The 55040-nt window shown below is 59.4% G+C and carries 58 protein-coding genes and 2 pseudogenes (1 of these 60 running past the window's edge); 31 read left to right on the top strand and 29 right to left on the bottom strand.

What is annotated here, in order from left to right; all coding sequences use genetic code 11:
* Positions 1-729, top strand: the 3' portion of a protein-coding gene (locus tag AC2FNB_RS03190; RefSeq protein WP_496744424.1) for a winged helix-turn-helix domain-containing protein. Its footprint begins 903 nt before the window's first position; only the last 729 of its 1632 coding nucleotides appear in the window; its start codon lies off the left edge, out of view; the stop codon is at positions 727-729.
* Positions 730-859: 130 nt separating this feature from the next.
* On the opposite strand, the gene AC2FNB_RS03185 is transcribed toward AC2FNB_RS03190, so the two are convergent.
* Together AC2FNB_RS03185 and AC2FNB_RS03180 are read right to left on the bottom strand one after the other, a co-directional pair.
* Positions 860-1603 carry a methyltransferase domain-containing protein gene (locus tag AC2FNB_RS03185; RefSeq protein ID WP_496744423.1) on the bottom strand — a complete coding sequence of 248 codons (744 nt, stop codon included), beginning with the start codon at positions 1601-1603 and terminating at the stop codon, positions 860-862.
* 350 nt (positions 1604-1953) lie between these two features.
* Positions 1954-3723, bottom strand: coding sequence for an adenylate/guanylate cyclase domain-containing protein (locus AC2FNB_RS03180; RefSeq protein ID WP_496744421.1), 1770 nt, complete (start codon positions 3721-3723; stop codon positions 1954-1956).
* 222 nt (positions 3724-3945) lie between these two features.
* On the opposite strand from AC2FNB_RS03180, the gene AC2FNB_RS03175 reads away from it, so the two are divergent.
* Complete coding sequence (locus AC2FNB_RS03175; protein ID WP_496744420.1) at positions 3946-4809, top strand: proline iminopeptidase-family hydrolase; 864 nt, start codon at positions 3946-3948, stop codon at positions 4807-4809.
* A gap of 201 nt (positions 4810-5010) precedes the next feature.
* Here the strand turns inward: AC2FNB_RS03175 and tyrS are convergent, their stop codons facing one another.
* Entirely contained in the window at positions 5011-6264 is a 1254-nt protein-coding gene (gene tyrS / locus AC2FNB_RS03170) for a tyrosine--tRNA ligase (RefSeq protein WP_496744418.1), read from the bottom strand.
* Between the two features lie 119 nt (positions 6265-6383).
* Between tyrS and AC2FNB_RS03165 the strand changes: the two genes are divergently transcribed.
* Positions 6384-7493 carry an anhydro-N-acetylmuramic acid kinase gene (locus AC2FNB_RS03165; protein WP_496744416.1) on the top strand — a complete coding sequence of 370 codons (1110 nt, stop codon included), beginning with the start codon at positions 6384-6386 and terminating at the stop codon, positions 7491-7493.
* On the opposite strand, the gene AC2FNB_RS03160 is transcribed toward AC2FNB_RS03165, so the two are convergent.
* The gene (locus AC2FNB_RS03160; protein WP_496744414.1) at positions 7474-8364 is read right to left on the bottom strand and encodes a fatty acid desaturase; all 891 of its coding nucleotides are present in this window, start codon (positions 8362-8364) and stop codon (positions 7474-7476) included. The two genes, AC2FNB_RS03165 and AC2FNB_RS03160, sit on opposite strands and share 20 nt — an antisense overlap.
* A gap of 146 nt (positions 8365-8510) precedes the next feature.
* On the bottom strand, positions 8511-8930 hold the full coding sequence (locus AC2FNB_RS03155; protein ID WP_480750499.1) for a cupin domain-containing protein: 420 nt from the start codon (positions 8928-8930) through the stop codon (positions 8511-8513).
* An 87-nt stretch (positions 8931-9017) separates the two neighbouring features.
* Between AC2FNB_RS03155 and AC2FNB_RS03150 the strand changes: the two genes are divergently transcribed.
* The gene (locus tag AC2FNB_RS03150) at positions 9018-10436 is read left to right on the top strand and encodes a protein adenylyltransferase SelO (RefSeq protein ID WP_480750500.1); all 1419 of its coding nucleotides are present in this window, start codon (positions 9018-9020) and stop codon (positions 10434-10436) included.
* A 70-nt stretch (positions 10437-10506) separates the two neighbouring features.
* On the top strand, positions 10507-11223 hold the full coding sequence (locus AC2FNB_RS03145; RefSeq protein ID WP_480750594.1) for an endonuclease/exonuclease/phosphatase family protein: 717 nt from the start codon (positions 10507-10509) through the stop codon (positions 11221-11223).
* 145 nt (positions 11224-11368) lie between these two features.
* Here the strand turns inward: AC2FNB_RS03145 and AC2FNB_RS03140 are convergent, their stop codons facing one another.
* Positions 11369-11842, bottom strand: coding sequence for a nucleoside deaminase (locus AC2FNB_RS03140; protein WP_480750501.1), 474 nt, complete (start codon positions 11840-11842; stop codon positions 11369-11371).
* 354 nt (positions 11843-12196) lie between these two features.
* Here AC2FNB_RS03140 and AC2FNB_RS03135 point away from each other — a divergent pair, with 354 nt between their 5' ends.
* The 6 genes from AC2FNB_RS03135 to AC2FNB_RS03110 all read left to right on the top strand — a co-directional run bounded on the left by AC2FNB_RS03135 (position 12197) and on the right by AC2FNB_RS03110 (position 16906).
* Positions 12197-12610 (top strand): Fur family transcriptional regulator, encoded by a 414-nt coding sequence (locus AC2FNB_RS03135; RefSeq protein WP_480750502.1) that lies wholly within the window; start codon positions 12197-12199, stop codon positions 12608-12610.
* Between the two features lie 213 nt (positions 12611-12823).
* Complete coding sequence (locus AC2FNB_RS03130; RefSeq protein ID WP_496744411.1) at positions 12824-13708, top strand: DMT family transporter; 885 nt, start codon at positions 12824-12826, stop codon at positions 13706-13708.
* Positions 13709-13881: 173 nt separating this feature from the next.
* Positions 13882-15156 (top strand): phosphopyruvate hydratase, encoded by a 1275-nt coding sequence (gene eno, locus AC2FNB_RS03125; protein ID WP_496744409.1) that lies wholly within the window; start codon positions 13882-13884, stop codon positions 15154-15156.
* 84 nt (positions 15157-15240) lie between these two features.
* On the top strand, positions 15241-15927 hold the full coding sequence (locus AC2FNB_RS03120; protein ID WP_496744407.1) for a haloacid dehalogenase type II: 687 nt from the start codon (positions 15241-15243) through the stop codon (positions 15925-15927).
* On the top strand, positions 15920-16438 hold the full coding sequence (locus tag AC2FNB_RS03115) for a GNAT family N-acetyltransferase (protein WP_496744405.1): 519 nt from the start codon (positions 15920-15922) through the stop codon (positions 16436-16438). The genes AC2FNB_RS03120 and AC2FNB_RS03115 overlap by 8 nt, the downstream gene beginning before the upstream one ends.
* A 312-nt stretch (positions 16439-16750) precedes the next feature.
* Entirely contained in the window at positions 16751-16906 is a 156-nt protein-coding gene (locus AC2FNB_RS03110; RefSeq protein ID WP_480750507.1) for a hypothetical protein, read from the top strand.
* An 11-nt stretch (positions 16907-16917) separates the two neighbouring features.
* On the opposite strand, the gene AC2FNB_RS03105 is transcribed toward AC2FNB_RS03110, so the two are convergent.
* From AC2FNB_RS03105 to mazG, 3 genes are all read right to left on the bottom strand, one after another.
* Positions 16918-17367, bottom strand: a complete 450-nt coding sequence (locus AC2FNB_RS03105) for a GNAT family N-acetyltransferase (protein WP_496744403.1) — start codon at positions 17365-17367, stop codon at positions 16918-16920.
* Positions 17364-18305, bottom strand: coding sequence for a nucleoside hydrolase (locus tag AC2FNB_RS03100; protein ID WP_496744401.1), 942 nt, complete (start codon positions 18303-18305; stop codon positions 17364-17366). The genes AC2FNB_RS03105 and AC2FNB_RS03100 overlap by 4 nt, the downstream gene beginning before the upstream one ends.
* Before the next feature lie 63 nt (positions 18306-18368).
* Positions 18369-19235 (bottom strand): nucleoside triphosphate pyrophosphohydrolase, encoded by an 867-nt coding sequence (mazG, locus tag AC2FNB_RS03095; protein WP_496744399.1) that lies wholly within the window; start codon positions 19233-19235, stop codon positions 18369-18371.
* Between the two features lie 66 nt (positions 19236-19301).
* On the opposite strand from mazG, the gene AC2FNB_RS03090 reads away from it, so the two are divergent.
* From AC2FNB_RS03090 to AC2FNB_RS03075, 4 genes are read left to right on the top strand one after another with little or no spacing between them, the layout of a single operon-like run.
* Positions 19302-20465, top strand: a complete 1164-nt coding sequence (locus tag AC2FNB_RS03090) for a M20 aminoacylase family protein (protein ID WP_496744397.1) — start codon at positions 19302-19304, stop codon at positions 20463-20465.
* Between the two features lie 52 nt (positions 20466-20517).
* A complete protein-coding gene (speB, locus tag AC2FNB_RS03085) occupies positions 20518-21480 on the top strand; it encodes an agmatinase (RefSeq protein WP_496744395.1) in 963 nt (320 codons plus the stop codon).
* Positions 21477-22424, top strand: a complete 948-nt coding sequence (speB, locus tag AC2FNB_RS03080; RefSeq protein WP_496744393.1) for an agmatinase — start codon at positions 21477-21479, stop codon at positions 22422-22424. Before speB (AC2FNB_RS03085) ends, speB (AC2FNB_RS03080) begins: the two co-directional genes overlap by 4 nt.
* Positions 22425-22438: 14 nt before the next feature.
* Positions 22439-22840, top strand: coding sequence for a DUF1499 domain-containing protein (locus AC2FNB_RS03075; protein WP_480750514.1), 402 nt, complete (start codon positions 22439-22441; stop codon positions 22838-22840).
* On the opposite strand, the gene AC2FNB_RS03070 is transcribed toward AC2FNB_RS03075, so the two are convergent.
* Positions 22781-23068, bottom strand: a complete 288-nt coding sequence (locus tag AC2FNB_RS03070; RefSeq protein WP_480750515.1) for a hypothetical protein — start codon at positions 23066-23068, stop codon at positions 22781-22783. The two genes, AC2FNB_RS03075 and AC2FNB_RS03070, sit on opposite strands and share 60 nt — an antisense overlap.
* Before the next feature lie 62 nt (positions 23069-23130).
* On the opposite strand from AC2FNB_RS03070, the gene prfA reads away from it, so the two are divergent.
* From prfA to AC2FNB_RS03050, 4 genes are all read left to right on the top strand, one after another.
* The gene (gene prfA / locus AC2FNB_RS03065) at positions 23131-24186 is read left to right on the top strand and encodes a peptide chain release factor 1 (protein ID WP_496744455.1); all 1056 of its coding nucleotides are present in this window, start codon (positions 23131-23133) and stop codon (positions 24184-24186) included.
* Between the two features lie 26 nt (positions 24187-24212).
* Positions 24213-25028 (top strand): peptide chain release factor N(5)-glutamine methyltransferase, encoded by an 816-nt coding sequence (gene prmC / locus AC2FNB_RS03060; RefSeq protein ID WP_496744453.1) that lies wholly within the window; start codon positions 24213-24215, stop codon positions 25026-25028.
* A gap of 240 nt (positions 25029-25268) precedes the next feature.
* The gene (locus AC2FNB_RS03055) at positions 25269-25880 is read left to right on the top strand and encodes a DUF4167 domain-containing protein (protein ID WP_496744451.1); all 612 of its coding nucleotides are present in this window, start codon (positions 25269-25271) and stop codon (positions 25878-25880) included.
* Positions 25881-26069: 189 nt separating this feature from the next.
* A complete protein-coding gene (locus AC2FNB_RS03050) occupies positions 26070-27647 on the top strand; it encodes a trimethylamine methyltransferase family protein (RefSeq protein WP_496744391.1) in 1578 nt (525 codons plus the stop codon).
* Positions 27648-27649: 2 nt separating this feature from the next.
* Here AC2FNB_RS03050 and rsmA read toward each other — a convergent pair whose 3' ends face one another.
* From rsmA to lptG, 5 genes are all read right to left on the bottom strand, one after another.
* The gene (gene rsmA / locus AC2FNB_RS03045; protein ID WP_496744389.1) at positions 27650-28489 is read right to left on the bottom strand and encodes a 16S rRNA (adenine(1518)-N(6)/adenine(1519)-N(6))-dimethyltransferase RsmA; all 840 of its coding nucleotides are present in this window, start codon (positions 28487-28489) and stop codon (positions 27650-27652) included.
* A gap of 84 nt (positions 28490-28573) precedes the next feature.
* A complete protein-coding gene (pdxA, locus tag AC2FNB_RS03040) occupies positions 28574-29539 on the bottom strand; it encodes a 4-hydroxythreonine-4-phosphate dehydrogenase PdxA (RefSeq protein ID WP_496744388.1) in 966 nt (321 codons plus the stop codon).
* Positions 29536-30786, bottom strand: coding sequence for a peptidylprolyl isomerase (locus AC2FNB_RS03035; protein WP_496744386.1), 1251 nt, complete (start codon positions 30784-30786; stop codon positions 29536-29538). Before AC2FNB_RS03035 ends, pdxA begins: the two co-directional genes overlap by 4 nt.
* Positions 30777-32942 (bottom strand): LPS-assembly protein LptD, encoded by a 2166-nt coding sequence (locus AC2FNB_RS03030; protein WP_480750520.1) that lies wholly within the window; start codon positions 32940-32942, stop codon positions 30777-30779. The genes AC2FNB_RS03035 and AC2FNB_RS03030 overlap by 10 nt, the downstream gene beginning before the upstream one ends.
* Positions 32942-34042 (bottom strand): LPS export ABC transporter permease LptG, encoded by a 1101-nt coding sequence (gene lptG, locus AC2FNB_RS03025; RefSeq protein WP_496744384.1) that lies wholly within the window; start codon positions 34040-34042, stop codon positions 32942-32944. Before lptG ends, AC2FNB_RS03030 begins: the two co-directional genes overlap by 1 nt.
* A 225-nt stretch (positions 34043-34267) precedes the next feature.
* On the opposite strand from lptG, the gene AC2FNB_RS03020 reads away from it, so the two are divergent.
* The 5 genes from AC2FNB_RS03020 to AC2FNB_RS03000 all read left to right on the top strand — a co-directional run bounded on the left by AC2FNB_RS03020 (position 34268) and on the right by AC2FNB_RS03000 (position 37786).
* The gene (locus AC2FNB_RS03020; RefSeq protein WP_496744383.1) at positions 34268-35746 is read left to right on the top strand and encodes a leucyl aminopeptidase; all 1479 of its coding nucleotides are present in this window, start codon (positions 34268-34270) and stop codon (positions 35744-35746) included.
* A gap of 2 nt (positions 35747-35748) precedes the next feature.
* Positions 35749-36207, top strand: coding sequence for a DNA polymerase III subunit chi (locus AC2FNB_RS03015; protein ID WP_480750523.1), 459 nt, complete (start codon positions 35749-35751; stop codon positions 36205-36207).
* A gap of 50 nt (positions 36208-36257) precedes the next feature.
* A complete protein-coding gene (gene budA, locus AC2FNB_RS03010; RefSeq protein WP_480750524.1) occupies positions 36258-37046 on the top strand; it encodes an acetolactate decarboxylase in 789 nt (262 codons plus the stop codon).
* 117 nt (positions 37047-37163) lie between these two features.
* Positions 37164-37589, top strand: coding sequence for a hypothetical protein (locus AC2FNB_RS03005; RefSeq protein WP_496744380.1), 426 nt, complete (start codon positions 37164-37166; stop codon positions 37587-37589).
* Positions 37586-37786, top strand: coding sequence for a tetratricopeptide repeat protein (locus tag AC2FNB_RS03000; RefSeq protein ID WP_496744378.1), 201 nt, complete (start codon positions 37586-37588; stop codon positions 37784-37786). The genes AC2FNB_RS03005 and AC2FNB_RS03000 overlap by 4 nt, the downstream gene beginning before the upstream one ends.
* A gap of 337 nt (positions 37787-38123) precedes the next feature.
* Here the strand turns inward: AC2FNB_RS03000 and AC2FNB_RS02995 are convergent, their stop codons facing one another.
* The 4 genes from AC2FNB_RS02995 to AC2FNB_RS02980 are packed head-to-tail and all read right to left on the bottom strand — an operon-like array spanning position 38124 to position 41605.
* Positions 38124-38705 (bottom strand): retropepsin-like aspartic protease family protein, encoded by a 582-nt coding sequence (locus AC2FNB_RS02995; RefSeq protein WP_480750526.1) that lies wholly within the window; start codon positions 38703-38705, stop codon positions 38124-38126.
* Positions 38706-38742: 37 nt separating this feature from the next.
* Positions 38743-39363, bottom strand: coding sequence for a MarC family protein (locus AC2FNB_RS02990; protein WP_480750527.1), 621 nt, complete (start codon positions 39361-39363; stop codon positions 38743-38745).
* Positions 39360-39752, bottom strand: coding sequence for an ACT domain-containing protein (locus AC2FNB_RS02985; protein ID WP_480750528.1), 393 nt, complete (start codon positions 39750-39752; stop codon positions 39360-39362). The genes AC2FNB_RS02990 and AC2FNB_RS02985 overlap by 4 nt, the downstream gene beginning before the upstream one ends.
* Entirely contained in the window at positions 39749-41605 is a 1857-nt protein-coding gene (locus AC2FNB_RS02980) for an ABC-F family ATP-binding cassette domain-containing protein (RefSeq protein ID WP_496744375.1), read from the bottom strand. Before AC2FNB_RS02980 ends, AC2FNB_RS02985 begins: the two co-directional genes overlap by 4 nt.
* Before the next feature lie 40 nt (positions 41606-41645).
* Here AC2FNB_RS02980 and AC2FNB_RS02975 point away from each other — a divergent pair.
* Together AC2FNB_RS02975 and AC2FNB_RS02970 are read left to right on the top strand one after the other, a co-directional pair.
* Positions 41646-42596: pseudogene (locus tag AC2FNB_RS02975) on the top strand (MFS transporter).
* A gap of 64 nt (positions 42597-42660) precedes the next feature.
* Positions 42661-42909: a hypothetical protein gene (locus tag AC2FNB_RS02970; RefSeq protein ID WP_496744374.1), complete on the top strand. Its 249-nt coding sequence runs from the start codon at positions 42661-42663 to the stop codon at positions 42907-42909.
* 19 nt (positions 42910-42928) lie between these two features.
* On the opposite strand, the gene AC2FNB_RS02965 is transcribed toward AC2FNB_RS02970, so the two are convergent.
* Entirely contained in the window at positions 42929-43204 is a 276-nt protein-coding gene (locus AC2FNB_RS02965) for a hypothetical protein (RefSeq protein WP_496744372.1), read from the bottom strand.
* Between the two features lie 199 nt (positions 43205-43403).
* Here AC2FNB_RS02965 and ndk point away from each other — a divergent pair, with 199 nt between their 5' ends.
* Complete coding sequence (gene ndk, locus AC2FNB_RS02960) at positions 43404-43826, top strand: nucleoside-diphosphate kinase (RefSeq protein ID WP_068334875.1); 423 nt, start codon at positions 43404-43406, stop codon at positions 43824-43826.
* A gap of 74 nt (positions 43827-43900) precedes the next feature.
* Here the strand turns inward: ndk and AC2FNB_RS02955 are convergent.
* A pseudogene (locus AC2FNB_RS02955) lies at positions 43901-44242 on the bottom strand (TfoX/Sxy family protein); the annotation flags it as partial.
* A gap of 121 nt (positions 44243-44363) precedes the next feature.
* On the opposite strand from AC2FNB_RS02955, the gene AC2FNB_RS02950 reads away from it, so the two are divergent.
* On the top strand, positions 44364-45590 hold the full coding sequence (locus AC2FNB_RS02950; RefSeq protein ID WP_496744370.1) for a cytochrome P450: 1227 nt from the start codon (positions 44364-44366) through the stop codon (positions 45588-45590).
* Between the two features lie 4 nt (positions 45591-45594).
* Here AC2FNB_RS02950 and AC2FNB_RS02945 read toward each other — a convergent pair whose 3' ends face one another.
* Complete coding sequence (locus AC2FNB_RS02945; RefSeq protein WP_496744368.1) at positions 45595-46176, bottom strand: peroxidase-related enzyme; 582 nt, start codon at positions 46174-46176, stop codon at positions 45595-45597.
* A gap of 148 nt (positions 46177-46324) precedes the next feature.
* Here AC2FNB_RS02945 and AC2FNB_RS02940 point away from each other — a divergent pair, with 148 nt between their 5' ends.
* Positions 46325-47431, top strand: a complete 1107-nt coding sequence (locus AC2FNB_RS02940) for a hypothetical protein (RefSeq protein ID WP_480750532.1) — start codon at positions 46325-46327, stop codon at positions 47429-47431.
* 9 nt (positions 47432-47440) lie between these two features.
* Here the strand turns inward: AC2FNB_RS02940 and AC2FNB_RS02935 are convergent, their stop codons facing one another.
* The 3 genes from AC2FNB_RS02935 to AC2FNB_RS02925 are packed head-to-tail and all read right to left on the bottom strand — an operon-like array spanning position 47441 to position 49312.
* The gene (locus AC2FNB_RS02935; protein WP_480750533.1) at positions 47441-47785 is read right to left on the bottom strand and encodes a carboxymuconolactone decarboxylase family protein; all 345 of its coding nucleotides are present in this window, start codon (positions 47783-47785) and stop codon (positions 47441-47443) included.
* 10 nt (positions 47786-47795) lie between these two features.
* A complete protein-coding gene (locus AC2FNB_RS02930; protein ID WP_480750534.1) occupies positions 47796-48557 on the bottom strand; it encodes an amino acid ABC transporter permease in 762 nt (253 codons plus the stop codon).
* Positions 48558-48571: 14 nt separating this feature from the next.
* Positions 48572-49312, bottom strand: coding sequence for an amino acid ABC transporter ATP-binding protein (locus AC2FNB_RS02925; RefSeq protein WP_480750535.1), 741 nt, complete (start codon positions 49310-49312; stop codon positions 48572-48574).
* A 128-nt stretch (positions 49313-49440) separates the two neighbouring features.
* Between AC2FNB_RS02925 and AC2FNB_RS02920 the strand changes: the two genes are divergently transcribed.
* Positions 49441-50211 carry a transporter substrate-binding domain-containing protein gene (locus tag AC2FNB_RS02920; RefSeq protein ID WP_480750536.1) on the top strand — a complete coding sequence of 257 codons (771 nt, stop codon included), beginning with the start codon at positions 49441-49443 and terminating at the stop codon, positions 50209-50211.
* A 59-nt stretch (positions 50212-50270) separates the two neighbouring features.
* Here AC2FNB_RS02920 and AC2FNB_RS02915 read toward each other — a convergent pair whose 3' ends face one another.
* Positions 50271-50879, bottom strand: a complete 609-nt coding sequence (locus AC2FNB_RS02915) for a helix-turn-helix domain-containing protein (protein ID WP_480750537.1) — start codon at positions 50877-50879, stop codon at positions 50271-50273.
* A gap of 53 nt (positions 50880-50932) precedes the next feature.
* Between AC2FNB_RS02915 and AC2FNB_RS02910 the strand changes: the two genes are divergently transcribed.
* Positions 50933-51700 (top strand): creatininase family protein, encoded by a 768-nt coding sequence (locus AC2FNB_RS02910; RefSeq protein ID WP_496744365.1) that lies wholly within the window; start codon positions 50933-50935, stop codon positions 51698-51700.
* Here AC2FNB_RS02910 and AC2FNB_RS02905 read toward each other — a convergent pair.
* The 3 genes from AC2FNB_RS02905 to AC2FNB_RS02895 all read right to left on the bottom strand — a co-directional run.
* Positions 51639-53036: a sensor histidine kinase gene (locus AC2FNB_RS02905; protein ID WP_496744363.1), complete on the bottom strand. Its 1398-nt coding sequence runs from the start codon at positions 53034-53036 to the stop codon at positions 51639-51641. The genes AC2FNB_RS02910 and AC2FNB_RS02905 overlap by 62 nt on opposite strands.
* Entirely contained in the window at positions 53029-53709 is a 681-nt protein-coding gene (locus AC2FNB_RS02900; protein ID WP_480750540.1) for a response regulator transcription factor, read from the bottom strand. The genes AC2FNB_RS02905 and AC2FNB_RS02900 overlap by 8 nt, the downstream gene beginning before the upstream one ends.
* Positions 53710-53872: 163 nt before the next feature.
* The coding region (locus AC2FNB_RS02895; protein ID WP_496744361.1) for a Do family serine endopeptidase at positions 53873-55040 on the bottom strand (1168 nt) is incomplete at its 5' end.

The following is a 55040-nucleotide window of genomic DNA, read 5'->3' as shown; positions in this document are numbered from 1 at the left end:
GAAGCACTGTCGGAAGGCTTCAAGTTTCGCGAAGACAGCAACTTGCGCGCACGACATTTGTATGAAACGGCGGCGCAGTTGGATCCGAATTGGGCCGAACCGCTTGCCGGGCAGGCTTGGACCTATCGTGAAGCATTGCGGCGCGGCTGGTCGCATGACCCGGAGGCTGACAGAAAGAAGTGGCTTAACCTAGCGGAAGCCTGCGCCGAACTGGACCCGGTGAAACACAGCTGTTTCATACAGCTTGGCAACTATTACATCGAGAACGGGCAGGTGGAGCAGGGGCTGGAGCTGAGAGAAATCGCGCTGAAATTCGCGCCCAGCGATCTGTCGGCCCTGTCCGGCCTGGCATGGCAACTGATCCTTGTCGGTGATGTTTCTCGGGGGCTTGAGCTGTTGCAGAGGGCCAAGAAGGTTAGCCCGATCCATCCGCCCTGGCTGCTTGCGACCGAGGCCTATGGCTACCAGATGGTTGGAGAGTTCGACAAAGCCGTCGAGCTGTTCCGGGAGGCGCTGGATCGGGGTGATTTTCCAGACTGGCACGCGAGGCTGGCGGCGGTTTATGTCGAATTGGATGACATGGAAAACGCGAGGCTGCATGGCAGGACATTTGTCGAGAAAAGCCCAGGCAGGACGGTTTCTGACCTGACGAAAATCCTGACGATTCAGGATGCCGAACGCACAGAACACTATTCCGATCTGCTGAGACGGGCAGGGGTTCCGGATTGACAGGGTCTGTTTGCGCGGAGAAGTGCTGGAAAATCGACGGAGACGTTGAGTTCGCAGCGCATAGGAACATTGTTTTGTCTGTTGGAGAGCTTCGTCGTCTCCAGGTGCCTGGCAGCATCATTGGTCGGACCTAACTCGGCTTGAATCCTGTCACAACGAATTGAGGGGACACCAACAGGTAGGTTCCTCTGTCGAGAGCTCTTTCGATCTGTTCGACAACTTGCTTGATTGAGCCGGCGTCCAGAATTCGGCTTTCCATTGCATATTTGGCCATGTTGTGAACCATACCCAACAGACGGCCATTTACGTCTGCGTTCGCGAAAACCGAAATCCTTATATCGTGAAACCCCGCCTCCGCAAATGTCCGGTACAGCTTTCTGCCCATGTCCGAATTCCGGCAGGCATAAGACGCAGACTTGACGAAGGCCCGCCACAGATCGTGCTCGACCGGCTCGGCGACCATCATGTACCAATCGCTGTCGATGGCGTGAGTCAGGCCGCCAGGTCTAAGTGCGCGACGAAACTCCCGCAGGGTTTCAACCGGTTCGTCAACATACATGAGAGTATTGCGGGCGGTTACCCGGTCCAGGGAATTGTCGGCAAGCGGAAGCGTGATCCCGTCGCTATGATACGTGTGCAGGCGATCGGCGACACCAGCTTGGGTGGCGTTTCGTCTAGCAATTTCAAGAAAGTCGGAGTTGATGTCTATGGCGTGGACCTGGCCCTCATCGCCCACCCGTCGGGCCAATTCTACGGCGATTTTTCCCGGGCCACATCCAAAGTCGGCTACGATTTGGCCTGTTGAAATACCTGCCGGCGCGTAGAGTGTTTCGGCTGCGTTGTCCCATTGGAAGCCGGATTTGTATGCCGACATCCGGTCCTGCTCAATGTGGCGCCAATGTGCTTTGTAGAAAGGCTCACTTGTCAATTTGCAGTTCCTGATTGCAGGACAAGACAATGCCTAGCACGATCAGAGAGCAATGTCTGCCTTGACGGCCAATCGAACACAGATCACAGCCCGTCTGGTACCCAGAATTTCGCTACAGCGTGGCGTTTTTCTCCTGACCTCTGTTTGATCGGCCGAAACCCTTGCTTGGGTCACGGGAACTGTGGCAATGAGATCGGTCAAACCGCTCGTGCCGGTAAGGTTGGCAAGGTCGGGAGGCGGCTTTTGAGCCGTGAGCGGGCGTTTCGTTTGTCGAAAACCGCAATTGCCGTACGAGGTTACCGAATTTCCAGCAAATCCGCCTTTGCCAAACCCTGCAAGACCATCTCTTCGTGGGACGAGTCAGATAAAGACAGTCGTGCCAGCCGGGTTTTGATGGAAAATGACGGGTCAATGGCCTGCAGTTCCTTCCAAATCGCACGCGCTTGGTCGAGTTCGCCAAGGTGCCCCAATGCGGAGGCCAACCAGGCGCGTCCGATATCGGTGTCTTTCACGAGGAAAACACGTTCTCGCAACAGCACCGCAGCGGTTTCGAAGTTGCCTTTCAGGAAATGCGCCATGGCCAGAAACTGCAGGTATTGATGGCGAAATGACGGATCAAGCCGGATCGCGCGCTCAAGATGGTCGATCGCGCCTTCTAGCTTGCCCTGAGCCAGCTCAATTTCGCCTCTAGTGAACCAGCCCAAAGAATAATCGGAGCTTTTCGACATCGCCTTGTCAAGCAGTTCACTCGCTAGGTCCAGCTTTCCCTGCCAGCGCGCGATGACCGCAAAAGCGTGATTGGTCCACAGTCCGTCTGGCCTGATTTTCAGACCTTGTTGGGCAAATACCTCGGCCCTACGCATCGCTTCCTCGGAAGAGGTGCCAGACCAGTGGTTATGGAAATCCAACACATGCATTATTGCGAGAATGGCATGTGCGTCTGCATAATACGGATCACGGGAAATTGCCCGTTCGCCATAATAGACCGCCTGCTTCCAGCCGTCAGCGTTCAAACCGGGAAAGAACAGAAAGCCGCGCATGCGCATGAAGTCTTCGTGGGCCTCTATGTTGGCCGTGCCGACATCTGTGATGTTGGCACGCTCGGTGGAGGTCAGCGAAACCTTCAACGCCTTAACGATTTCAAGCGTCACCTCGTCTTGTACCGCAAAAATGTCGGTCAGGTCCCGGTCGTAGCGATCTGCCCAGACGTGACTTCCGTCTCTGGCATCAATCAGCTGCGCATTGATGCGGACACGTTGCCCGGCCTTCCTAACGCTGCCTTCCAGAACATGGGTAACACCCAGTTCCTGTCCAATGATGCGCAAATCAACGGCCTTTCCCTTGTAGGCAAAGCTAGAATTGCGTGCGATCACCGTCAAACCGGAGACCTTGGACAGATCGGTGATGATGTCTTCACTGATCCCGTCCGAAAAATACTCCTGTTCTGGGTCGCCGGACATGTTGTCCAGAGGCAGGACGGCGATGGAATGGGGTGCGTCGCGAGAGGATGAAGAATTGCGTTGCTTTGCAGGCTGTGCGTCAGTGGCATTCTGCGGATGCCAATGGAACACCCGCAGGGGACGGTCGATATTCTTTACTGAGACATTTCCGCCGTCCTGAAAGGCCATTCCCAAGCGGTCGCCGACGCTTTCCTGTACGACCGAGGAAATGCATATGCCCCCTGGTCGGGCCAGTTGTTCCAGCCTGCTGGCAACATTCACACCATCGCCAAAAATATCGTCGTCCTGAAAGATTATGTCGCCCAGATTGATTCCGATCCTCAGGGTGATGCCCGAGGTGTCATCCAGACCTGCCATCGTTTCCTGAATGTCTTTGCCACATTGCACGGCATCCAGAACACTCAGGAACTCCACGAGGGCACCATCACCCATGAGTTTCACCACGCGTCCGTTGTTGCGGGACACAATCGGAGCGAAAACGATCTTCCGGTGCTGATTGAGTGCGCCCAGAGTCCTTGACTCGTCTTCAGCCATCAGCCGGGAATACCCGACTATGTCCGCGGCAAGGATGGCGGAAAGGCGACGAGGCTGCAAAACGTCGGTCATTACAAAGTCGTATGGCAGTTCTCCACCGCGGTCTAGCCGGGTCTTCTTTCAAACCCGCTTTTCCCGGTTGAAAAGCCAAGGCGTTGCCTTGTCTCTCGTGAACAGCGCTGGATTGAGCTTTGCCCTTTCGTCGTGTCGTTTCCCTGGCAAGCATGTTTCGAGTAAAATGATGCCCCAAGGCTGTGGATACTAGCCTAGCATTCGACAAGGGGGAGAACTGCTGTGGAGCGCAGGATTGACCTGAATAATGGCCATAAGGTCTGGACTAAGACGGTAGGCGGCGGCCCCGGCTTGCCGCTATTGCTGCTACATGGCGGGCCTGGGGCCGGGCATGACTATCTCGAACCGCTTGAGGCGCTTGGAGCTGACCGTCCGGTGATTTTCTACGATCAGCTTGGCTGTGGGAAATCGGACAAGCCGAACAACCCCGCGCTATGGACCATTGAACGCTTTTCGGATGAGGTTCAGGAAGTGCGCGATGCCCTTGACTTGGGGCGCTGCCATATACTTGGACAAAGCTGGGGCGGTTGGCTGGGCATTGAATACCTGCTGCGTCACCCGCCGGGTCTGGCCAGTATGGTCCTGGCGTCGACCTCGGCCTCGATTCCGCAGTTTTCGGCGGAATGTGACCGCCTGATTGCGGAACTGCCAGACAAGCACCGAAAGGCACTGCAATACCACGGGCCGCGCGGTGAGTTCGAACATGAGGCCTATGCCGCGGCCGAACAGGTGTTTTATGGCAACCATGTTTGCCGTTTGGAGGAGTGGCCGGACTGCCTTATGCGCTCGGTAGAGAACCTGCATCACAATCAGGTCTACGAGACAATCAACGGCCCGAACGAGTTCACCACCATCGGCAACCTGCGTTACTGGAACCGCATTCCGGATCTCGGTCAGATCAAAATCCCGTGCCTGATCACCTGTGGCCGCCATGACGAACTTGGTCCGAACTGTGCTGAAACCTTGCAAAAAGGCATTCCCAAGGCTGAAATGGTGATCTTTGAAGCTTCGGCACATGTGGCGCACATCGAGGAAACGGAAGCCTACATCAGATGCGTGTCGGAGTTTCTGAAACAGCACGATTGATTTGCAGTTTCCCTTAAAAGAAAGGCATGAAAGCCAAAGCGACGAATGAAAAGCGAAGAACCGCGGTCACTGATAGCCATGGCTCGCGGAGAATATTTTCAGCTTATTGAAGGCTATGCTCGGCCAATGGGAGCATTCCGCCGCTTGGACGCTGCTTTGAATTTTTTTCAAGCAGCGCCAAGCTTGTTTCCTGCGGGTCTTCTATCCCAATTGCACCAGCGCGTGGCGTTTCTTGCCTGCGCTCAACTTGATCGGCGAGGCTAGGGTGCCTGCGTCGATCATCAGGCCTGCGTCGGTCAGCGGCGTGTCATCGAGACGGGCGCCGTTTTCGGCGATCAGGCGCTTGGCCTCTTTGCCCGATTTGGCGAGCCCCGATTTGACAATGATCTGCACGATGGACATTCCGTCACCCAACTCTTCGGCGCTGAGGGTGAGGGTTGGCAGGTCGTCGCCCACACCGCCCTTCTCGAACACCTCGCGCGCGGTCGCCTCGGCGGTTGCGGCGGCTTCAGCCCCGTGGCAGAGCGTAGTGACCTCGTTGGCGAGGATGATCTTGGCTTCGTTGATGTCCGAGCCTGCCAGCACACCCAAGCGGGCGCATTCCTCGACCGGCAGTTCGGTGTAGAGCTTGAGAAACCGGCCTACGTCGGCATCGGTGGTGTTGCGCCAGAACTGCCAGAATTCGTAAGGCGAACGCATGTCGGCGTTGAGCCAGACTGCACCGTCCTGGGATTTGCCCATCTTCTTGCCGTCCGAGGTGGTTAGCAACGGCGAAGTGAGGCCATAGACCTCATGGTCGATCACCCGGCGGGTCAGGTCGATGCCGTTGACGATATTGCCCCACTGATCCGAACCGCCCATTTGCAGGATGCAGCCGTAACGGCGGTTCAACTCCATGAAGTCATAGGCCTGGAGGATCATGTAGTTGAATTCCAGGAAGCTGAGCGATTGTTCGCGGTCGAGGCGGGATTTCACGCTCTCGAAGCTAAGCATCCGGTTTACGCTGAAATGCCGCCCGATATCGCGCAGGAAATCGAGATAGTTCAGGTCGTCCAGCCACTCGGCATTGTTGAGCATCAGCGCCGCGTTTTCGGCGCCGCTGTCATAGTCGATATAGGCGGCAAAGACCTTGCGGATGCCAGCGATATTGCCGTCAATCTGGTCCGGCGTCAGCAGCGGCCGCTCGTCGGCGCGGAAAGACGGATCGCCCACCTTGGTGGTGCCGCCGCCCATCAGCGTGATCGGCTTGTGCCCGGTCTTTTGCAGCCAGCGCAGCATCATGATCTGGATCAGGCTGCCCACATGCAGCGATTTGGCGGTGGCGTCAAAGCCGATATAGCCGGGTTGGCATCCCTTGATCAGCGCCTCGTCGAGGCCCTGGTAATCGGTGCAGTCGGCGAGAAAGCCGCGCTCCATCATCACCGCGATGAAATCCGATTTGGGATGGTAGGTCATGTCTTGCCTCGGGTTGGAATTGCGGGGCAACTTATAGAGAGCAATCCGGAAAGTGGAAACCGGTTTTCGGGGCAAAATGCGTGCGTATTCGGGGCGTCGTCAATCGAAAGGAAAAGGCCATGAGCAGGGCCATCAACAAGACAGGGCCGGTGCGGGCGCTGGGGGCGATGTCGGGAACGTCGATGGACGGGATCGACGTGGCCGTGGTCGAAACCGACGGGCACCAGATCAAAGCGTTCGGGCGAAGCGGATACAGGGCCTATACCCCGGACGAACGCGTCGTTTTGCGCGCCGCGATGGGTCAGTGGAAGGGCGACGATGTCGAGGCGGCGGAAATGCTGGTGACTTTGCTGCATGCCGAGGCGTTGGCCGGGTTCGCAGATGTCGCTCTGGTGGGGTTTCACGGCCAGACACTGGTGCATGATCCGCAGGGCAAGGGCACCTTGCAGGTGGGTGACGGAGCTGCGCTTGCCGAAAGACTGGGAGTGCCGGTGGTGTGGGATTTCCGCTCGGACGATGTGGCGATGGGTGGCGAGGGCGCGCCGCTGGCGCCGTTCTTTCATTTCGCCTGCGCCAAATGGTTCGACGCTGGCCAGCCCTTGTGTTTTCTCAATCTCGGCGGGGTCGGCAACCTGACCTATGTGGACCCGTCCTTTGCCCGACCCGAGGAGAAGGGCGCGCTGTTGGCCTTTGATACCGGGCCCGCAAATGCGCCGGTTGATGACCTGATGCAGGCGCGATTCGGTCTGGCAATGGACCGCGATGGCGCGGTAGCGTGCAAAGGGACGGTCGAAGAAGGCATTCTGGAGCGGGCCCTGGCCGAGCCCTTCTTTGCCCGCATTCCACCCAAGTCGCTTGATCGCAACGATTTCGCTCGGATGGCGGCGCTGGTCGACCCCCTGGCCGACGCTGATGCGGTGGCAACACTGACGGCGTTGTGTGCGGCGAGCGTGGCGCAGGGGATGGACCATTGCCCGAAACCGCCGGCGCGCGTTCTGGTCACCGGCGGCGGGCGGCACAACCCGGTATTGATGCAGATGCTGCGAGTGTCGATAGATTGCCCGGTTGAACCGGTTGAGGCGGTGGGGCTGAATGGCGACATGCTCGAGGCGCAGGCTTTTGCCTATCTGGCGGTGCGTGTGGCGCGGGGGCTGCCGACCTCCTGTCCGGGCACGACCGGTGTCAAGGCGCTGGTGGGGGGCGGGATTGTCAGCGTTCCAGAGCACTGAGGTAGTCGGAAGTGAACTCTCCGTACCCGTGCGAGGTCGAAGTCAGATGTGTCCGCGTGAAGGTGTGAAAGGCGGGCAACTGGTGAAACGGCACATTCGGAAAGGCATGGTGCTCGGCATGATAGGGCATGTTCCAGGCCAGGAACCGAACGATCCGGTTGGTGAAAGTGGTGCGCGAGTTTTCCAGCATGTTGGAGACGGCCGGGCATAGCCCGTGTTCGGCCAGCAGGTAGGCGCGCAAAAACGGTTGACCCACCAGAACCGGCAGAACCCAGAGCCACAGGAGCACAGGAGAGGTCAGAAGGCTGAGCGCTGCCAGCGCATAGAGCACCAGTAGACCCTGCGCCTCGTGCCGCATTGCCGGGTGTCGGCGTTGCGGCAAATAGGGCGCGTCGATCCGGCCGATGGCGTTCTGCACCAGCACTTTGGCCATGCCCGTCCAATAAAACCAGCCGCTGAGATAGACGATTAGGCTGCCGCGGCTACGGGGCCGTGGTCTGCCAGCCAGTTCCGGATCCCGGTCGGGATCGTTGGTCCATTTATGATGGGCCAGATGAAAATAGCGAAACCAGGTGAAGGGCAAGGCGATGAGCAATCCCGCCGCATGCCCAACCGCCTCGTTCATCCAATCGGTGCGAAATGGCGTTTTGTGGGTGCATTCGTGGCTGAGCGTGAAGAGAAACACCAGCAACAGGCCCTGCGGAAGAATCAGCAACGGCCAAAGCGGAACCTGCAAGAATATACCTGCCGTCGTCACAGCCAGAGCCGTAAGATAGAGCGCCAGATGCCTCAACCCGGCCCGGTCCGAGCGTTGCTGCAGCGCCGCTTTGGTTTCGGCGGGAAGGGAAGAGATCAGGTCGCTATGGTCCATGGCTCATAGTCGCAATGCGGAGGGCTCGGTCAAGTACGTCATTTCGCCAAGGGCGCTGCCCCTCTTGCCCTTCGGGTAAAAAACCCCGGGGAGTTTGAGGGACTGCGTCCCTCATAAATAAAAGAATAAAAGCGCGCCAAAGGCGCTCAATTTGACGGGATGTCGAAACCGGGTGCGGCGAGTTCGAAGCCGCTGAATTCAAAGCCGGGTGAAACGGTGCAACTGACCAGTGTGAAATCGCCAGTGCTGCGGGCTGCCTGCCAGTGGTTTTCGGGTACGATCAGTTGCGGTGCTCCGTTTGTCAGGTCAGGGGTCAGCAGGTGGTCGGTAGCGGGGCCTGTTTCGGTGGCGCTTACAGACAGGGTCAGCGGTGCACCCGCGTGGTAGAGCCAGATTTCCGTCGCGTCGACCTTGTGCCAGTGGCTGCGTTCGCCGACCTGGAGCAGAAAGTAGATGCAGGTGCCAGTTGCGCGGCCGGGATTTCCGGCGCGCCAGGTTTCGCGGAACCAGCCGCCCTCGGGATGGCGTTGCAGGTTCAGGCGGTCGATGATCTCGTGCGCGGTCATTGAGACTCCGTGGTATTTTGCGCGATTATGCCGGGGGTTGATCGCTGAGGCTATGGCAATTCCGTGCGCGAAGCATATGTTCGGGCCATGACCCTGACGATCCCCTTCGACAACACCTATGCCCGTTTGCCTGGCAGTTTTTATGCGCGGCTGGCGCCGCAACGGGTGCGCGCGCCACGGTTGATTGCTTTCAACGAAGATCTGGCGCGGATCATGGGCATTGTGCCTGGTGAGGTCGACGAAATGGCGCAGGCCTTTGCCGGCAACGTTTTGCCCGAAGGGGCAGAGCCGCTGGCGCAGCTCTATTCCGGGCATCAGTTCGGGCATTACAATCCGCAACTGGGCGACGGGCGCGCCTTGTTGCTGGGTGAGACGGTCGGAGCCGACGGGGTGCGCCGTGACATTCAGCTGAAGGGATCGGGCCGAACGCCGTTTTCGCGGCAGGGCGACGGGCGGGCGTGGCTGGGGCCGGTGCTGCGCGAATACGTAGTGTCCGAGGCGATGCACAACCTGGGCATTGCGACCACGCGGGCGTTGGCTGCGGTCGAGACCGGAGAGGTGGTGCTGCGCGAAGGGCCGATGCCCGGCGCAGTGTTGACGCGGGTGGCACGGAGCCACCTTCGCGTGGGGACGTTTCAGGTGTTTGCCGCGCGTGGCGATATCAACGGTTTGAGGCGGCTAACCGATTATACCATTGCACGGCATTACCCTCAGGTTGAGGGGCCGATGGGATTGCTGCGCGCTGTTCGGGACGCGCAGGCGCGGTTGATCGCACAATGGATGAGCGTAGGGTTCATTCACGGGGTGATGAACACCGATAATTGCTCGATCGCCGGGGAAACCATAGACTATGGTCCCTGCGCGTTCATGGACAGCTATCATCCCAACACGGTTTACAGTTCGATCGATCGGACAGGGCGCTATGCCTATGCCAATCAGCCCGATATCGCCGTATGGAACATGGCGCAACTTGCCACCGCGTTGATCCAGCAGATGGAGGACCGGGAGGTGGCGGTGGAGGAGGCGACGGAGATCGTCCACGATATGCCTGGGGCGATCGAGGGAAACTGGCTGCGGCTGTTCCGTGCCAAGGTTGGGCTTGCGACGGAAGAGGCAGGGGATATGGAACTGATCGGAGATCTGCTGACAAGGATGGCACAGAACCAGGCGGATTTCACAAATACGTTCCGGGCGTTGGGGACTACCGTGGCGCGGGACCAGTTCGCCGATCCGACGGCCTATGACACCTGGATCAAGACATGGGGCGCGCGCGTAGAGAGAGAGGAAGGCGTGGCGAATCGGTTGGTGGAGGCCAATCCGGCCTTCATTCCGCGCAACCACCGGATCGAGCAGATGATCGAAGCGGCGGTGCGGGGTGATTGCGCGCCGTTCCATCGCCTGAACGATGTGTTATCGCGCCCTTATCAGGATCAGCCCGAGAACCGGGACCTCACCCGTCCGCCGACCGAGAGCGAAGTAGTGCATGCGACGTTCTGCGGAACCTGACATGCGGGGTGGGGTTGCGCATTGCGGTGACGGCGGCGATGCTCAGGGCATTCTGCCGGTCCGAGAGACAATGACCAAAACCGCGACCCTTCGCATTGCGAGTTACAACATCCAGAAATGTGTGGGCCTCGATCTGCGCCGCCAGCCGCAGCGCATCCTTAAGGTGCTGGACAGGCTGGGGGCCGATATCGTGGTGTTGCAGGAGGCCGACAAGCGCCTACCACCTCGTCCCGCCGCGCTGCCGCATTTCATGCTGGAAGAGGCCGGTTGGCAGGTAGCCGATCTGGGCGGCGCGGGCAGCCTGGGATGGCATGGAAATGCGGTGATCTGGCGCGGCGCGGGTATCACCGTGCATCGGACCGGCCATCACGATCTGCCGGGTCTGGAGCCGCGCGGCGCGGTGCGGGTGGAGTTCGAGACCTCGATTGGCCCTTTGAGGGTGCTTGGCATGCATCTGGGTCTGATGTCGCGATGGCGGCACCGGCAGGTGGTACACATGCGCCAGGACAGCCACAGGCTGGAGGCGATGCCGACTGTCTGGGCGGGCGATTTCAACGAATGGTCGCGCCACCCGGTACTAGATCATCTGGTTCCGGACATGCGCTTTCTGCCACCTATACCAAGCTTCCCGGCCGCGCAGCCGCTGGGGGCGCTGGACCGGATCGCGCTGGGTCCGGGGCTGGAGGCAAGGGCGCACGGGGTCTGTTCCGACCGGCCCGCGCACATCGCTTCGGACCATTTGCCGGTCTGGGCGGATCTGGGTGTTGCGCGCCCAGGGTCGTCTTGAATCCGCCGGTCTCCGGAGATTCTGACGTGATCGTCAAGGCTGAATGCGTGAAGTTCGTCAGCGTCGGATCGTGTGGACCCATCTCTGGTTGGAATGGCCCATTGGTTTTCCGGGTATTCTTGCCGTTTTCGAAGCTCCGCTCATGCTACCAGAAACCCTTGTGCCCTTCGGCAACCTCGTCCTCGATTTCGGAGTAGGGGCCACGGGTTTCCACAAGGCGCTGGCCCGCGGTGAATACCGCCTCGCAGGGCAAGTCCAACGTCAGGTTTTCGGGATTGTTGCCAGTCAATACCGCCAGACGCTTTTCGGTCATGCCATAGACGACTGTGCCAATCCCTGCCCAATAACAGGCCCCGGCGCACATGCAGCAAGGTTCGACCGATGTGTATAATGTGCATTTTTCAAGGAATTCCGGATCGTATTGACGGCTCGCTTTGCGTGCGACATTCAATTCGGCGTGCCCGACCCCCTTGTCATCCCCATAGCTGTTGCCGGAGCGGATGAGGATTTCACCGTGCGGGTCGACCAATGTTGCGCCGAACGGATGATTGCCTGAAGCGCGGCTTTGCTTTGCTATCCGGATTGTCTCGCGCAAATGCCGAAGATCGTGTTCCTTCATGTCGCCCTCCTGACGGTTGAAATCACCAAGTTCAAACAACTCTTCTTGTGACATTATCAGTGTTTGCGCGCATTTGAGCGTGCTTTCATATTCGTTGTGTGGAGACTTTCGAAAGGTTCCTTGTCAAAGTTCAGAATCCTAGTCGACGCAGGCTCGTAATTGGAGTTCGTACTTTTCAATCACGGCGCGACAGCCGGTGTGCCGGATCCATCTTGACGGCAGGCCTTGTGGTCAAACAGATCAGGCTAGGCAACCAATGTTGACGTCTTCCTGCGCCGGTGTGCCGCAAAACCCGGTGGCAGTACGGGCGCGAACGTATTATGACGGAACTCCAAAGACCGATGGGGACTGGTAATGTCGGACACGATCATCGCCCGATGCGAGGCCAAGGGCCTGCGTATGACCGGCCAGCGCCGGATCATTGCCCGAGTGCTGGAGGACAGCGACGATCATCCGGATGTGGAAGAGCTTTACGCCCGCGCCTCGGCGCTTGACTCGGGGATCTCGATCGCCACGGTCTATCGCACTGTAAAGCTGTTCGAGGAGTCCGGAATTCTGGATCGGCTGGAATTCGGCGATGGACGGGCGAGGTACGAGGATGCCGAGCGTGACCATCATGATCATCTGATCGACCTGAATTCGGGTGAGGTGATCGAGTTCGTCGATCCCGAGATCGAGGTGCTGCAGGAAAAGATCGCGGCCCGGCTGGGGTACAGGCTCAAGGGGCACAAGCTGGAACTATACGGGGTGCCGGTCAAGAAATCCTGACGGCGAGGGGCGCTGCCCCCCCTCTTGCCCTGCGGCAATTCACCCCAGGGTATTTCAAACCAGAAAGAAGCAGGTGCGCATCACGGATTGCGATGGTGTGCGTCACGTCTTTTGATGGCGCGCGCCGGGATTTTGCTTGCCGGGATAGCGATCTTGGGGTTTGGGTGGCGGTGTCACCGGGCAGGTTGGTCGCCCGGCTTTCAGGGAACGCGCATGAACAACGTCAACGGCATCTTGCTGGTCGTGGCCTCGATGGCCTTTTTTACGCTTGAGGACATGTTCATCAAGCAGTTGTCGGGCGCGGTGCCGACTGGGCAGATCATGATCGTGTTGGGTGTCTTTTGTTCGACTGCCTTTCTGGTTATGGCGGTCGTGGGGCGCAAAAGGGTGTTTCTGCGCGAGGCCTGGGCGCCTCTTCCACTTGTTCGGGCGGCCTCGGAAGCGGTGGGGGCATTATTCTTCATCACCGCCTTGTCGCTGGTCGACCTGTCGACGGTGGCGGCAGTTTTCCAGGCCCTGCCACTGACGATTACGATGGGTGCGGCATTATTCATGGGCGAGCAGGTGGGCTGGCGTCGCTGGTCTGCTATTTTTGTCGGACTTATCGGCGTGCTGATGATCATCCGCCCCGGTTTCGAGGGGTTCGAGCCCGAATCCCTGTTTGTCGTGGCCACTGTCGTCGCCATTGCCGCGCGTGATCTGATTACACGGGTGATCGATGCGAAGGTGCCCTCGGTCGTGGTAGCTTCTCAGGCTTATTTGGGGCTGATCTTTGCTGGTGTGGCGCTGATGCTGTTCTCGGGGCAGTCCGTGGCGCCGTTGGAGAGCGTGCAGATCGGGCCGTATTTCGGCGCCGTCGTCTTTGGGGTGCTGGGCTATTATGGCATCGTCAGCGCAATGAGGATCGGAGAGGCCTCGGCAGTCACGCCGTTTCGGTACACCCGGCTGGTATTCTCCATTCTGGCAGGCATGCTGGTGTTCGGAGAGCAGCCTGATGCCTGGACGCTGGCCGGGGCGTCTCTGATCATCCTGTCCGGGCTTTATACTTTTTTCCGCGAACGCAAACTGGCACGCAAAATGGCATTGGCGGCGGTCTGAACTGCGGCTTGCTGTCTCAGATCCGGAACGCTCCTGAAGATGTTGGCGCAAACAGCGAAATGTTAGCCCTAAACCACGGGAAATTGGAGCGTTAGCGATAACGGAGGCGGTTTACAATCTGCCCGGCAGTGCTATGACGCTGACAACTCTAGCCATCGTCAGGAACCGATTTCATGAGCACCATCATCGATATTCACGCGCGCGAAATTCTCGACAGCCGGGGCAATCCAACCGTTGAGGTGGACGTGATCCTGGAAGACGGCACCATGGGCCGCGCCGCCGTGCCTTCGGGCGCGTCGACCGGAGCTTATGAAGCGGTGGAAAAGCGTGATGGCGACAAGGCACGTTACTTGGGCAAGGGCGTGCTGGAGGCAGTCGCGGCCGTCAATGGCGAGATTGCCGAGGAACTGGTCGGCTTTGATGCCACCGAACAGGTGGCGATCGACAGTGCGATGATTGAGCTGGACGGTACCGAGAACAAGGGCCGTCTGGGCGCCAATGCGATTTTGGGTGTTTCGCTTGCGGTGGCGAAGGCGGCCGCCGATTTCACCACCCAGCCGCTTTACCGCTATGTGGGCGGCTCATCGGCCCGCGTTCTGCCGGTGCCGATGATGAATATCATCAATGGCGGCGAGCATGCCGACAACCCTATCGACATTCAGGAATTCATGATCATGCCGGTGAGCGCGGGCAATATCCGTGACGCTGTACGCATGGGATCGGAAGTATTCCACACGTTGAAGAAAGAGTTGTCGACCGCCGGGCTGGCGACTGGCGTAGGCGACGAAGGAGGATTTGCCCCCAATATCGCTTCGACCCGCGAGGCGCTGGATTTCATTCTCAAGTCCATTGAAAAGGCCGGGTACAAGCCCGGCGAGGAAATCTATCTGGCGCTGGATTGTGCCGCGACCGAGTATTTCAAGGATGGAAAATACGTGCTGTCGGGTGAAGGCAAGACCCTGTCGAGCGAGGAGAACGTGGCCTATCTGGCGGCCTTGGTGCAGGACTATCCGATTATTTCGATCGAGGACGGGATGTCGGAGGATGACTGGGATGGTTGGAAGGCACTGACCGACGAATTGGGCGGCAAGGTGCAGCTGGTGGGGGACGATCTGTTCGTGACCAATCCGGCGCGCCTGGCCGAAGGGATCGCGAAGGGCTGCGCCAATTCGATGCTGGTGAAGGTGAACCAGATCGGGTCGCTGACCGAGACGCTGAAAGCGGTCGATATGGCGCATCGCGCACGGTACACCAACGTGATGAGCCACCGTTCGGGCGAGACCGAGGACGCCACCATTGCAGATCTGGCTGTCGCCACAAACTGCGGCCAGATCAAGACCGGTTCGCTGGCGCGATCGGACCGGCTGGCCAAGTACAACCAGCTTATCCGGATTGAGGAAAGCCTGGGCGAGGTGGCTGAATACGCTGGGCGGTCGATTCTGCGCTGAGGCGCTTGGATCGGCTGGAAAGTTCTGGCCAGCCGTTCATTTCAGGGTACTCTGGCCGGGTCGTTCGATAGGGATGGCCCGATCATGATTCAGGCATTGATCTTTGACGTATTCGGCACGTGCGTGGACTGGCGCAAGTCGGTCGCGCGCGAGGTGGCCGAGCATGTGCCGCAGGTGGACGCCGCAGCGTTCGCGACGGCGTGGCGGGCGGAATATGATCCAGCGATGGCCCGAGTTCGGCGAGGCGCTCGGGGATATGTACCGCTGGACGACCTGCATCTGGAAAATCTGATGCGCGTGTGTGGTGCGATAGGGGTCCATTTGGTGAAGCCGCTGGCGCTGAACGCGGCGTGGGAAAGGCTCGACCCTTGGCCGGATGTGGTTGAGGGGCTTCAGCTGTTGCAGCGGGACCGGATAATCGCGCCTTGTTCCAACGGCTCGATTGCGCTGATGACGCGGTTGGCACGCTATGCCGGGTTGCCGTGGGATTGTATTCTGGGGGCCGATCTGGCGCGGGACTACAAACCCAAGGCGGAGGTCTATCTGAAGAGTTGCTCCGCGCTGCGACTGCCGCCCGAACGGGTAATGATGGTGGCGGCACATAACAGCGATCTGCATGCGGCCCGGACAGCGGGACTGTTGACCGGGTTCGTGCCGCGCCCGACCGAGCATGGGGTGGGACAGGTCACCGACCTGGAGCCTGACAACGACTGGGACATCGTGGCGGCCGATTTCATCGATCTGGCCGAACAGGTGCGGGTGCATGGATAGGCGGGTTTTGTCGGTATCGCTGGCGGAGGGCGACCGGGATCTGGCCGCGATCCGGCTGCTTTGCCGAGACTATCGTACGCTGCTTGACGAACGCTGGTCGGATGTGCCGGCCTTTCTGGATCGATACTATAACGAACAGACCTTCGAGAACCTGTTGCGGCGGCTGCCTGAACTGCATGCACGCCCAAAGGGGGCGCTGTTCGTGGCACGGTTGCAGGACCGTGTCGTGGGATGCGCGATGACGCATGCGGTCGGGGCAGGAGTCTGCGAGATAAAGAGGGTGTACGTTTCGGACGTGGCGCGCGGTCACGGTGCGGGTCTGGCCTTGTTCGAAGCGGCGATGAATCAGGCGCGCGAGGATGGCTATGTGCGGATGGTGCTGGACACGACCACGCGGCTGACCGAGGCGATTGCCCTTTATCGTAAGCTGGATTTTGTGGAAGTGGAGCCATTCTATACCCCGGACGCGGATCTGGAGGAGCACCTGATGTTCTTTGGGCGAGAGCTTTGAGCGGGATGCGACATTAAGGCTGGGTCTATTTCCTTGGAAGTGTTCACGGATTTCTCGCGAAAACTTGAATATGTGTGAACGAGGCTACATCTTTTTCAAACAGGGTCCGCTTTGATGGAGCCAGATCTTGGAAAGGGAAAACGATGTCTTTCAGAAAAGGAACTCTTGTTCTGACAGTGATCTCCCTGGGAGTTCTGGCGGCCTGCACAGGGGAAAGCAGTTACAATACCTGTTGCACCTATTACGGGGGGCGCTGAGCGGGCAGCGCGATTTGACCAGCCCGCAGGGGTTCAGTTTCAGAAGGGGAAGGCAATGACGTTGAACAGGCAGTTTTTGGTTCTTGCGGTGATGGCAATGGCGGTTCTGTCGGCGTGCACCGAACCGGATACATACCCGGTGACCGGTGAAAAGGCGTCGGCGAATGATTGGGTGAGAGAGGACTTTGGCAGCGCTTATTACGGGCGCTGAGGGAGGACCGGTCAGAGCTTGCGGCTCATCAGCATGTAGGTTTCTCGCGGAGTGAAGCCGGTGCGGCGGTAAAGCCCCTGGGCTTTTTCATCGTGACGGTCGACTTCGAGATGCAGGGCTCTGAGGCCACCGGCGGCAAGCGCCTTGGGCAGTTCCAGCAGCACCTCGGTAGCGATGCCGCGTCCGCGCACGGCGGGGCGGATATAGATCTCATCGACGAACCCGTCCATGCCGCCAAACTCGACCGACCAGCCGAAGGTGATAATGATGTAGCCCAGTGGCGCGCGCGACGGGCCGATCAGGTAGACGCAACCGTGCGGTATGCCCTGAAGCAGCGGCATCAGGGCAGTGCGGCGGTCTTCGTCGTCGCCTTGCAGGCCCATTTCGGCGTGGAAGGCAGAGACCAGCCCCATCAGCCGGTCGACGTCATCGGGACGGGCGAGGCGGAGTGCTGCGGTCATAACCGGGCCAGCCGTTCGGTGAGCAGGTGAAAGAAGCCTTCGGCATCAAGATCGCCCATGAAAGTGGCATTGGGCGCGCGGTCGGTCACGCCCCACCAGTCAGCCACGGTCATGCCGCGGGTCAGATCGGATTGGGTTTCAATCTCGACGTTGATATGGCGGCCTGTGAACAACTCGGGCCGGATCAGCCAGGCGGTAACGCAGGGATCGTGCAGCGGCGCGCCGGAGGAGCCGTATTTTTCCTTGTCGAACCGTTCGAAGAAATCGGTCATCTCGGCCACAGCGATGCCGACCGGGGTGGAGAGCGCGCGGAAGGCGTCGTTGCGTGGCTTGGTGACCAGTGCCTTGTGAGTTACATCGAGTGGCATGACCACGATCGGAGCGCCGGATTTAAAAACGATATCAGCTGCTTCGGGATCGACGTAAATGTTGAATTCCGCCGCCGGGGTGATGTTTCCGACCTCGAAATAGGCACCCCCCATCAGCACGATTTCCTGCACCCGATTCACGATGTCTGGGGCTTTTCCAAAGGCGGTAGCGATATTTGTCAGCGGGCCCAACGGACACAGCGTGACGGTTCCTGGCGCGTGCGCTCTTAAGCTTTCGATGATGAAATCGACGGCATGACCTTCGGCCAAGGGCATTTTCGGGTCGGGCAGGTCGGGGCCATCGAGGCCGGTCTTGCCATGCACATGCTCGGCGGTGACCAGCGTGTGTTTCAGTGGCCGGTCACAGCCCGCATAGACCGGAACCCGGGGCCGTCCTGCCAGTTCACAGATGATGCGGGCGTTCTTGGCGGTCAGCGCAAGCGGCACGTTCCCGGCAACGGCGGTGAGGCCAAGCACATCGATCTCGTCTGGGCTGGCCAGCGCCAAGAGGATGGCGACGGCGTCGTCCTGGCCCGGATCGGTGTCGATGATGATCTTGCGCGGAGTCATGGTGCCTCTCTGCGGTTCGGAAAACCGGACAGTCGCAAGCAAGGCCTGCCTTGTCCAGCAGGTTTATGCCTTGCGGCGTTCCTGGGCGTGTTCGGCGCGCGGGAGTTTGCCGTTTTCAGCGTGTTCGGCATGTTTGACCTCGTCCCAGAGCGCGTCCATCTCGATGAGCGTGCTTTGTTGCGGGGTCTTGCCGCGTTCGGCCAGTCGCGCTTCGACCTTGGCGAAGCGGCGGGTGAACTTGGCGTTGGTGCGGCGCAGGGCGGCTTCGGGTTCGATGCCCAGATGACGGCCCAGATTGACCATCACGAACAGCAGATCGCCGAATTCGTCCTCGAGCGCGTCTGCATCCATGCTGTCGCGGGCCTCTTCAAGTTCGGCCGCCTCTTCGGTGATCTTGGCCAGCACGTGGCTGGCGTCGGGCCAGTCGAAACCGACGCGGGCCGCGCGTTTCTGCAGCTTGTAGGCGCGCAAAAGGGCGGGCAGGTTGGAGGCGACGCCGTCCAGCGCGCCTTTCTGTTCCTTGCCTGCGCGCTCTGCGGCCTTGATCGCCTCCCAGTCGCGGGTCTGATCTTCGGCGGACTTGTCACGAGATTCGTTGCCAAAGACATGCGGGTGGCGATCGACCATCTTGTCGGACATGGTGCGCACCACATCCTGAAAGTTGAAATGTCCGGCCTCTTCGGCCATGCGAGCATGAAACACCGACTGGAACAGCAGGTCGCCCAATTCGCCTTTCAACTCGTCCCAGGCTTCGCGCTCGATGGCGTCGGCGACCTCATAGGCTTCTTCGATGGTATAGGGGGCGATGGTGGCGAAATCCTGCTCGATATCCCACGGGCAACCAGTTTTGGGATCGCGCAGGCGGCGCATGATTTCGACCAGCCGTTCGATCCCGGCGTCCGGGTCATGGATCAGCGGATTATCAGCCATTGCGAACCCCTTCGTTCCAGTGTCAGATGCATCCATCTCGCAGCTTGGATCAGGAGTCCACCCTTTATGCCTGTCGTGAACCGTATTGCAGAGTTTGCCGCTGACATGGCCGAATGGCGCAGGTACCTGCACGCCAACCCGGAACTGGGATTGGATTGCCATGAAACGGCGGCGTTCGTAGTCGAGCGTTTGCGCGAGTTTGGAGTGGACGAAATCCATGAAGGCATTGCGCGCACCGGGGTGGTGGCAATCATCAACGGGACCGAGCCGGGGCCGACCATTGGGCTGCGCGCCGATATGGATGCGCTGCCGATCATCGAGGAGACAGGGCTGGACTATGCCTCGAAAACCTCCGGCAAGATGCATGCCTGTGGTCATGACGGGCACACGGCTATGCTTTTGGGGGCCGCACGTTATCTGGCTGAGACGCGCAGGTTCTCAGGTCGTGCCGCACTGATCTTTCAGCCAGCCGAAGAGGCGGGAGGTGGTGCGGGTGTGATGGTCGATGAAGGCATCATGGACCGGTTCGACATTTCCGAGGTCTATGCTTTGCATAACGCGCCCGGAAACGAGGTCGGGTCATTCTATACCACACCCGGCCCGATCATGGCGGCCGTTGACACTTTTCACATCCATGTCAAGGGCAGGGGCGGGCACGGTGCGATGCCGCACGAGACCCGCGACCCGGTGATGGCGGCCTGCGGCATCGCTCAGGCGATACAGACGATCGTGAGTCGCAACAATTATGCACTGGACGATCTGGTGGTTTCGGTCACACAGATCCACACGGGCACCGTTGATAACGTGATCCCAGAGACCGCCTATATCAACGGCACCGTACGGACTTTTGACCCGAAAGTGCAGAAGATGGTGATGGAGCGGATGGCGCAGATCGTGCAGGGGCAGGCGGTCAGCTATGGGGTCGAGGCCGAGCTGGACTATGAAGTGGGTTACCCCGCGACCATCAACGATGAGGACAAGACATTGTTTGCCGCTGAAATCGCGCGCGAGATTGCCGGTTACGGGCGCGTAGTATCGCATGGCGAGCGTGAGATGGGGGCCGAGGATTTCTCCTACATGCTTCAGGCTCGGCCTGGGGCGTATCTGTTCCTGGGGCAGGGTGACAGCGCAGGCCTGCATCATCCGAAATACAACTTCAACGACGAGATCGCGCCGGTGGGTGCGTCTTTCTTTGCGAGGATCGTGGAGAGGGCGCTGCCGGTGGCTTGACGTTTTCGCGCATCACCATCCTACCGGGAACCAAGGCAAGGACCAGCAATCAATGGCACTGGAAGATTCAAAAACTCAGGTGGATGAAGCGTTCACCAATCCGGAACTCAAGGGGTTGTCTTTTGAAAACACGTTTGGCGGGGCGACATCGTTCCTGCGGCGACTTTACACCAAGAACCTGAAAGGGGTCGATATTGCCGTCACCGGCATCCCGTTCGACCAGGCGGTGACCAACCGGCCCGGTACACGGCTAGGGCCGCGCGCCATTCGCGAGGCGAGTTCGCTGCAATCGCCCGATGAACCCTATGGCTGGCCGTTCAATGCGCTGAGCGAGCTGGCCATCGTGGACTATGGCGACATGGCTTATGACTATGCCAATATCCCGGCCTTTCCCGACACTCTGACCGATCATATCCGAACCATTCTGGCGGCGGATGTGGCCTCTGTCGCGCTTGGGGGGGATCACTATATCAGCTTTCCGATCCTAAAAGCATACGCGGAAAAATTTGGCCCGATGTCATTGCTGCAATTCGATGCGCATACCGACACCTGGGCCGACGATGACATGAACCGGGTGGATCATGGCACCATGTTCTACAAGGCGGTGAAATCGGGGATCGTGGACCCCACGCGCTCGGTTCAGGTGGGGATACGCACCACCAACGAGGACACGCTGGGCGTCAATATCATCGATGCCCGCGAGGTCTATGAGGCCGGACCTGCGGCTGTGGCACAGAAGATCAAGGGTATTCTGGGCGACAATCCGGTTTATCTGAGCTTCGATATCGACGGGCTGGACCCGGCCTATGCCCCCGGCACCGGTACGCCGGTCTGGGGCGGGTTGAGTTCGATACAGGCGCAGATCATCCTGCGCGACATTGCCGGGATCAACATCAAGGGCGGGGATGTGGTCGAGGTCTCGCCGCCATATGACACCTCGGGCGCGACGGCGATTGCGGGTGCGCATATCGCGACGCAAATCATCTGCCTGCTGGGGTGGAACAAGTTGAGATGAGCACGTTCAACCAACCGATCAGCGGTAACGATCTGGCGCGGTTTTCCGGGCCAAATACCTTCATGCGATTGCCGCAGGTGGCATCGCCTGAGGGATTGGATGTGGCAGTGCTGGGGGTGCCGATGGATATCGGTACCTCGTGGCGGTCGGGCACTCGGTTCGGACCGAAACAGATCCGGGCCGAAAGCGCGATGATCAGGCCCTATAATATGGCGACCGGGGCTGCGCCCTTTGGCAGTCTGCAGATCGCCGATATCGGGGATCTTGCGATCAACACGTTTTCGCTGGCCGAGAGCCTGAAGATCATCAAGACAAGCTATGACGGCATCCTTGCCAGCGGCGTGATACCGGTGGCGATGGGGGGTGATCATTCGATCACATTGCCGATCCTGCGCGCGATTGCCGCCAGGCACGGGCCAGTGGCGCTGGTGCATGTGGATGCCCATGCGGATGTGAATGACGAGATGTTCGGCGAGCGCGAGACCCACGGCACTGTGTTCCGCCGCGCATATGAGGAAGGTCTGATCGTGCCCGAGTTGACCTATCAGATAGGCATTCGCGGTTCGGGATATGCAGCCAGCGATTTCACCGAGGTGCAGGGGTGGGGCTTCAACCATTTCCCGGCGTGGGAATTGTGGCACCAGAGCCTTGCGCCCCTTGGCTCGCGGATCCGCGATGAGATCGGTGATCGACCGGTCTATGTCACCTATGACATCGACAGCCTCGATCCGGCCTATGCGCCCGGCACCGGCACACCCGAGATCGGCGGGCTGACGACGCCGCAGGCGCTGGAGCTGATCCATGCGCTGAAGGGGCTGAACATCGTCGGCTGCGACCTGGTTGAGGTGTCGCCGCCCTATGATCCGTCGGGGAATACCGCGTTGACCGGGGCCAACTTGCTGTATGAGCTGATCTGCATCCTGCCCGGTGTGGCCTCGCGCTAGTCATGAGACTGAGGATGGTGGTATTCTGGCTGGTGGCGGCTGTGATGGTTGCAGGATTCGGATATATCCGTCTTGCCCCGTCCGACCCGGCACAGTGGCACGTGGAGCCGGTAGGGGATGTGGACCGGACGTTCAAGGCGGGGGTGTTGCGGGTCGTCGAAACCGGGCCGGATGGACTGTCGCGTCTGGATGCCATTGCGCGGGCGACGCCGCGCACAGGCGTATTGATCGGGTCCGTGGAGGAGGGGATGGTAACTTACATCACTCGCACCCGAGTGTTCGGATTTCCGGATTACACAACCGTGCAGCAGGATGGCGACACTTTGCGCATTCATGCGCGGCTGCGGTTCGGGGGCTCAGATCTTGGGGTAAACCAGAAGCGGGTTGAAGAATGGCTTGGGCGGTTGCAACCCTGACGACAAACACCCCTCCTGCACTTCGCGCCACATTGGTACGTTCAGCGACATCTGGCATTGCGCCATGAACATGCGGCCATCCACCTGCAGGCAAATCATCTCGCCCAGTTCGACCCGGCTGCCCTTGCTGTCGGTGCAATAGCAATCCTGCACCTTGCCGCCGGGTCCGACGACATCGGCCCATGCGGGCGTGGCCAGCAGGCCAATCAGGATCAGCAAACGTTTCATGTCCCGAGTTTAGCACGGCTTGGGCTCTTGACCAGAGGCCTGGGATGATAGACACCGCCGCAATGGTCCCAGAAGAACGCCTTGAACAGATTACGCAGCGATTCCAGTATCTCGAAGCCGCCATGTCGGATGGCGCCTCGGGCGGGAATATCGCTGTTCTCGCCAAGGAGTATTCCGATCTGAAACCGGTGGTAGAGCAGATCATGGCGTGGCGGCAGCTGGTGAATGACTTGGCCGAGGCCGAGTCGATATTGGCGGACCCGGACATGAAGGATCTGGCCGAGGAGGAAATTTCAGTTCTTCAAGCACGTATTCCCGAGGCCGAACATGCGTTGCAATTGGCGCTTTTGCCCAAGGACGAGGCCGATGTTCGGCCTGCGATACTAGAGATCAGGCCAGGAACCGGAGGGGATGAGGCGGCGCTGTTTGCCGGTGATCTGTTGCGAATGTACCAGCGATATGCCGAGGCACGGGGTTGGAGGCTCGAGATCATCGAAGAGCACGAGACCGAACTGGGCGGCATCAAGGAAGTGGTGGCCCATATCAAGGGCGACAACGTCTTTGCGCGGCTCAAGTACGAATCCGGCGTGCATCGGGTGCAGCGGGTGCCCGAGACGGAAAGCGGTGGGCGTATCCATACTTCGGCGGCTACGGTGGCGGTGTTGCCCGAGGCCGAGGATGTGGACATCCAGATCGACGCGAACGACATCCGCATCGACACCATGCGCAGTTCTGGTGCGGGCGGTCAGCATGTGAACACTACCGATTCGGCGGTACGGATCACGCACTTGCCGACCGGCATCGTGGTGACAAGTTCTGAGAAATCGCAACACCGCAACCGCGAGATCGCGATGCAGGTGCTCAAAACGCGACTGTACGATCTGGAGCGTCAGCGCATAGACAGCGAACGCTCAGCCAACCGCGCCAGCCAGGTGGGGTCAGGCGACCGGTCGGAGCGCATCCGGACCTACAACTTTCCGCAGGGTCGGATGACCGATCACCGGATCAACCTGACGCTCTACAAACTGGATCAGGTGATGCAGGGCGATCTGGATGAGGTGATCGACGCGTTGACCGCCGACGATCAGGCGCGGCTTTTGGCGGAGATGGCGCAGTGACCGGCTTACAGACAGCGGCGCAGGCCATGGTGGCTGCTACCGCGCGGTTGCGGGCGGCGGGCGTGGCCGATCCGGCGCGCGACGCGCGGCTTTTGCTGGCCCATGCGGCGCGGATTGAAGCGAGCCGGGTAACGCTGATTGCCCCTGACGAACTGTCGCCGGAAATATCGGACCGCTACGAGCAGTTGATCTCGCTGCGGGCCATCCGGGTACCGGTGTCGCATCTGCTGGGCGAGCGGGATTTCTACGGCCGTCGGTTCAAGGTCAGCCGTGATGTGCTGGACCCGCGTCCGGAAACCGAGACATTGGTCGAGGTGGCTCTCAGCGAGCCGTTCGACCGGGTATTGGATCTGGGGGTCGGGTCGGGCTGCATTTTGGTGACGCTGTTGGCCGAACGGCCAAGCGCCATGGGCGTGGGCGTCGATGTGAGCGAAGCCGCTTGCCTGCAGGCCAGTGCCAACGCAGTGATGCACCGTGTGCAGGATCGGGCGGGCATTATTCAATCCGATTGGTTCGGGCGCGTCGGCGGGACGTTCGACTTGATCGTGTCTAATCCGCCTTATATCGCCCTGGATGAGATGGAAGGCCTGTCGGCAGAAGTGCGCGAGCATGAACCACGCCTTGCCCTGACCGACGAGGGCGACGGGTTGGGCGCCTATCGGCGGATCGCTGCGGGCGCGCCGGATTACCTGTTGCCCGGTGGACGGATTTTAGTAGAGATCGGCCCGACACAAGCGCGGCAGGTGAGCACCCTGTTCGATGCAGCCGGGCTGGCGGATATCCGCGCCATTCCGGATCTCGATGGCCGAGATCGTGTGATTTCGGCCCGTTCGCCGATCTAGATGTGGCAAAAAGGGCCGAAAAACGCTTGTTGGGATAAAAAAGCCGCGAAATTCGCCGATCCCCTCTTGTCTGTGCCGTCAGGACGTGTTTACTCAGGGATGTCGATGAGGTTGACGCTTTCTCAGCTCGCCTCCGACAATAAGCCCAAAAAAGTCGACTTCTCGTCACATCAAAAGGCCTCGGAAAGGCATAAGTTACGGGTTGATCGGCAGCGAAGTACAAGGCTGACGTTAGATAAAATGAGATCTTCCAAATCCCGCTCGCGGGCGAAGAATAACCGCAACCGTCCTACTGGCGGTAATGTTGTCAATCGGGTGTTCGACAGTTCCGGACCCGAAGGAAAAGTGCGTGGTACGCCGCAGCAGATCATCGACAAGTACAACCAGTTGGCCCGTGATGCGCAACTGGGTAATGACCGGGTTGCGGCCGAGAATTTCCAGCAGCACGCCGAGCACTATCTGCGTATGTTGGGCGAAGCCCAGCGCGAGATCGATGCGCGTCGCGAGGAGCAGGAGCGGCAGAACCGCGAGCGGCAGGCCGAGCGCGACCGCGAACGCGCCGAGCGTCAGGAGCGCGAGGCCGCGACACAACAAGCGGATCCGGCACAGACACCGCAGCCAGATGTTCTGGACTTGAGCGAGACCGGCGCGAGTGAGGACCATGGTCTGGTCGAAACGCCGGAGAGCAAGCCGAGGGCGAAAAGAGCCGAGAAAGCGGAAGCGGGGGAAGAACCCAAGCCCAAAAAGGCGCCGCGTCGCCCACGCGCAAAGAAACAGCCTGAAGAGGTCGCAACGTCCGAGTCGGGTCAGCCTTCGCCAAACGATGGTGGGCCGGCTGAAGCCGCAGAATAATTCGATCTGTCAGGATTGGAAGAGCGCCGTTCCGGTTGCGGGGCGGCGCCTTTCTTTTACCGTGATGTCAGCGGGCAATTGACTGATGCGTTCGACATTCCTAATCTCGCGCAGCTCAAGTCGGCAGGCAGTGAGCTTAATCGGTGTGTGCCATAACGCCCTGGAACTTCCATTTTTCGGGATCAAGTTATGGAAACAGATATCAGAACCCCCACCCGTCGTAACCGCCGTCGGTCTACCCCTGCGCCTGAAATCAAGGCACCCGGCGCCTTTCAGCTATCGCCTGCCTCCCTGGCCGGGACGCGATTCGGTTTTCTGAGCGATGCTGAGATCGAGGTGATGCGCGCCCGCAGCCTCGACCTGCTTGCGGATTATGGCGTGGTCGTCATCCACCCCAAAGCGCGCGAGGCACTGTTGGCCGCAGGTGCGACGCAAGGCCGGGATGCCGACCGGTTGCGCTTTCCCCGCGAACTGGTCGAGGAGGCGTTGACCGCCGCGCCTCGCGCGTTCACGCTGGCCGGAAAGACCCGCGAACTGGACCTGCCCATTCCGCGTGCCGATGGCGGGTTCATTATGCGCACTGGCACCGGCGCGCACGGTTATGTCGATCCCCGAGATGCGCGCTATCGCAATCTGGACCTCCAGGCAGTGCGTGAGATGGCTGCTGTGGCAAGCGGCCTTGATCAGGTCGGCTTCATCGCCCATCCTTTTGTGCATGGCGTGCCCGAGGTGACTTCGGACGTACATTCCTTTGCCGAGATGGTGTCGCACACCAACAAACATTGCTGGATGCAACCCTATGGCAAGGAGAACATCGAGTTCCTGCTGAAGGTGGCGGCAATTGCTGCAGGGGGTGAGGACACGCTGCGCAGGTATCCGATCACCTCGGTGATCACCTGTTCCTTTTCGCCACTGGAATTCAAGTACATGGATACCGAAGTGATCCTGCAGGCTGGTGCTTTGGGCTTGCCGCTGCATGCCTGTTCCCTGCCTTCGGCGGGGGGAACGGCACCCCTGACCTCGGCGGGGCTGGTGCTGATGGCGGCTGCCGAGGTCCTGTCGATGCTGACGGTGGCGCATGTTTTGGTTCCAGGAACGCCGGTCATCGCGGTGCCGCTGATGTTCACATTGGATATGCGGACCGGCTCGGCGCTGCAATCCTGCCCTGAGTCGATTCAGGCCGCTTCGATGGCGGTTCAGTTGATGCGGTATGGGTTCGACCTGCCGACACATACCTATGGATCGGGGTCGGACACGCCGGATGCGGATCATCAATCGATGGCGGAACGAGCGCTGATCACGCAAACGGTCGCAACCTCTGGGGCCGATATTCTGGGCGGCGTCGGACAACTGGAGTGTGCCACCGTGTTCAGCCCGGTTCAGGCCGTTCTGGATGACGAGATTGGGGCGATGGTGCGACGGTTCATGCAGCCGGTCGAGATTAACGCGGAAAGCCTGAACTGGGACGAGATGCTGAAGGTGCGCGCAGGTGGCCATTTCCTGGATAGTACCCACACACTGGCGCTGTGCCGGGATCAGCATCAACCGGATGTCTTCTTGCGGCAGGGGCGCGACGATTACGAGAAATCGGGCCGCCGCACCGCGTTCGAGGTGGCCCGCGACAAGGCGCTGGCCGCGATCGGTTCAACCCCAGAAGGCGGCGTGTTGAGCGAGGAGCAGCGACGCGAAATCGCCGAAGTGGTCGAAGCGGCGGACCGGTTCATCGTGGATGCGGTGCATCACGGCGGCGGAACGCAGGTGATCTGAGGCTATTTCGCGATTTCCCGTGCCAGTGCGCAGAACGCCTCAATCGAGACCTGTTCTGCGCGTTCGGTAGGTTGGATGCCCGCTGCCAATAAACGATCTTCGATATCAGGGGCGGCGCCCTTGAGCGAGGCGCGCAGCATCTTGCGGCGCTGGTTAAAGGCTGCGGCGACGACGCGCGACAGTGTGGCGGCATCGGCGGGAAAGCGCGGTTCGGGCAGGGCGGTCAGATGCACCACCGCGCTTGAGACCTTGGGCGGTGGCGTGAAGGCACCGGGGGGTAGGGACATTGCGATGCGCGCCTCGGATCGCCATTGGGCAAGGATGGCCAAGCGGCCATAGGCCTTGCCTCCGGGCTGGGCGACAATGCGCTCGGCCACTTCGCGTTGGAACATCAGGGTCAGGCTCTGCCAGAAGGGCGGCCATTCCGGAGGGGTCAACCAACGCACCAGTAGTTCGGTGCCGATATTGTAGGGCAGGTTGGCAGTGATGCGGATTGGCGGGGTCAGGTGTTGCAGCGGATCGATTTCGAGCGCGTCGCCATTGATGATGTCGAGGCGATCCGGATAAACAGTGGCGATCTCGTTGAGTGCGGCAATGCAGCGGGTGTCTTTTTCGACCGCAACCACCTTGCGCGCGCCCTCAGAAAGCAGCCCGCGGGTCAGGCCACCCGGGCCGGGCCCGATTTCCAGCACGTCGCAGTCGGTCAGGTTTCCAGCCTGACGCGCGATCTTGGCGGTGAGGTTCAGATCAAGCAGAAAGTTTTGGCCCAGCGATTTGCGGGCCGACAGTTGGTGCTTGGCGATAACTTCGCGCAGCGGGGGGAGGGGGTCGATTGCACTCATGATCCGGTTACCGTGGCGCGGAATGGAGGGGATGCGCCAGAGAATTCTTGCCTGCGGCGGGGATATTTCCAGCCACGTGAAGGATCAAGGTTTTTGTGCCATGCGTTGGGCAAGTTTCAGGGCTTCGATCAAGCTGGAGGGGGTGGCAATGCCCTGTCCTGCGATATCGAAGGCGGTACCATGATCGGGAGAGGTGCGGATGAAAGGCAGGCCAAGCGTGACGTTCACACCGCGGTCGAAATCGAGCGTCTTGATCGGGATCAGGGCCTGATCGTGGTACATGGCGATGGCCGCGTCATAACGCGCCCGCGCGGCGGCGTGGAACATCGTGTCGGCCGGGTGCGGCCCTGTCAGGGTCATATCTTCCGATTGCATTTCGGCAATCAGTGGCGCGATCCAGTCCAGCTCCTCGCGCCCCATGGCACCGCTTTCACCAGCATGGGGGTTGAGACCCGCCACTGCAATACGGGGATGCGCGATTCCGAACTGGGTTCGCAACCCCTGGGCCGTGATAGCGATGGTGTCACGCAGCAGATCGGCGGTCAGGCGAGTAGGAACATCTGCCAGAGCGATGTGGATCGTCGCCGGAACAACACGGAGCTGGTCGCTGGCCAGCATCATCACCACGCGGTCGCGGGCCGCGAGGGCGGCGAGAAATTCGGTATGACCGGGATAGGCAAACCCGGCCCCGTCGATCAGTGCCTTCTTGTGAATTGGCGCCGTGCAGAGAGCAGTTGCCGCACCGGATAAAACCAGAGAGACCGCCCTTTCGATGGCGGAAATCACGCCTGAGGCGTTGGCCGGTTCCGGCTGGCCGGGGCGTGCCGGGGCCGCAAAAGGCAGGGTCAGCACCGGCAGCGCCGTGGCGCAGGCGCTTGCGGTCTCGGCGGGATCGGAGATTTCGGCGACCGGTGTGCCGGTGGGTAGGTGCGACGGATCGCCGATCCAGAAGAACGGGCAGGTATCGCGTAACCGGTCCCAGGCCTTGGCGGCAATCTCGGGGCCTATGCCCGAAGGTTCGCCGCAGCTCAGGGCAATCGGCGCGCTCATTGTTCGATGATATGGGCGTCGGCGCGCAACTGCTCCAGCAGGCTGTCGGCAAAGGCTTGCAGACGTTGTTGCGCCAGCGCGTTTGCCACATCCTGACGCGAGACGTCCGCGCCAAAATCCTGCACACGGTTGCACAGCATTAGGAAGATCAGCGTCTGCCCGTTGTTGCGGGTCAGCGCAGTAGAGCTTTCGCCGGGATCGAGACGAGCCAGTTCCAGCGCGATGTCGCGCGGGATTTCGGAGGGACTCGCCGAAACGCGGTCAAGCACCTCGGACGGTTGACCCAGCGCCTTGGCGTAGAGGTCATCGCAGGTATCTATGCTCTCGCGAAGCTCGGCCGCAGTCTGGAGGGTTTCGGGGCTGCGTCCGCCCGCCAGATAGTAGGCGGCATAGTCGATCTTGGCGTAGTTCGGCGTTCCGCTGGCGGCCTCGCGGATGCCGCGCATCTGGAACAGGGCGATGGCGTTGGGTAGCGTAACCGGCTCTGTGATGTCGCCGGGATTGAGCGCCAGAATCACGGGCTGTAACGCCGGCGGAAGGTTGTTGAGAGGCAGCCAGTCGAGCCGCCCGCCATTGTTGCGCGTGTCGGATGCGGAATATTGCGTGGCGGCAGTGGAAAAGGCGTCGTAGTTGTCAAGCTGCGAAATCTGCAGCGCCAGATCCTCGGCTTGGGCGAGGGTCTGCTGATTGACCGGGATGATGATTTCCGACAGCAGGACCTGCAGGCCACCGGTGCTGGAATTTCCCATTGCGCGGTCGATCTCGTCGTCGGAGGGGCGTGCACGGGAGATGTAGCGTGCGCTGATATAGTCGCGCCATTCCAGCTGATTCTTGATAAAATCACGGACGGTTTCAGGAGCGATGCCCTGATCGCCCAGAAGTTTCAAAAATTCCTCTGAGGACAACTGCCCGCGTGAAGCAAACTCGTCGATCCCAACCTGAACATCTTCGGGTGCAATCTCGATCCCGGCGTCCTCGATAGCCTGGCGCCGAAGCCTGTCGTCTATCAGGGTTTTGCGAACCTCCTCCTCGGACGATCCAGGAATACCCAAAAGCTCCATGAACCGCATCCTCTGGTCCAACTCGTACCAGGTCACCACGTCCTGATTGACCTTGATGGCGGGGGCGAACAGGCTTTGCGCGGAGGTGTCTCCAGGTAGCAGCACGGCGGCTGAGACCAGCGCCGGGATCATTGATTTCAGCCAGCGCATCAGTGGTCGTGTCGGAATACTCGTATTCAAGTGCATGTTCGCCTGTATGTCTTGTTCCCGCCTTCAACCGCGTAACCAGTCAGGGCAACGGTAAACCCGAAATCGGTCGTGGGCTCAATACTCGATGTTTCGGTAAAGCGCCGCCTGACGGAGAAGTTAACGGTTACGCATTCGTTCTGATAGGCCAATCCGAACCCGGCGTTGATTGCGCGCGAGTCGTTGATGTCATACCGGATTTCGGCACGGGTGGTCCAGTTCTGGGACAGAATGTAGCGACCATTGAGCCAGACCTCGGAAATTGCCTGATCTCGGTCTTCCTGCGGGTCGCGCCCCAGCCAGACATATGTTCCGGTCAATCCCCCGCGATCCGCCCGCCAGTCGCCCCGCAGTTCCACTTTGTCAAAGTTGAACTGGCCGTTCAGCAGACCACGGGCGGTCAGGGACCAGCCGTTGTCGGATCTGATCTGACCGGCCATGAGTAAATCGGACGTGACGCCATCCAGACCGGAGGTTTTGGAAAAACGAGGATCGGCGGGGTCGCGGAACACGCCGCCGAGTGTTGCGTAGGTCTGCCATCCGCGCGGGTCATACATTGCCCAGTTCAAGCCGAGAACGGCGGTGGTTCCGTCCTCGCGCTGGTCATCTGCGGGAAAACGCGACAGCGACAGCAGGTTGCCCTGGTCGAATTCGACGAACTGGCTTTCGTCGTTTGGCACGTCACTGTCCGTGACGTTGGTCCATCCGATTTGGGCGATTGGTTCGAGGGTCTGAGTGACGCCGGAGGCGGTAACCAGAGACATCGGATAACGCAGGGTCAGAGCCGTGCGTGGGGTGATACGGGTCACCTCGCTGGGGAAGGTGCTGTCGTCCCAGATGCGGAACTTGTCTGCTGCTGCGCCGATTTGCCAGTCGGCGCGCAAGCCATTGCGGAATATCCATGACCGGAACCATTCAGCGTCAAACGTCGCGCTGGCCACATCGCGCCCTACGACATCCTCGGTGCTGGTGCGCTGGTGCCCGTGGCCATCAAATGCCAGACGCACCTCACCGCCGATCGCGGCTGGAAAGAAACGCTGTTCGAAATTCACGTCAAAAATGCGCGAAGGGATGTCGTCCTGATTCTCGCTTTCGCGCAGCGTCTTGTAGTGGATGAAGCTCGTGCGAAAGGCTTTGTCGCGTTTGATCTTTTCCAGTGCGATTTCACTGCGCAGGCGGTCAAGATCGGGAAGGCCGTAATCGACAAGATAGGCGTCATCGGATACCGCCTTGAGATCGAAGGTCAGGCGATAGTCGTTCCAGACTGAAAAGGCGCCGCCTGCGAAGAGGTAACCGCGAGCCTCGCCGGGGTACAGATCGTCGTCTGTTTGTGCGCCTTCAATCACGATCCGACCGTTCTTGAAGGCCTGGCGATAACGGTATCCAAGCGTGCGCGTACGTGGCGACAGATATGGCGTCAGCGTCAGGTCCTTATGATCGCCAAGTTTGAAGAAATAAGGAACCTTGATGCCGGTTTCGAGTTGCGATGTCGTGCGGATAGACGGCACCAGAAACCCGGTCGCGCGCTCCAGCGTAGGGTCGGGCAGGCGCAAGGCAGGAAAGTAAAAAACCGGCACGTCGAGAATGCGCAGTTGGGCGTTTTCGAAATATAGCTGCCGTTCAAGCTGGTCATGCGTGATCTTTTGTGCGCGGATCTGCCACAGGGGCGGTTTGCCGTCGTCGCAGACCTGACACGAGGTGGCCGAGGTTTTGTAGAGCTGGGTATACCGCCCGCCAACGCGGGTCATTTGCTGTGCGGCAAGCTGAATCTGTTGTTCGAAAACCAAACGGGCGCCTTGCAGCAGACCGTTCTGCATGCCCTCATCCAGTTCGGCCGCATCCGCCAGAATCGTGATCGAGCCGCCTTGATCAATGCGTATGGGGCCTTCGATCGAAAGCTGGCCGGTGGTGCGGTCGAAGGTGATCTTACGGGCGCGCAGGCGCACCTCGCCTTGATAGGCCTCGACATTGCCTTCGGCGACAAGCTGGCGGTCAGCGGTGATAAAGACCCGATCGGCCACCAGCAAAGCGGGTTGCACCTTGGGTTGTTCGCTCGTCTGGTCGGAAACCGGCCCGCTGCTGGTCTGCGCCTGCGCGTAGTGATACGGACAGATCAGGGACATGCCGGCAACGAATGCCGGAAAGAAGTACCGCATCAGCCGTCCTCCGCGTGCAGGAGCAGGCCGATGGACAGCAGGATCGCGGCAACCGGCGGAGCCCATGCAGCGAGCAGAACCGGAAGCTGGCCGTTCTGTCCCAGTATCTGGGCAAAATTGCGCATGAAATAGAGTGCAAAACCCAACAAAACTGCTGTCAGAACCGAAATGCCGGTACCGCCAAAGCGGACATGGCGCATTGTGAAGACCGCACCAACCAGAACCATAGAAATCAGGAATAGCGGACGTGCCAACTGGGCATGCAGCCACACTTCGTATTGCTTTGTCGAGAAACCGGCCTGACGCAGATCGCGGATCAATTGAGGCAGATCGTACACTGAGATCGTGTCCTGTTGGCCGAGCGTGTCGAGAATGCGGTCTTGCGTCAGCGTGGTTGGGATTTCCAGGCGTTCGTGAACCGCGGCGTTGACCTCGGGGTTGAGTCCCGAAATGAGCGGCCAGGCCTTGGCGTTTTCCAGAACCCATGCCCGGTCGGACAAACGGGCACTATCGGCCACGATCTGGCGAATGGGTATGCCCGCGTTGGAATAGGTCAGAATGGTGACGTCGAGCAGGGTGAATCCGCCCAGCGTCTCGGTTCCCGTAGCGTGAATCACCGATTGCCCTGTTTCTGAACCTTGGCGTAGCCACAGACCTTCGCGGCTGATCGACAGGGCAGAGGCGCCGTCGCTTCGGTACCCTTCGGCGAGGCGCTGATACTTTTCGGCGGTTGCGGCGACGATCGGATTCAGCATGCCCACACTCAGCAGACCGATGACAACGGCGACAAATACCGGTGCGGCCAGGGCTCGAATTCCGGACCTGCCAATGGCACGGGTGACCACCAGTTCCGAGCTGCGTGCCAGTCCGATGAACAGAACGATGGTCGACAGGATCATCAAAAGTGGCAGCATCTCGTTGATGGCGGCTGGTGTGTTCAGAAGGGTGAGCTGTAAAAGCTGTCCGAAGCTCAGCCCGTAATCCTCGAACCGGCGCACCTGCTCGATCATGTCGATCAGCATGATCAGCGTCAGAAACACCATTCCGATAAACAGAAAGCTTTGCACAAAACGGCGTGCGAAATAGCGGTCGAGGATCACTGTGTCTGCTCCGCCGTTCGATTCGACGGAATCGGGGGAAGGAAGCCAGAACAACACATCAAGCGCGACAGCATATGTCTGCTGTATCGAGTCACTGTGATCCCCCGGAACCTGCCAGTCGTTTTCCGGGGACCATAGTCGAATTGAAAGGCGGGGAAAACTGCTATCTGGTCATCCTGCCCGCAGCGCGTTACCTCTGGGCGGAAAGATGTTGAGGAGAGCCAAATGAGCAGTCTGACCCCGATCCGTTTTCAGCCCACTGACCTGGACGCGATGGCCGAAGCAGGCGGGCGGGTGGCGATTATTGTGCCGCCCGAGGGCAAGATGAGCCCTGCAGTGCGGCGTGCTAACCGACTGACCAAGGGCGCGGTGGCGCGGCTGATCGAAAGCGAACGGTTCGAAAAGGCTAAAGCGGGGCAGGTTTTTTCGATGGCTTGGCCCAGTGGCATGAAGGCAGAGGCACTGGACGTGCTGGTGTTATCGCGCCGACCGGATGCGGATCAGGCGCGTAAGGCTGGGGCCGATCTTGCCAAGGCGGCGAGTGGAAAATCCCTGCTGGTGATGGTGGGCAATCAGGTGCGTATCGAGGATCTGGCAATGGGTCTTGCGCTGCGCAGCTACAGTTTTGACGCGCACAAATCGGACGATCCGGAAAACCCCAGCGAGCAGGGCGAGATCACCATCTGCCATGGCAAACCGGAGGAGGCCGAGGCCGCTTTCGCACCGCTGCGGTCGGTGGCCGAAGGGGTTCTGATGACCCGCGATCTGACCAACGAGCCTGCGAATGTGCTTACAACCACCGAATTCGCCAATCGTCTGAAAGAGATGGAGGCGCTGGGTCTGGAGGTCGAGGTTCTGGACGAGGAACAACTGGCCGAGCTGGGAATGCGCACGCTGTTGAGCGTGGGGCAAGGCTCGGACAGCCCGTCGAAGGTCGTGGTTATGCAATGGAAAGGCGGCGACAATAACGACGCGCCGCTGGCGCTGGTCGGAAAGGGCGTGGTGTTCGACACCGGTGGCATCTCGCTGAAACCTGCCGCGGGCATGGAAGAGATGACCATGGACATGGCGGGCGCGGGCGTTGTGGCGGGCACTATGCGCGCGCTGGCGCTGCGCAAAGCCAAGGCGAACGTCGTGGGACTTGTCGGTCTGGTCGAGAACATGCCCTCGGGCCGTGCAACGCGCCCCGGTGACGTGATCAGATCGATGAAGGGCGACACGGTCGAGATCATCAATACCGATGCCGAGGGTCGCCTGGTTCTGTGTGACGTGATGTGGTACGCACAGGAGCGCTTCAACCCGGTGGGGATGATTGATCTTGCGACCCTGACAGGGGCGATCATCATCGGATTGGGGCACGAGAATGCGGGCGTGTTTTCCAACAATGACATGCTGTGCAACGCGTTCCTCCGTGCAGCAGAGGTCGAGGATGAGGGCGCGTGGCGGATGCCTTTGGGCAAGGCCTATGACGAGATGCTCAAGTCTCAGATCGCCGACATGAAGAACGTGGGCGGGCGCCCGGCGGGGTCGATCACGGCGGCGCAGTTCCTTCAGCGCTTCGTCAAGGATGAAACGCCTTGGATTCACCTCGATATTGCCGGGGTGGCGTCCGTGTCCAAGGAAACGTCTTATGCCCCCAAGGGCGCAACAGGGTGGGGCGTTCGGGCGCTCAGCCGGTTGATACAGGACCATTTCGAGCAATAATCATGGGGGCCGCCTATTTCTATCACCTGACCAGACGCCCCTTGGAGGAGACCTTGCCGGTGCTCCTCAACAAAGCGCGGCAGGCCGGGTGGCGGATCTCGGTGCGTGGTACCGACAAGGGGCGGCTTGACTGGCTGGACGAGAAACTGTGGCTGGGACCGGAAGAGTCGTTCCTGCCGCATGGTGTGTCGGGCGGGCCGCATGACGCAATGCAACCCGTTTTGCTTACGACCGAGCCAGAAGCTGCAAACAACCCGGACTGTGTGATGGCGATTGACGGAGCGAAGGTAGAGCCAGCCGAGGTTGCGGCGCTTGAACGGGTCTGTATCCTGTTCGATGGCACCGACCCGGAGGCGATTGAATGGGCGCGGAGACAGTGGAAGGCGCTGACCGGCGCGGGATGCGCCGCGCAGTACTGGTCGGAAGAATCGGGCCAGTGGGAGAAAAAGGCGGAAGCCTGAAAGTGGATTTCCTGTTAGGCTGGTAGCTCTGAACGCAAAAGGATGTCCTAATGCCACAGGACGAGGAATTGACGTTTGCAGCCGCCGTTGCGGCCCACAATGCAAAGCACGTCTTTCGGCCGCACGACCATCTGCATGAATACTATCAGGCATCGTTGCTGAGCGCGGTGATGCAGGGGGTCTATGACGGCGAATTAACTGTAGGCGAATTGTTGCGTCATGGCGATTTCGGACTTGGTACCTTCAACGCGCTGGATGGTGAGATGATCGTGCATGCGGGCGTTGCCTATCGCCTGACCGACGATGGCAGGGCGGCCATCGCGCCTGATGATGCGGTGACGCCTTATGCGGCGGTCCTGCCATTCGAGCCGGATGTTGAATTGGTTGTCTCGCAACCGGTCGAAAAGGCTGCGTTCGAAGCTGGACTGGACAAAATCGCGCAGTCGCGCAACCTGTTTTACGCGGTCCGGTTCACGGGCCGGATCGGTCGAGTCGGGTATCGCAATGTCTCGCGCCAGGAGCCGCCCTATCCACCGTTGCTGGAGGTGGTCAAAAATCAGGCCGAGTTCGACTTGCGGGATGTAACGGGTACGATCCTGGGTTTTCGCTGTCCGGATTATGCTGTCGGGATCGGTGTGCCGGGTTATCATCTGCACTTTATTTCCGAGGATTTGAAGACTGGCGGTCACGTGCTGGACTATTCGCTGGTATCGGGACGGTTAGAGATCGACCATACCGCCTCGCTGCATCTGGAACTGCCTGAAACCGGATCGTTTCTGGAAACCGATCTGACACCCGGAGCGGAGGTGTCCGCGATAAGGAAGGCCGAAGGCGGTTGATCCGGCGTCGTGGTCGTTTTGAGAAACCGCGTCCCGAGGTTTGAAAAGAGGCCGTGACGGCGCATGCTTTTGAAAGCAAGCCGTTCGGGGAGCGTTGCTTTTTTTTGTGAGGCGGATTTGGAACGCAGGCTGATTGTGCATTTTATCGATCTGGAGCGGCAAAAGCTGAAGAACATCGAAGGCGAGGTTCACGCCTTTGGGATCGATCCTGATCCGGCGCGGCTGACGGCCGAAACCTTTGAGGTTCTGACCGGAGAGCGGCTGGAAATCCCCGAACAGCCGTCGATTGCGGTTCTGCCCTTGGACAACATGTCCGGTGATGCGAAGCAGGATCTTTTCGCCGATGGTCTGACCGAGGATATCATCACCGCGCTGTCCCATATCGGCGGCCTGTTCGTGATGGCCCGCAACTCCACCTTTGTATGCAAGGGGCGGTCAGTTGATGTACGTCAGGTTGGGCTGGACGCTGGCCGCTGGCCGCTGGGGCGCGGTTTGGGTTCATGGCGAATGCAGGGAGCGCTTTTGCTGAAGCACGCGCTTTGAGCGACAAGCTGTTGGAGCAGAACACCAGTATGGCCGACGCCTACGACTTGCGGGGGTACATCCTGACGAACCAGGGGGATTTCGAAGGTGCGATTGCCAGTCTGAAAAAGGCGGTTGAACTACGCCCGACCGTGTCTCTGTTTCACGCGCGCAGGGCATTGCACATAACTATTGCGGTGAATTCGGGGCGGCGCTGAATAGTATGCGCAAGGTGATGCGGCTGTCGCCCTATTGCCCGGACTGGTATCTGACCCATTTGGGGGGCGTTTATCGTGGCATGGGCGATCTGGAATAGGCTAGAGTTGTTTACAAGCATCTCGAAACACGAATACCCGACAGTTTGTTGTCGCAAGTCCGGCTGGCGGTGATTCATGAGGATTTCGGCGGCTTGAAAGAGGTCGCAAAATGCGTTGCAGCGGTTTTGTCTATCAACCCGCGGTTTTCGGCCAGAAAGTTTGCGGCGCTGACTCCGTTCAAGATTGAAGCGTTGGGCGAGGCGTTTCGGTCTTCGATGTTGAAAGCCGGATTGCCGGACTAGCGCTTTAGGTTAAGCGTTCCGTTAGCAAAGCTCATCTGCGAAAAGCGTTGAAGATAATCCATGCCCAGAAGCGACTGGTCCATGTCTCCCTCGTTCACCCATGCCGAAAGGCCGGTGTCGGAGAAGGGACCGAGAGCGATACTGTCCAGACGCACGGGTGCGGTGCGAACCTGTCCGTTGGCGGTCATGGCGCGGCCGAAATAGTTCAGCCCGTCCAGGTCAATTCCGACCCGTTCGGCATCGCGGTGGCTGAGCACCACTTGGCTGGCGCCTGTATCGACAAGGAAGGTAACCGGTTTGCCGTTGATCAGAAGTTGAAGGTAGTAATGCCCGTCAGTGGCGCGCGGCACTTCGATGGCATTGTCCGAGACGACCATCTGCGGGGCGGGGCTGATGGTGGTGCGGACATCTTCCCACAGGCCCACGGCGGCAATAACGCCAACAAAGATCAACACCCAGGCGGTGGCCTGTTGCATGGTGCGGCTGAGGTTTTCGCGGTTGTGGGTGATGAACCACATCAGCACCGCCGATCCCAGCAGGACCAGATAGATCACGCGTGCGATGTTGTCGCCGTCCATGAAGCTCCCCTTTCTTGCCTGTCTCAGATATGGGGACTCAGGCGGCGAAACCAAAGGCCTTGAGGCCATCGAGAATGAACTGTACCGAAAGCGCGGCTAGCAACATGCCCAGAAGGCGGGTCACTACGTTCAGGCCGGTCTTGCCGAGCAATCGGCCCAGCGTGCCCGACGACAGATAAAGCAAAAAGACGAAAGCAAGTACCGACAGCATGACGGCAATGACCACGGCCAGCCCTTCGATCCCTGGTTGCTGGCCTGCGAGCAAGATCATGGTGGCAATCGAACCGGGACCGGCAATAAGGGGGATGCCCAAGGGAAAGACCGACGGGTCATGGTGTTCCTCGGCCTCGGCGCGGTCCTCGCGACGCTTGGTGCGGCGTTCGAACAGCATGTCGAGTGCGGTCAGAAACAATAGCACACCGCCCGCAACGCGGAAGGCGGGCATGGAGATGCCGACAAAGCCCAGAACCGCCTCTCCGAAGGCCGCGAACACGGCGAGGATGGCAGCGGCGGTCAGACAGGCGCGGACGGCGATACCGCGCCGAGTAGCCGCATCCATGCCCTGCGTCAGCGCCATGAAGATCGGGGTCTGCCCAGGTGGGTCGATCACAACGAAAAGTGTGGTGAAAGCAGTGACAAGAAAGGCTGTGTCGATCATTCCTTGGCGTCCTTCTGCAAGCGTGTCAGGATGTCGAGCGCCTGTAGGGCCTGTTCCGACGGCACATAGACGTGGTCGTGGTGATAGCCCGCGACCATATTGGCGGGAATGCCTTCCCTCGCCAGCGCGCTGGAGACGGCAGCGGTCAGCCCGACGCCGTCCAGCGCGGAATACACCTGCAATGTGATGCAGCGCATGGGCAGGGCGGCATCAGGGGCGTCGGCAAGGGGCACGATGAGCGACAGCCCCTCGTCCTCGGAATAGCTGGCCACGGTTCCTGCAGGCCTCTCGATGTCTTGGGGCCAAACAACAAAGGCGAACTCGCCGTCGCGCAGCACCGGCTGCATGCCTGAGATCATGGCGGTGGCGTCCTTGACGGGGTCACTCATGCCTTGGCCTCAGCCGCCTCGAGCCGCTCGGTGGCGGCGACCCACAGCGCCTCGGCGCGCTGCATGGCTTCGCTCACCTCGGCGAATTTGCGATTCCAGGTTTCCAGATCGGACACCTTGTCGCTTTGGTAAAGATCAGGATCAGCCAGCTTGGTGGAAAGCTTATCGTACATATCGGTCAGCTTCTCGATCCGTTCTTCGCATTTGCGCAGATCGGCGCGTAGGGCAAGGATGGCATCGCGCGAAGGACGTTTGGGTTTGGGCGCTTGCGGCGTTTCTTTGGTTTCAGGCTTGTCCCGGGTCAGCAACAGGTCGCGATACGCCTCCAGATCGCCTTCGAAAGGTTTAACGGCGCCGTCAGAGACCAGCCATAACCGGTCGGCCACAAGGCTGAGCAAGTGCATGTCGTGGCTGACGAGGATCACCGCGCCGGAATAGGTGGTCAGCGCTTCGACCAGCGCCTCGCGGCTTTCGATGTCGAGGTGGTTGGTGGGTTCGTCGAGGATCAGCATGTGTGGCGCGTCGATGGTGGCGAGCAGCAGCGACAGACGTGCCTTTTGGCCGCCCGACAGCCGCCCGACCTCGGTTTCCGCTTGAGCCGCGCCAAGGCCGAAGCCGGCCAGTCTCGAACGGTGCTTCGCAGGGGCCTCGTCGGGGCGCAGGCGGCGCAGGTGGTCGAGAGGGGTTTCGTCGACACGCAACTCGTCGACCTGATGCTGGGCGAAATAGCCGATGCGCAGTTTTGAACTGCGGGTCATCCTGCCCGCCATCAGCGGTAGCCTGTCAGACAGCAGTTTCGACAGTGTCGACTTGCCCTGACCGTTCTTGCCCAGAAGCGCGATGCGGTCGTCCTGATCGATGCGCAGGTTGAGGCGTTTCAGCACGGGCGTTTCGCCATAGCCGGTCATGCCGCCTTCCAGTTGGATAATCGGCGGGGCCATTTCCTCGGGTTCGGGAAATGTGAAGGCACGCAGGGCGGCCTCTTGCGGCGAGGTGATGGGCTGCATCTTTGCCAAAGCCTTGAGGCGTGATTGCGCCTGCTTTGCCTTGTCGGCCTTGTAGCGGAAGCGATCGACGTAAGATTGCAGGTGGGCGCGTCGGGCTTCCTGCTTTTTGGCCATGGCGCTAGCCTGCGCCAGGTTTTCGGCACGCTGACGGGCGAACTGGTCATAGGGCCCTTGATAAAGCGTCAGCTTGCGGTCTTCGAGATGCAGGATTGCACCGACCGCCCGGTTCAACAGACCGCGGTCGTGGCTGATGATGATGACGGTATGGGGGTATTTCGCCAGATAGCTTTCCAGCCACAATGCGCCTTCGAGGTCTAGGTAGTTTGTCGGTTCGTCCAGCAGCAGCAGATCGGGTTGCGAGAACAACACCGCCGCCAAGGCCACGCGCATGCGCCAGCCGCCCGAGAAGTCGGAACAGGGTTTGAGCTGTTCCTCATCGTCGAAGCCCAGACCCTTGAGGATCGAGGCGGCGCGCGCCTCGGCGCTCCACGCGTCGATGTCGGCCAGGCGGGTCTGGATCTCGGCGATGCGGGTCGGGTCGGCCGCGGTATCGGCTTCGCTCATCAGGGCCGTTCGTTCGGCATCAGCGGCGAGAACCGTATTGATCAGCGAGACGTGTGAGGCAGGGGCCTCTTGCGCAACGCCGCCAATGCGGGCGCGGCGGGGCAGGGCGATGGCGCCAGATTCCAGTGCCAATTCACCCTGAATGAGACGAAAAAGCGTGGTTTTTCCTGTGCCGTTGCGGCCCACCAGGCCAACCTTGTGGCCGGTCGGAATAGTGGCGCAGGCGCCTTCGAACAAGGGGCGGCCTTCGACAGCGTACATGATGTTTTCTATCCTCAACATGGGCCGCTCTTAACAGAGTGGTGCAGCCGCTGCCAGCGGCTTGAGATGGTCAGGGAACGCAAGCTGTGACAACCCGCAAAGGGTTGCATCCTTTCGGATTCTGTTCATTCGTCCTGCTTCCGGCCCACCGCATATCCTGACGTTGATCCTTGCTACGACACTGGCGGTTCTGACGCTGAACACGTTCCTACCGTCGCTGGCCCATATCGGCGCCGATTTCAGTGCCAATTATGCGGTCGTGAACCTGTCTATTTCGGGTTATCTGATCGCCACCGCCGTTCTGCAACTGATCATGGGGCCGCTATCTGATCGTTATGGTCGGCGGCCTGTGCTGCTGGTTTCGATGGTGATCTTCGTGGCTGCTTCGGTCGGGTGCGTTATGGCGCAGTCAATTTGGGTGTTTCTGGGATTTCGATTGTTGCAAGGGGCGGTGATTGCGGGGCAGGTGCTGTCGGGGGCCGCGATCTGAGATATGTTCCCGCCGAGGGAAGCGGCCAGCAAGCTGGGCTATGTTTCCGTGGCGATGGCGCTTGCGCCGATGCTGGGGCCAATGCTGGGCGGGGTGCTGGAGATGGTGATCGGCTGGCGTGCCGGGTTCGTTTTGTATGCAATCCTTGGGTTCGCCATGCTGGTGCTGCTGCGGGCTGACATGGGAGAGACGAATATCGAGCGCTCGGCCACGTTTGGCCAGCAGATACGGCAGCATCCACAGCTTTTCACAGCCCGCCAGTTCTGGGGCTACAGTTTGTGCGCAGCGATTTATGTAGGGGGTTTTTATGCCTTCATCACCTGTGCGCCGCTGGTGGCGGCGGCGTGGTTTGATTTGAGTCCGGCGATGCTTGGAATAGGGATCGGGGTGATCACCATGGGCTTCATGGTCGGCAACTTCATCACCGGCAGGATTGCCGCGCGCAGTGATCTGGCAGGTCTGATCGTGTCGGGGCGGTTATTGCCAGCGCTGGACCGTTACTGGGGTTGTTCATATTTGTAATCGGGCAAGGGAGTGTTTGGGTGTTCTTTGCCGCTGCCGTACTGGTGGCTTTGGCAATGGGTTGATGCTGGCCAATGCCAATGCCGGGCTTATGTCGGTGCGGTCGCATCTGGTGTGTAGTGCTTCGGGCCTGTCAGGTGCGATGACTGTTGCGTTGGGGGCCTTGCTGACAACGGTGACAGGTGTGGTTGTCACGACTCAAAATACCCCGTTTGCGGTTCTAGGGATGATGTTCGGGTCGAGTTTTCTTGGCTTGCTGTCGGCGCTGTACGTACGCTGGGTGAACCAGCGCGATCCGTTGCCCGATTTCTGAAAAGGCTGGCTGAAAACGATCAGTTCAGATGTGCGGCCAGTTCCTCGAACGGGAAGGATTCAAATCCGACCAGCAGGTTGTCGCCTTCTTCGCTGAAGGCAAAGACGTGGATTTCGTCATGGCGCATGGTGGCACGGCAAAAGACGCCGTCCTTGGCGAGTGTCTTGGGGCATTGTTCAAGGTCGGCATGCGCGACGGCGGTTTCAAACAGGGCGTAAGTCAAGGGAAGTGCATCGTTATCCGCAAGGGCGGGAACAGCGGTAAGGCACAGAGCGGCGATTGGACCAAGTTTCATGTTAGTTCCTCTTTGAGAATCGTGAGTTATTTCACAATTTGATATCTGACTATAATAGTCGGAAATTGAAACCCTTAAATCGAAACCGCGTCAAAGCTGTGTATTCCCCCCTTTATCCTTTACCAAGCCCATGTTATCGGGGCGACAATTCACAACAGGCCGGGCCGGATGCCCGGCTTTTCATCACAGGAGCACCCCCATGGCACTGGAACGCACGTTCTCGATCATCAAACCCGACGCAACCCGACGCAACCTCACTGGCAAGATCAACGCCAAGTTCGAGGAAGCGGGCCTGCGCATCGTTGCGCAAAAGCGCATCCACATGACTAAGGAACAGGCCGGCAAGTTCTATGAAGTGCACGCCGAGCGTCCGTTCTATGACGAACTTTGCGAATTCATGTCATCTGCTCCGGTTGTTGTTCAGGTTCTGGAAGGAGAAGGCGCCATTGCAAAGAACCGCGAAGTGATGGGCGCCACCAACCCCGCAGACGCAGCGCCGGGCACCATCCGCGCCGAGTTTGCTGAATCGGTTGGCGAAAATTCAGTCCACGGGTCGGATGCGCCGGAAACCGCAGCCGTCGAAATCGCCTATTTCTTCTCCGGCATCGAACTGGTCGGCTAATCCGCTGACGGATTGGAAGGAATTGGGCCGTGTCCTGAAAAGGGCGCGGCCTTTTCTGTTTGAAGGTGTTTGACTGGCTTCAGATCGGACGGTGAGATGCGCACACCAACTGCGTCCAACTCTGAAACGAGTTTCGAAGCAGAACTCGGTTTTGCGGCCGCCTTGATGGCATCGAACCGGTGTCGCAGCGCCGCTTTCTCGTCACCTTTGCAGTCGTTCCAAGGGCGACCTTGCAAGCTCATGACCAGAACGTAATACCCGATGAAATGAGGCCGCGTGCCTGTCTGGATGAGCCGGGTATAGGCCTCGTCAGCGCCCAGATCACGCAGGTCTTGCGCCGAACGGATACCCGCGCGAGCACAGGCCTGTTCATAAGCCGGGCCGAGGTTTCGGATCGAGGATACGGGATCGGTCATGGCTCTTACTAGCGTTGAGTGGCGGCAGTGTCATCAGGGGACAAGCCGCTTGTGAGAGGTCTCGACCTGAGATACCCAAATGTTTGGGGACGCGCGTGTGAATTCGGTAGGGGAGACCGGCATGAACGCATTAGACATTGCTTGGGCAGCACAGCAATTGGATTTGACTCATCCGCCCGAGGGGTTTGTGGACAATCCGTTTCCCTTTTATGACGCGCTCTTGGCCAACGCCCCGGTATTGCCCCAACCGGACGGGTCGGTGTTGCTGAGCCGCCATGCGGATCTGGATCGGATCTATCGTGATACGATTCTGTATTCCTCGGACAAGAAGGCGATGTTTGGGCCGAAATTCGGAGTCGGCTCTCCTCTGTTCGAACATCACACAACATCGCTGGTGTTTTCCGACCCGCCGCTGCACACGCGGGTGCGCAAGATCATGACATCGGCACTGACACCGCGCGCAATTGCCAAGATGGAGCCGGGACTGATCGAGACGGTTGATCACCTTCTTGGCGCAATGGAAGGCAAGGTGCAGGTCGATCTGATCGAGGATTTCGCCTCGACCATACCGATCCAGATCATCGGCAACTTGCTCGACGTGCCGATGGGGGAACGTGCGCCGCTGCGCGATTGGTCACTGGTCATTCTTGGTGCTCTGGAACCTACGCTGACCGAGGATCAACTGGTTCGGGGTCATAGGGCAGTCGAAGAATTCAAGAGCTATCTCGAAGACCTGGTGGCGCGTCGCCGCGCCAAGCCAGGCGATCCGGAAACCGACGTGCTGACCCGACTGATCCGGGGTGAGGGTGGCGGCGAGAAGCTGAGCGAAATCGAGCTTTTGCAAAACTGCATCTTTATACTGAATGCCGGGCATGAGACCACCACTAATTTGATCGGCAACGGGCTAGCCCTTTTGAATGACAATCCGGATCAGAAAGTGCGCCTGTTGGATGACCCCGAGCTGATTGCTCCGGCAGTCGAGGAAATCCTTCGATTCCGCTCGCCCAACCAGTTGGGAAATCGGGAGACTACAGCCGTAGTTGAACTGGATGGGCTGGTTCTGCCGAAAGGGACCAATCTGCACCTTTGTATCGGGGCGGCAAACCGTGACCCCGCGGTATTCGATGACCCGACCCGGTTCGACATCGCGCGCAAGCCCAACAGGCATCTGGCGTTTGCTGGTGGTCCGCATATCTGTGTCGGGCTGACACTGGCCCGGATGGAAGGGCGGATCGCCATTGGCCGGTTGCTGCAACGTTATCCGAACTTTCACCTGCTGGATGGGCGGGTGCGCGGCGGGCGCATCCGGTTTCGCGGCTACGCTTCGCTGCCTGCGGCCATGAGTTAGGGCATCAGTCGTCGCCTTTGTAGTAACCGATCACGTCGTTGTCGGTAGTGCAGCCAAGCCCGTTCAGCAAACGGTTGGAATAGTTGAAATAGGCGCAGACCTGATTGACTTCGAGAATCTCTTCGTCGGTCGCACCCGCAATCTTGAGCGCTTCGAAATCCGACTTCACCATCTTACCGACTTCGGCAGTCAGTTTACCCGCATAGCGCAACAGTGCCAGTTCCTTGCCTTCAAACTCGTCCTCGGGGCGATGCGCCTTGAGCGCCAGAAATATCCGGTCGCTGCGGGGCTGGTCGCGCAAGAGGTTGCGGACGTTCATGAAATGATGGGTTAGTGAATAGGTGCAGTCATTTATGATCGAGGTGTACGAGGCCACCACCTCGAGGAACCAGAATGGTAGGGAGTTGTCGTCGGAATGCAGAACTGATCGATAGAGGGTGACGTGACCGTTCATCGTTTCAGGTCGCAATGAATGCACCCGCATGACTGTGTCGACCGTTCCATGTGGTGTGCGGGACTTGTCCAGCAAGTCCTTGAGGCGACCGGTTGCCTCGTCATCGTCAATCATTCGTATCCATGCGCTCATCTGTTGTTCCTCGCTTTTTGAGATATCTTAGAACATTGCAGTCTGGATGCTTAGGAAATAAATGTACTGGCGGTAAAATTTTGGGATGGGAATGCCGAGCAATCCCAGTAATGTTGTCGGGGTATTCAACTCTGGATTGGGGTTAGCGATGGATAGCGATCTTCAGATCGGTGCAGACAACCTGCTGCGGACCTGTGCAGGTCTTTCCGCGGGCAAGCGTTTGTTGGTTCTGCATGAAGACCGGGAAGAGGAATATTACGACACCGCCATCCTTGATGCAGTTTCGCGCCGGGCGCGTGAATTGGGCATTGAGGCCGAACTTGAACAGGTGCCGCTGTGCCCCGACGGGGCCGAGCCGGACGATGCACTGATTGACCGGATGCGGCGGGCGGACCGGGTGTTGTTTCTGGCTCGATATGGCGACCAGATCAGGTTCAATGCCGATATGGTGGGGATCAACCCGATCATGTGCTATGCCCTGGATGCGGGAATGCTCGGCTCGGGCTTTGGTCAGGGAAATTATCATGGGTTTGTAGCGCTCAAGAATGCCATCAATGCGATGATGGCGGTTGCAGATGATATCCGCGTGACTTGTCCGTTGGGCACGGATTTTGGTGGGGCCGGAGCCAATTATCCCACCTCCGGTGCGGATGTAACCGTGACCCGGTTCCCAATGTCGGTGTTCGCGCCGATCCCGGCAGGCAACTTCAGCGGCAAGGTGGTGCAGAATGGTTTCCTCGTTGGCACGGGGTCGCGGTTCTACGAACCCTATGCCTGCCAGTTGGAATCACCGGTGGCGTTTTGCATCGATCAGGGGAGACTAACCGGGCTGGAGGGCGCGGAAACGGATGTTTGCGCCGCGCGTCAGCATTATGAGCGGGTCGGGGCGCGATTCGGGATCGATCCATGGTTTGTTCATTCATGGCACGCGGGATTGCATCCCGGCTGTAGCTACAACCGGCCTGTTGCTGCGAATTTTGAGCGTTGGAGCGGTGCGGCATTCGGAAATCCACGCTTGCTGCACATTCACACCTGCGGCGCTTATGCCCCTGGTGAAATCTCGCTGAACGTCCTGGACCCAACGATATGGGTCGATGGCGTGGCAGTGTGGAAGGACGGGCGTCTGGACGCGACCAGAATCCGCGGCGGCAAGGACATTTTGGACCTTTATCCCGATATCGCCGAACTATTTTCCAACCCGTCGCGTCAGGTCGGTCAAAGCCCCGAAGAAGCCCTTTCGGGATTTTGGACCTGAGTTCCCCCCTCAACCCGACAAATTCGTAAAGGTGTCGTAAGCCTTGAGTGCCTTGGCGGAGTAGGCCAGCGACGGCCCGCCGCCCATATAGGTTGCCATGGCCAGCGCCTCGCACATCTCTTCGCGGGTTAGGCCAAGTCGAACAAGTGACCGGACATGAAAGCCGATGCAGCTGTCGCAGCGAGTGGCAATAGCGATGCCAAGCGCCATGATTTCTTTGGTCTTTTCATCCAGAGCGCCGCTTTTCTTGGCAGCGGTTCCCATAGTGCCGAACCCCTTCATCGTGTCCGGCACTTCCTTGGCATAGGTGCCGATATCGCCTTCGATCTCGGCCATGAATTCGTTCCAGTTCATCTCGGTCTCCTCAGCTGCGCTCGTCCGATCCCATGCGCCGCTCCAGCCAGCGTACCCCTGCGCTGATGATCAGGACCAGCACCAGATACTCGAAGATTAGCAATGTGTAGATTTCCAGGGGTCGGTATTCGGTGACCACCAGTTCGTTTGCCCTCCGGGTCAGTTCCTGCATGCCGATGACGCTGGCAAAAGCGCTCATCTTGACGATGTAGATGAATTGGTTAGCCAGCGGCGGCAGGATGCGCCTGATGGCCTGTGGGAGGATCACATAACGCATTGTCTGGGCATAGTTCAGGCCGATGGTCTGGGCCGCTTCGCTTTGACCCTTGGGGATCGACTGGATGCCTGCACGGTAGATTTCAGCTGTGAAAGCACTGTCAGAGATCGCCAGGGTGATGATCGCCCCCCAGAACGGGTCGATCGGGATGTTCATACCCATCGACTGGAATACGATTGGCAGCCCGTAGAAGACCCAGAACAGCATCGGTAGCAACGGAATCGAGCGGATGAACTCGACATAGATCCGGTTGATCATGCGGACGGGCCATCGGTTCGATAGCCCCGGCAGGGCGATCAGCAGTCCCAACACGATGGAAATCACCGCGGCAATGAGTGAGATCAGGATGGTATCGCCCATGCCTGAGATCAGGAACCTGACGTTGGTCCATCCGGATGCGGTTCGCGGGTCGATCACGTACCAGCCCCAGGTGGAAGAACTGGAGCATCCGGAAAGCAACAGGAAGGGTGCCAAAATAACAATGTATTTCTTCATAGCGCGGCCCATTCTTAATGTTGCAATATCTGGCTGAGGAACTTTTGGCAGCGTTCGGATCGCGGATTGCCAAAGAAATCCTCGGGCGGGCCTTGTTCGACGATTTCGCCGGCATCCATGAACACCATGTTGTCGGCGACGCGGCGGGCAAATCCCATCTCATGAGTGACCACGACCATCGTCATGCCCTCACCCGCAAGCTGTTCCATCACGTCGAGCACCTCGGAAATCATCTCGGGGTCGAGTGCTGAGGTGGGTTCGTCAAACAATAGCACCTTGGGGCCCATGCACAGGGAACGGGCGATTGCCACGCGTTGTTGTTGTCCACCCGAAAGCTGGTTGGGCTTTTTGAGCGCCTGATCGGGAATGTGCACGCGTTCAAGATAATGGCGGGCACGCTCTTCGGCCTCTTTCCGGCTCAGCCCACGCGCCTTAATGGGGCCAAGAGTGAGGTTCTCAAGAACAGTCAGATGTGGGAACAGGTTAAATTGTTGAAATACCATGCCGACTTCTGACCGGATCGCGGCCACGGATTTGGGATCGTTGGTCAGCTCGATTCCATCGACGCGGATGGTGCCTTTCTGGTGCTCTTCTAAACGATTGATACATCTGACGACAGTGCTCTTGCCCGACCCAGAAGGGCCGCAGATCACCACTTTGTGACCAGCCTTCACCGAAAGGTCGATATTTCGCAGGACGTGAAACGTGCCATACCATTTGTTGACGCCAATAAGCTCGATTGCGGTTTCCGGCACAGTCTTCTCCCTTGGAGCATTTCCTGAAAGGAAATTTTTTTCTTGAGAATAAGAGTTATCTTTGCCTTAAATCAAGCGACAATCAGGTTATCATAAACAGAACATATAGCCACCAACGGGAGACCAAGATGAAACAGGTGTTCAAGGCAGCCGCGATTGCGATGATGGGGCTGGCGTTTGCCGGAGCCGCCCAGGCGCAGTCAGCACTCAACGAAATTCTCGATGGCGGCGTCCTCAAAGTCGGAACGACGGGTGACTGGAATCCGATGACGCTGCGCGACCCGGCGACCAACAGTTACAAGGGGTTCGATATCGACGTGATGACCGAACTTGCCAACGATCTCGGTGTTGAGGTCGAATATGTGCCGACCGATTGGAAAACGCTGGTCAACGGGGTTGTCGCGGGCAAATACCACATCACCGGTTCGGCTTCGATTTCGCCTCCGAGGATGAAGGTGGCAGGGTTCTCGGAAAGTTACATTTCGGTTGAGCTTTATCCCTATACCACCAAAGACAAGGCCGATCGGTTCGATGGCTATGATTCCATCAACCAACCGGGTGTGACAGTGGCCACGACACTGGGCACGACCTTTGAAAAGAACGCCCGCGAATGGTTCCCGAATGCCGAGATCAAGGTTGTCGAAGCGCCTGCGCGAGGGTTTCAGGAGGTGATTGCTGGGCGGGCCGACGTGTTCATTACCTCAAACATCGAAGGAGCGACTCTGGAGGAAAAATTTCCTGTCGTGCGCGTGACTGGTGCCGAAGCCAGATCTCCATCGCCTATTGCGATGCTGTTGCCGCAGGACGATCAGGTCTGGATCAACTACATGAACAACTGGGTCAAGGTAAAGCAGGCGCAGGGTTTCTTTGACGCCACCAGCGCGAAATGGGGGCTTTGAGAGTTCTCGGAGTTGGAGCAATCGCGAGGTCGCGCAGCTATGCGCGGCCTCATGGCATTTCAGAGATCGTTTGTTCCAGCCTTGGCGATGATTGCAATGAACCTGACCCTGCCTGTGGGAAGACCATCCGTTTGATGCGCACTTTTTCCCTCGAAGGACAGGCTGTCGCCGGGGTGCATGTGATAGTTTTGCTCGCCGCAGCGAAAGATCACTTCGCCCTCCAAGACATGCATAAACTCGATGCCCTGATGCAGATAGATGGGTCGCATTGCCAGAGGTTGCTCGAGTGTGATGTCGAAGCATTCAAAGCTGACGTGTCCGTCGTCTGCCCGGCCAATTAGCTTGTATGTGTGGCCAAAGTCACGGTCCAAGCGTTGCATATCGATGCCCTCGCCTGCGCGAACAAAGGAGACGTCCGTCCGTTCGACTGTTTCTGCAAAGAAGTTGATCAGCGGCACATCTATGGCAGTTGCCAAGGCTTCTAGCGTGGAGAGGGAAGCAGATACCTGACCGCGTTCGATCTTTGAAATCATCGCGGTCGATACGTTGGCCCGCTCGGACAAAGCCGCAAGAGTCAACCTCGCAAGTGAGCGATGGTATTTGACCGCGGTGCCGATTTTCTGGTCAAGTGTCGAGCCAACGGCGGGCTGTGGGGCTGAATCTTCCATGCTGCGAACCTAATACCATCAATCAATCACCGAAATAGCGGAGAATCAGGCAAATGCAACTCACTGACATGACGTGGCGCGACGTCGAGGCTCGGATTGGGCAGGGAAGCTGGGTGCTGTTGCCGGTGGGTTCTACTGAGCAGCACGGCCCAATGGGGCGGATTGGAACAGATACGATCTGTGCCAAAGCAGTGGCTGATCGGGTGGCAAAGCTATGCAATACTATCGTCGCGCCTGAGCTTGCCTATACGCCTGCGCCGTTCAACACGGCGTTTCCGGGAACGGTTTCAGTATCGGAGCCAGTGTTCGAAGCTTTGGCCGGTGAAGTCATCGGCGGGCTTTTGAGCCAAGGGTTCAAGGGCGTGTTTGTGGTCAACGGTCATGGAGCCAATCTGACGCCGCTGCGTCGAATCGCAGGTCGAATGAGGTCAATGGAAATCATGAGTTGGTGGGAGGCGCCCAAAGCGGATTCCTTGCGCAAATCGCTGTACGGCGACTGGGAAGGAATGCATGCAACGCCATCCGAGATCGCAATCACGCAGGCTTTGCTTGGGGTGTTGCCGGTCGGCGATGCCGCCGAACCGCCCGTTGGGCTGTCGCGCGAGTATATTGCAGCGCATGCCGGTGACCGCCACGGACCGCCAGATGAACATCGCGCGATGTTCCCGGATGGCCGTGTGGGTTCGCATTCGGCTTTGGCCACTCCCGAAGACGGAGCACGGCTTTTGGAACTGGCAGCTCATGGGGTTGCAGAACGGTTCAGGGCGTTTTGCCAGTCGGACCCGAAAGCCTCGGGGGTGCCAGCGTCAGGATGGTCCTGAGGCCGGGAGCTGCGTTTTCCGCCAAAAACGTTCCTCCATGCATGCGGGCAATCGCTGCAACCAGTGCCAGTCCCAGCCCCGAATTGCCTTCGCTGCGCGCTGGATCAAGTGTCACGAAGGGCTGCGCCAGTCGGGAAATATCCGTTTCGGGAACGCCCGGCCCCTGATCCGCGACGCTGAGAAAAGGCTGATCGTCTGCCAGTCCCACTACAACCTTGATTGTGGACCCCTTTGGAGCGTAGCGCAGAGCATTTTCCACAAGGTTTGAGAGGGCTTGTGACAGTAAGGGGCGGTGGCCTTGAAATCGCGTTGTATCGCCCGAAGTGGCAAATGAAATATCCTGATCTGCGGCAAGGGGCTCGTAGAGTTCCAGAACGTCTTGCGCCAGTTGTTTCAGGTCCAGTTCTTCGAACTGATCCCGGCCCAGCCCGGCCTCGGCACGCGAGATTTCGGTGAGTTGCGCAAAGACCCTCAGCAGGTGATCGACCTCAGACAGCGCTCGGATCGCGTCGGTTTCCCGGTCCAGCGTCGAACGGTCGGGATCAGACAAACCTTCGACTCGCTGACGCAGGCGCGACAGCGGGGAGCGCAGGTCATGGGCGATGGAATTCGAGGTGGTGCGCAGGTTGCTGATCAGTTCTTCGATCCGATCCAGCATTTCGTTCAGTGTTCCGGCCATCTGGTCGAATTCATCGCCCGTCCCGCGCAGCGGAATGCGACGGGTAAGGTCGCCGGACACGATGTTGTCGGCGGTTCGGGCGATGTCCTTGAGGCGCGAAAATACCAGACGCGTCAGCAACCAGCCGGTGAGAAGGCTTAGCGCAAACGCTGCGGTCAGCGCCAGTATGAACGAGCGCAGCAATACGCGGTCAAACTGTTGTCGGGCCGAGGCATCGCGCCCAACCAACAGGCGGTCGCCACCGGGCAGGCGGATCGAGGCGGCAGAAATCGGGACAGTTTCGCGGGATTCAGCTCGGATGAGATCGAGTTCGACCCAGCCACTGCCCGGTTCGATCCCCGGCGGCCAGGTGCGCATGTTTCCCGCCAACACCTTGCCGCTTGCATCGGTTAACAGGTACAAGGCGTCCCGCTCGGCTGCATTGACGAGGCGACGGTTGATGGTGGTTATGAGGCCAATCATGCCCAGCCGCTCGAATTCGTCGGACAGGCCTGTCAGTTCGGCAGTTACGACTGAGCGGGTCTCGCTGGCGATGGTTCGGTTGGCTGTCACATAGACCAAGGCTAGCACGGCTGCGGTCAGTAGCGTGCTGAGCAACATGCTGGCCAGCATCAGCCGTGCCCGAGAGTTCCTGAGCAGAACTAAAGGCTTAGCCATCGGAAACCATGTATCCGGCACCGCGCACGGTTTCGATCATGGGAAGCGCACCGCCTTCGTCGAGCTGCCTGCGTAGTTTGGATATGTGCACATCGACGACGTTTGTGTTGGGGTCAAAGTGATAGTCCCAGACACCTTCGAGTAGCATGGTTCGCGAAACTACCCGGTTCTTGCGGCGCAGGAAAAATTCGAGGATCTGGAATTCGCGCGGCGTCAGGGTGATGTCGCGGCCCGATCGGGTGACGCGGCGGGTCAGAAGATCCATTTCCAGGTCGCGGCAGCTGAGAGTCGAGTTTTCCTCGGTATCCTGCGGCCGGCGCAGCAGCGCTTCGATCCGGGCGTGCAATTCCTGAAACGAGAAGGGTTTGACCAGATAGTCGTCGGCTCCGGAGCGCAGGCCCTTGACGCGCTCATCGACCGCGCTCATGGCCGTGAGCATCAGTACCGGTGTTTTAAGACCCGCTGCGCGGACGGATTTGATCAGCGACAGCCCGTCTAGACCTGGTAACATCCGATCGAGAATGATCGCATCAAAGCCGCCGTCGGTGGCGTGATAGAGACCTTCGCGCCCATCTGCTGCGATTTCGATGGTGAAGCCTTCTTCGGAAAACCCCTTGGCAATGAAATCGCGGGTATCGGGATCATCTTCGACGATAAGAATGCGTCGGCTCATGCTCTGAATTCCTTTTTCTTTGGTATACATCCCGATTTTCGGAAATGCACGCGCCGGACGCGGTCACCCGCGCCCGGCGGACCGGCGGCTGGGGGACAATCCGGAACCGCCGGTGGATGCGCGCGCAGGAACTCCCCGGTGGCCACGCGCGCGTGGGCTTCGGTCAGGCGATTTTGATCGCGACGAAGATCTGGTTGCCCTTGCGATTGATCAGCATCAGGGCAGGATCGGTCTTTTCGCTTTTCAGTGCGCCCTTCAGCGCTTGGGGTGTATCGGTTTTTTGGCTGCCAAGTTTGACGATGACGTCACCGCGTTGCAGCCCGGCTTTGGCGGCAGGGCTGTTGGGCACCAGCGATAGAACGACGACGCCGTTCACGTCCTCGCTGATGCCGATTTCGGTCCGAGCGGTTTCAGTCAGTGGCGTCACGGACACGCCCAGTGCGGTTTCAGAGATCGTGTCTTCGGTTTGCTCCATGTCTGCAGAAGCCATTTCATGCGTGCCGATCCTGACAGTAATCTCTAGTTTTTTGCCTCCTCGCAGAATCCCGATCCTGCTGTTCTCGCCAATCTCGGAAGCACCAACCAGACGCGGCAGGTCGCTGCTTGAGGACACGGCTTGTCCGTCATAAGACAGGATAACGTCTCCGGGTTCCAGCGATCCATCCGCGGGGCTTTTGGCGGTGACGTCCGAAACAAGCGCGCCGGTCGCTTCATCCAAGCCCATTGCGGCGGCGATATCCGGGCTGACATTCTGGATCGACACGCCCAACCAGCCGCGATCGACTTCACCGTCGTCCATGAGATCGGCTGCAATGTCCCCGACGATGTTCGAGGTCACCGCAAAACCAAGCCCGACGGAACCACCCGTAGGTGAATATATGGCCGAATTCACGCCAACAACTTCACCCTCCATGTTGAAGAGAGGGCCGCCGGAATTGCCTTTGTTAATGGCCGCGTCAGTTTGGATAAACTCCGCATAAGGGCCTTCTGACAGGTTACGGCCCTTGGCCGAAACGATGCCGGTCGTCACTGTGGAACTCAACCCGAACGGATTACCAATGGCGACAACATCTTCGCCGACACGGATCGCATTGCTGTCGCCCAGTGTCACGGCAGAAAGTGGTTCGCCTGCGTCGATCTTCAGCAGAGCGATGTCGGTCAGGGGGTCGGTTCCTATGACTTCGGCCTCGAATGAACGTTGGTCGCTCAGGCGCACGGTGACAGTGTCGGCCCCTTCGACAACGTGGTTGTTGGTGATGATATATCCGTCTTTGTCCAGAACAAACCCTGATCCAAGGCCTTGTTGTGGGCCTTGCCGAGGCGATTTGAAC

The sequence above is a fragment of the Ruegeria sp. BHSB058 genome (genome assembly GCF_059613285.1).
This window is presented reverse-complemented; position numbering and strand designations above follow the sequence as displayed.

Coding starts and splice junctions, on each gene's coding strand:
- AC2FNB_RS03185 (WP_496744423.1), bottom strand. CDS start 1,603: ATGTCGGCATACAAATCCGGCTTCCAATGGGACAACGCAGCCGAAACA.
- AC2FNB_RS03180 (WP_496744421.1), bottom strand. CDS start 3,723: ATGACCGACGTTTTGCAGCCTCGTCGCCTTTCCGCCATCCTTGCCGCG.
- tyrS (WP_496744418.1), bottom strand. CDS start 6,264: ATGACCTACCATCCCAAATCGGATTTCATCGCGGTGATGATGGAGCGC.
- AC2FNB_RS03165 (WP_496744416.1), top strand. CDS start 6,384: ATGAGCAGGGCCATCAACAAGACAGGGCCGGTGCGGGCGCTGGGGGCG.
- AC2FNB_RS03160 (WP_496744414.1), bottom strand. CDS start 8,364: ATGGACCATAGCGACCTGATCTCTTCCCTTCCCGCCGAAACCAAAGCG.
- AC2FNB_RS03155 (WP_480750499.1), bottom strand. CDS start 8,930: ATGACCGCGCACGAGATCATCGACCGCCTGAACCTGCAACGCCATCCC.
- AC2FNB_RS03150 (WP_480750500.1), top strand. CDS start 9,018: ATGACCCTGACGATCCCCTTCGACAACACCTATGCCCGTTTGCCTGGC.
- AC2FNB_RS03145 (WP_480750594.1), top strand. CDS start 10,507: ATGACCAAAACCGCGACCCTTCGCATTGCGAGTTACAACATCCAGAAA.
- AC2FNB_RS03140 (WP_480750501.1), bottom strand. CDS start 11,842: ATGAAGGAACACGATCTTCGGCATTTGCGCGAGACAATCCGGATAGCA.
- AC2FNB_RS03135 (WP_480750502.1), top strand. CDS start 12,197: ATGTCGGACACGATCATCGCCCGATGCGAGGCCAAGGGCCTGCGTATG.
- AC2FNB_RS03130 (WP_496744411.1), top strand. CDS start 12,824: ATGAACAACGTCAACGGCATCTTGCTGGTCGTGGCCTCGATGGCCTTT.
- eno (WP_496744409.1), top strand. CDS start 13,882: ATGAGCACCATCATCGATATTCACGCGCGCGAAATTCTCGACAGCCGG.
- AC2FNB_RS03120 (WP_496744407.1), top strand. CDS start 15,241: ATGATTCAGGCATTGATCTTTGACGTATTCGGCACGTGCGTGGACTGG.
- AC2FNB_RS03115 (WP_496744405.1), top strand. CDS start 15,920: ATGGATAGGCGGGTTTTGTCGGTATCGCTGGCGGAGGGCGACCGGGAT.
- AC2FNB_RS03110 (WP_480750507.1), top strand. CDS start 16,751: ATGACGTTGAACAGGCAGTTTTTGGTTCTTGCGGTGATGGCAATGGCG.
- AC2FNB_RS03105 (WP_496744403.1), bottom strand. CDS start 17,367: ATGACCGCAGCACTCCGCCTCGCCCGTCCCGATGACGTCGACCGGCTG.
- AC2FNB_RS03100 (WP_496744401.1), bottom strand. CDS start 18,305: ATGACTCCGCGCAAGATCATCATCGACACCGATCCGGGCCAGGACGAC.
- mazG (WP_496744399.1), bottom strand. CDS start 19,235: ATGGCTGATAATCCGCTGATCCATGACCCGGACGCCGGGATCGAACGG.
- AC2FNB_RS03090 (WP_496744397.1), top strand. CDS start 19,302: ATGCCTGTCGTGAACCGTATTGCAGAGTTTGCCGCTGACATGGCCGAA.
- speB (WP_496744395.1), top strand. CDS start 20,518: ATGGCACTGGAAGATTCAAAAACTCAGGTGGATGAAGCGTTCACCAAT.
- speB (WP_496744393.1), top strand. CDS start 21,477: ATGAGCACGTTCAACCAACCGATCAGCGGTAACGATCTGGCGCGGTTT.
- AC2FNB_RS03075 (WP_480750514.1), top strand. CDS start 22,439: ATGGTGGTATTCTGGCTGGTGGCGGCTGTGATGGTTGCAGGATTCGGA.
- AC2FNB_RS03070 (WP_480750515.1), bottom strand. CDS start 23,068: ATGAAACGTTTGCTGATCCTGATTGGCCTGCTGGCCACGCCCGCATGG.
- prfA (WP_496744455.1), top strand. CDS start 23,131: ATGGTCCCAGAAGAACGCCTTGAACAGATTACGCAGCGATTCCAGTAT.
- prmC (WP_496744453.1), top strand. CDS start 24,213: ATGGTGGCTGCTACCGCGCGGTTGCGGGCGGCGGGCGTGGCCGATCCG.
- AC2FNB_RS03055 (WP_496744451.1), top strand. CDS start 25,269: ATGAGATCTTCCAAATCCCGCTCGCGGGCGAAGAATAACCGCAACCGT.
- AC2FNB_RS03050 (WP_496744391.1), top strand. CDS start 26,070: ATGGAAACAGATATCAGAACCCCCACCCGTCGTAACCGCCGTCGGTCT.
- rsmA (WP_496744389.1), bottom strand. CDS start 28,489: ATGAGTGCAATCGACCCCCTCCCCCCGCTGCGCGAAGTTATCGCCAAG.
- pdxA (WP_496744388.1), bottom strand. CDS start 29,539: ATGAGCGCGCCGATTGCCCTGAGCTGCGGCGAACCTTCGGGCATAGGC.
- AC2FNB_RS03035 (WP_496744386.1), bottom strand. CDS start 30,786: ATGCACTTGAATACGAGTATTCCGACACGACCACTGATGCGCTGGCTG.
- AC2FNB_RS03030 (WP_480750520.1), bottom strand. CDS start 32,942: ATGCGGTACTTCTTTCCGGCATTCGTTGCCGGCATGTCCCTGATCTGT.
- AC2FNB_RS03020 (WP_496744383.1), top strand. CDS start 34,268: ATGAGCAGTCTGACCCCGATCCGTTTTCAGCCCACTGACCTGGACGCG.
- AC2FNB_RS03015 (WP_480750523.1), top strand. CDS start 35,749: ATGGGGGCCGCCTATTTCTATCACCTGACCAGACGCCCCTTGGAGGAG.
- budA (WP_480750524.1), top strand. CDS start 36,258: ATGCCACAGGACGAGGAATTGACGTTTGCAGCCGCCGTTGCGGCCCAC.
- AC2FNB_RS02995 (WP_480750526.1), bottom strand. CDS start 38,705: ATGGACGGCGACAACATCGCACGCGTGATCTATCTGGTCCTGCTGGGA.
- AC2FNB_RS02990 (WP_480750527.1), bottom strand. CDS start 39,363: ATGATCGACACAGCCTTTCTTGTCACTGCTTTCACCACACTTTTCGTT.
- AC2FNB_RS02985 (WP_480750528.1), bottom strand. CDS start 39,752: ATGAGTGACCCCGTCAAGGACGCCACCGCCATGATCTCAGGCATGCAG.
- AC2FNB_RS02980 (WP_496744375.1), bottom strand. CDS start 41,605: ATGTTGAGGATAGAAAACATCATGTACGCTGTCGAAGGCCGCCCCTTG.
- AC2FNB_RS02970 (WP_496744374.1), top strand. CDS start 42,661: ATGCTGGCCAATGCCAATGCCGGGCTTATGTCGGTGCGGTCGCATCTG.
- AC2FNB_RS02965 (WP_496744372.1), bottom strand. CDS start 43,204: ATGAAACTTGGTCCAATCGCCGCTCTGTGCCTTACCGCTGTTCCCGCC.
- ndk (WP_068334875.1), top strand. CDS start 43,404: ATGGCACTGGAACGCACGTTCTCGATCATCAAACCCGACGCAACCCGA.
- AC2FNB_RS02950 (WP_496744370.1), top strand. CDS start 44,364: ATGAACGCATTAGACATTGCTTGGGCAGCACAGCAATTGGATTTGACT.
- AC2FNB_RS02945 (WP_496744368.1), bottom strand. CDS start 46,176: ATGAGCGCATGGATACGAATGATTGACGATGACGAGGCAACCGGTCGC.
- AC2FNB_RS02940 (WP_480750532.1), top strand. CDS start 46,325: ATGGATAGCGATCTTCAGATCGGTGCAGACAACCTGCTGCGGACCTGT.
- AC2FNB_RS02935 (WP_480750533.1), bottom strand. CDS start 47,785: ATGAACTGGAACGAATTCATGGCCGAGATCGAAGGCGATATCGGCACC.
- AC2FNB_RS02930 (WP_480750534.1), bottom strand. CDS start 48,557: ATGAAGAAATACATTGTTATTTTGGCACCCTTCCTGTTGCTTTCCGGA.
- AC2FNB_RS02920 (WP_480750536.1), top strand. CDS start 49,441: ATGAAACAGGTGTTCAAGGCAGCCGCGATTGCGATGATGGGGCTGGCG.
- AC2FNB_RS02915 (WP_480750537.1), bottom strand. CDS start 50,879: ATGGAAGATTCAGCCCCACAGCCCGCCGTTGGCTCGACACTTGACCAG.
- AC2FNB_RS02910 (WP_496744365.1), top strand. CDS start 50,933: ATGCAACTCACTGACATGACGTGGCGCGACGTCGAGGCTCGGATTGGG.
- AC2FNB_RS02905 (WP_496744363.1), bottom strand. CDS start 53,036: ATGGCTAAGCCTTTAGTTCTGCTCAGGAACTCTCGGGCACGGCTGATG.
- AC2FNB_RS02900 (WP_480750540.1), bottom strand. CDS start 53,709: ATGAGCCGACGCATTCTTATCGTCGAAGATGATCCCGATACCCGCGAT.